This window comes from Streptomyces sp. NPDC047079, from assembly GCF_040643755.1.
Classification (GTDB): domain Bacteria; phylum Actinomycetota; class Actinomycetes; order Streptomycetales; family Streptomycetaceae; genus Streptomyces.
Genome location: NZ_JBEYUZ010000027.1, coordinates 1 through 56,515, shown reverse-complemented (window position 1 = coordinate 56,515; position 56,515 = coordinate 1). Strand labels below are relative to the sequence as shown.

General features: G+C 70.3%; 46 protein-coding genes, 1 rRNA gene and 5 pseudogenes. 31 read left to right on the top strand and 21 right to left on the bottom strand.

Annotated elements, in window-relative coordinates; translation table 11 throughout:
- The 5 genes and pseudogenes from rrf to ABZ823_RS26360 all read left to right on the top strand — a co-directional run.
- A 5S ribosomal RNA gene (rrf, locus tag ABZ823_RS26380) occupies window positions 1-95 on the top strand; the annotation flags it as partial.
- A 61-nt stretch (window positions 96-156) separates the two neighbouring features.
- The gene (locus ABZ823_RS26375) at window positions 157-813 is read left to right on the top strand and encodes an HAD family hydrolase (protein ID WP_361665224.1); all 657 of its coding nucleotides are present in this window, start codon (window positions 157-159) and stop codon (window positions 811-813) included.
- Between the two features lie 92 nt (window positions 814-905).
- Window positions 906-1,624 (top strand): annotated as a pseudogene (locus ABZ823_RS26370) (VC0807 family protein).
- A 66-nt stretch (window positions 1,625-1,690) separates the two neighbouring features.
- A complete protein-coding gene (locus tag ABZ823_RS26365) occupies window positions 1,691-2,902 on the top strand; it encodes an MFS transporter (RefSeq protein ID WP_361665221.1) in 1,212 nt (403 codons plus the stop codon).
- The gene (locus tag ABZ823_RS26360) at window positions 2,853-4,025 is read left to right on the top strand and encodes an acetoin utilization protein AcuC (protein ID WP_361665219.1); all 1,173 of its coding nucleotides are present in this window, start codon (window positions 2,853-2,855) and stop codon (window positions 4,023-4,025) included. The genes ABZ823_RS26365 and ABZ823_RS26360 overlap by 50 nt, the downstream gene beginning before the upstream one ends.
- A gap of 115 nt (window positions 4,026-4,140) precedes the next feature.
- Here ABZ823_RS26360 and ABZ823_RS26355 read toward each other — a convergent pair.
- A pseudogene (locus ABZ823_RS26355) lies at window positions 4,141-4,554 on the bottom strand (MarR family transcriptional regulator); the annotation flags it as partial.
- 135 nt (window positions 4,555-4,689) lie between these two features.
- Window positions 4,690-4,896, bottom strand: a pseudogene (locus ABZ823_RS26350) (helix-turn-helix domain-containing protein); the annotation flags it as partial.
- A gap of 236 nt (window positions 4,897-5,132) precedes the next feature.
- Between ABZ823_RS26350 and ABZ823_RS26345 the strand changes: the two are divergent.
- The 7 genes from ABZ823_RS26345 (at window position 5,133) to ABZ823_RS26315 (ending at window position 10,706) form a co-directional block, all read left to right on the top strand.
- On the top strand, window positions 5,133-5,798 hold the full coding sequence (locus tag ABZ823_RS26345) for a DUF4097 family beta strand repeat-containing protein (RefSeq protein WP_361665216.1): 666 nt from the start codon (window positions 5,133-5,135) through the stop codon (window positions 5,796-5,798).
- A gap of 150 nt (window positions 5,799-5,948) precedes the next feature.
- Window positions 5,949-6,764: an alpha/beta hydrolase gene (locus tag ABZ823_RS26340; protein WP_361665213.1), complete on the top strand. Its 816-nt coding sequence runs from the start codon at window positions 5,949-5,951 to the stop codon at window positions 6,762-6,764.
- A gap of 130 nt (window positions 6,765-6,894) precedes the next feature.
- Window positions 6,895-7,710 (top strand): phosphatase, encoded by an 816-nt coding sequence (locus ABZ823_RS26335; protein ID WP_361665240.1) that lies wholly within the window; start codon window positions 6,895-6,897, stop codon window positions 7,708-7,710.
- 129 nt (window positions 7,711-7,839) lie between these two features.
- A complete protein-coding gene (locus ABZ823_RS26330) occupies window positions 7,840-8,052 on the top strand; it encodes a helix-turn-helix domain-containing protein (protein WP_004984898.1) in 213 nt (70 codons plus the stop codon).
- 142 nt (window positions 8,053-8,194) lie between these two features.
- Complete coding sequence (locus ABZ823_RS26325; RefSeq protein WP_003948845.1) at window positions 8,195-8,293, top strand: AURKAIP1/COX24 domain-containing protein; 99 nt, start codon at window positions 8,195-8,197, stop codon at window positions 8,291-8,293.
- A 290-nt stretch (window positions 8,294-8,583) separates the two neighbouring features.
- Window positions 8,584-9,645 (top strand): NAD-dependent epimerase/dehydratase family protein, encoded by a 1,062-nt coding sequence (locus ABZ823_RS26320; RefSeq protein ID WP_361665209.1) that lies wholly within the window; start codon window positions 8,584-8,586, stop codon window positions 9,643-9,645.
- Between the two features lie 14 nt (window positions 9,646-9,659).
- Window positions 9,660-10,706, top strand: a complete 1,047-nt coding sequence (locus ABZ823_RS26315) for a lysophospholipid acyltransferase family protein (RefSeq protein WP_361665206.1) — start codon at window positions 9,660-9,662, stop codon at window positions 10,704-10,706.
- A gap of 76 nt (window positions 10,707-10,782) precedes the next feature.
- Here ABZ823_RS26315 and ABZ823_RS26310 read toward each other — a convergent pair whose 3' ends face one another.
- From ABZ823_RS26310 to ABZ823_RS26300, 3 genes are all read right to left on the bottom strand, one after another.
- Complete coding sequence (locus tag ABZ823_RS26310) at window positions 10,783-12,000, bottom strand: DUF5667 domain-containing protein (protein WP_361665204.1); 1,218 nt, start codon at window positions 11,998-12,000, stop codon at window positions 10,783-10,785.
- 415 nt (window positions 12,001-12,415) lie between these two features.
- Window positions 12,416-13,189, bottom strand: coding sequence for an ECF subfamily RNA polymerase sigma factor, BldN family (locus tag ABZ823_RS26305; protein ID WP_361665201.1), 774 nt, complete (start codon window positions 13,187-13,189; stop codon window positions 12,416-12,418).
- A 424-nt stretch (window positions 13,190-13,613) separates the two neighbouring features.
- A complete protein-coding gene (locus ABZ823_RS26300) occupies window positions 13,614-14,540 on the bottom strand; it encodes an HAD-IB family hydrolase (protein WP_361665198.1) in 927 nt (308 codons plus the stop codon).
- Between the two features lie 237 nt (window positions 14,541-14,777).
- On the opposite strand from ABZ823_RS26300, the gene ABZ823_RS26295 reads away from it, so the two are divergent.
- The 6 genes from ABZ823_RS26295 to hemB all read left to right on the top strand — a co-directional run bounded on the left by ABZ823_RS26295 (window position 14,778) and on the right by hemB (window position 21,721).
- The gene (locus ABZ823_RS26295) at window positions 14,778-15,077 is read left to right on the top strand and encodes a glutaredoxin family protein (RefSeq protein WP_361665195.1); all 300 of its coding nucleotides are present in this window, start codon (window positions 14,778-14,780) and stop codon (window positions 15,075-15,077) included.
- A 284-nt stretch (window positions 15,078-15,361) separates the two neighbouring features.
- Window positions 15,362-16,129 carry a redox-sensing transcriptional repressor Rex gene (locus ABZ823_RS26290; protein WP_361665192.1) on the top strand — a complete coding sequence of 256 codons (768 nt, stop codon included), beginning with the start codon at window positions 15,362-15,364 and terminating at the stop codon, window positions 16,127-16,129.
- Window positions 16,126-17,898, top strand: a complete 1,773-nt coding sequence (locus ABZ823_RS26285; RefSeq protein ID WP_361665189.1) for a glutamyl-tRNA reductase — start codon at window positions 16,126-16,128, stop codon at window positions 17,896-17,898. The genes ABZ823_RS26290 and ABZ823_RS26285 overlap by 4 nt, the downstream gene beginning before the upstream one ends.
- Window positions 17,895-18,902 carry a hydroxymethylbilane synthase gene (hemC, locus tag ABZ823_RS26280; RefSeq protein ID WP_361665186.1) on the top strand — a complete coding sequence of 336 codons (1,008 nt, stop codon included), beginning with the start codon at window positions 17,895-17,897 and terminating at the stop codon, window positions 18,900-18,902. The genes ABZ823_RS26285 and hemC overlap by 4 nt, the downstream gene beginning before the upstream one ends.
- Window positions 18,899-20,602: a uroporphyrinogen-III synthase gene (locus tag ABZ823_RS26275; protein ID WP_361665183.1), complete on the top strand. Its 1,704-nt coding sequence runs from the start codon at window positions 18,899-18,901 to the stop codon at window positions 20,600-20,602. The genes hemC and ABZ823_RS26275 overlap by 4 nt, the downstream gene beginning before the upstream one ends.
- A gap of 126 nt (window positions 20,603-20,728) precedes the next feature.
- Window positions 20,729-21,721: a porphobilinogen synthase gene (gene hemB, locus ABZ823_RS26270; protein ID WP_361665180.1), complete on the top strand. Its 993-nt coding sequence runs from the start codon at window positions 20,729-20,731 to the stop codon at window positions 21,719-21,721.
- Here hemB and ABZ823_RS26265 read toward each other — a convergent pair.
- From ABZ823_RS26265 to ABZ823_RS26255, 3 genes are all read right to left on the bottom strand, one after another.
- The gene (locus tag ABZ823_RS26265; protein ID WP_361665177.1) at window positions 21,718-22,896 is read right to left on the bottom strand and encodes an amidase; all 1,179 of its coding nucleotides are present in this window, start codon (window positions 22,894-22,896) and stop codon (window positions 21,718-21,720) included. The genes hemB and ABZ823_RS26265 overlap by 4 nt on opposite strands.
- A 50-nt stretch (window positions 22,897-22,946) precedes the next feature.
- A complete protein-coding gene (locus ABZ823_RS26260; RefSeq protein WP_361665174.1) occupies window positions 22,947-23,504 on the bottom strand; it encodes a DUF4232 domain-containing protein in 558 nt (185 codons plus the stop codon).
- A 224-nt stretch (window positions 23,505-23,728) separates the two neighbouring features.
- On the bottom strand, window positions 23,729-24,661 hold the full coding sequence (locus ABZ823_RS26255; protein WP_361665170.1) for an aminoglycoside phosphotransferase family protein: 933 nt from the start codon (window positions 24,659-24,661) through the stop codon (window positions 23,729-23,731).
- Window positions 24,662-24,823: 162 nt separating this feature from the next.
- Between ABZ823_RS26255 and ABZ823_RS26250 the strand changes: the two genes are divergently transcribed.
- Window positions 24,824-26,029: a PLP-dependent aminotransferase family protein gene (locus ABZ823_RS26250; RefSeq protein WP_361665167.1), complete on the top strand. Its 1,206-nt coding sequence runs from the start codon at window positions 24,824-24,826 to the stop codon at window positions 26,027-26,029.
- Between the two features lie 10 nt (window positions 26,030-26,039).
- Here ABZ823_RS26250 and ABZ823_RS26245 read toward each other — a convergent pair whose 3' ends face one another.
- On the bottom strand, window positions 26,040-26,921 hold the full coding sequence (locus ABZ823_RS26245) for a DUF4253 domain-containing protein (protein ID WP_361665164.1): 882 nt from the start codon (window positions 26,919-26,921) through the stop codon (window positions 26,040-26,042).
- 174 nt (window positions 26,922-27,095) lie between these two features.
- Between ABZ823_RS26245 and ABZ823_RS26240 the strand changes: the two are divergent.
- Window positions 27,096-27,506: pseudogene (locus ABZ823_RS26240) on the top strand (ATP-binding protein).
- Here ABZ823_RS26240 and ABZ823_RS26235 read toward each other — a convergent pair.
- Window positions 27,496-28,239: a DUF4232 domain-containing protein gene (locus tag ABZ823_RS26235; RefSeq protein ID WP_361665161.1), complete on the bottom strand. Its 744-nt coding sequence runs from the start codon at window positions 28,237-28,239 to the stop codon at window positions 27,496-27,498. The pseudogene ABZ823_RS26240 and the gene ABZ823_RS26235 sit on opposite strands and share 11 nt — an antisense overlap.
- Window positions 28,240-28,463: 224 nt before the next feature.
- Between ABZ823_RS26235 and ABZ823_RS26230 the strand changes: the two genes are divergently transcribed.
- Window positions 28,464-29,792: a helix-turn-helix domain-containing protein gene (locus ABZ823_RS26230; RefSeq protein WP_361665159.1), complete on the top strand. Its 1,329-nt coding sequence runs from the start codon at window positions 28,464-28,466 to the stop codon at window positions 29,790-29,792.
- 101 nt (window positions 29,793-29,893) lie between these two features.
- Here the strand turns inward: ABZ823_RS26230 and argS are convergent, their stop codons facing one another.
- Window positions 29,894-31,666 carry an arginine--tRNA ligase gene (gene argS / locus ABZ823_RS26225; protein WP_361665156.1) on the bottom strand — a complete coding sequence of 591 codons (1,773 nt, stop codon included), beginning with the start codon at window positions 31,664-31,666 and terminating at the stop codon, window positions 29,894-29,896.
- A 252-nt stretch (window positions 31,667-31,918) separates the two neighbouring features.
- Here argS and lysS point away from each other — a divergent pair, with 252 nt between their 5' ends.
- The gene (lysS, locus tag ABZ823_RS26220; protein WP_361665153.1) at window positions 31,919-33,661 is read left to right on the top strand and encodes a lysine--tRNA ligase; all 1,743 of its coding nucleotides are present in this window, start codon (window positions 31,919-31,921) and stop codon (window positions 33,659-33,661) included.
- 90 nt (window positions 33,662-33,751) lie between these two features.
- Here lysS and ABZ823_RS26215 read toward each other — a convergent pair whose 3' ends face one another.
- The 3 genes from ABZ823_RS26215 to ABZ823_RS26205 form a co-directional block, all read right to left on the bottom strand.
- The gene (locus tag ABZ823_RS26215; RefSeq protein ID WP_361665237.1) at window positions 33,752-35,083 is read right to left on the bottom strand and encodes a DUF2637 domain-containing protein; all 1,332 of its coding nucleotides are present in this window, start codon (window positions 35,081-35,083) and stop codon (window positions 33,752-33,754) included.
- Between the two features lie 177 nt (window positions 35,084-35,260).
- Entirely contained in the window at window positions 35,261-36,211 is a 951-nt protein-coding gene (locus ABZ823_RS26210; RefSeq protein WP_361665150.1) for a DUF3558 domain-containing protein, read from the bottom strand.
- Window positions 36,212-36,336: 125 nt separating this feature from the next.
- Window positions 36,337-37,179: a DUF3558 domain-containing protein gene (locus tag ABZ823_RS26205; RefSeq protein WP_361665147.1), complete on the bottom strand. Its 843-nt coding sequence runs from the start codon at window positions 37,177-37,179 to the stop codon at window positions 36,337-36,339.
- 193 nt (window positions 37,180-37,372) lie between these two features.
- Between ABZ823_RS26205 and ABZ823_RS26200 the strand changes: the two genes are divergently transcribed.
- Complete coding sequence (locus ABZ823_RS26200) at window positions 37,373-38,566, top strand: RtcB family protein (RefSeq protein WP_361665144.1); 1,194 nt, start codon at window positions 37,373-37,375, stop codon at window positions 38,564-38,566.
- A 69-nt stretch (window positions 38,567-38,635) separates the two neighbouring features.
- On the opposite strand, the gene ABZ823_RS26195 is transcribed toward ABZ823_RS26200, so the two are convergent.
- Together ABZ823_RS26195 and ABZ823_RS26190 are read right to left on the bottom strand one after the other, a co-directional pair.
- Window positions 38,636-39,412: an SDR family NAD(P)-dependent oxidoreductase gene (locus ABZ823_RS26195; protein ID WP_361665141.1), complete on the bottom strand. Its 777-nt coding sequence runs from the start codon at window positions 39,410-39,412 to the stop codon at window positions 38,636-38,638.
- A 116-nt stretch (window positions 39,413-39,528) separates the two neighbouring features.
- Window positions 39,529-39,864, bottom strand: coding sequence for a YnfA family protein (locus ABZ823_RS26190; RefSeq protein WP_361665138.1), 336 nt, complete (start codon window positions 39,862-39,864; stop codon window positions 39,529-39,531).
- 174 nt (window positions 39,865-40,038) lie between these two features.
- Between ABZ823_RS26190 and ABZ823_RS26185 the strand changes: the two genes are divergently transcribed.
- From ABZ823_RS26185 to ABZ823_RS26165, 5 genes and pseudogenes are all read left to right on the top strand, one after another.
- Window positions 40,039-40,491, top strand: a complete 453-nt coding sequence (locus ABZ823_RS26185; protein ID WP_361665135.1) for a hypothetical protein — start codon at window positions 40,039-40,041, stop codon at window positions 40,489-40,491.
- Window positions 40,492-41,327: 836 nt separating this feature from the next.
- A complete protein-coding gene (locus tag ABZ823_RS26180; protein WP_361665234.1) occupies window positions 41,328-42,434 on the top strand; it encodes an LLM class flavin-dependent oxidoreductase in 1,107 nt (368 codons plus the stop codon).
- Window positions 42,431-42,994: pseudogene (locus tag ABZ823_RS26175) on the top strand (FMN reductase); the annotation flags it as partial. The gene ABZ823_RS26180 and the pseudogene ABZ823_RS26175, both read left to right, overlap by 4 nt.
- Before the next feature lie 513 nt (window positions 42,995-43,507).
- Window positions 43,508-44,218, top strand: a complete 711-nt coding sequence (locus ABZ823_RS26170) for a response regulator transcription factor (protein WP_361665132.1) — start codon at window positions 43,508-43,510, stop codon at window positions 44,216-44,218.
- Between the two features lie 116 nt (window positions 44,219-44,334).
- A complete protein-coding gene (locus ABZ823_RS26165; protein WP_361665231.1) occupies window positions 44,335-45,783 on the top strand; it encodes a HAMP domain-containing sensor histidine kinase in 1,449 nt (482 codons plus the stop codon).
- Window positions 45,784-45,947: 164 nt separating this feature from the next.
- Here ABZ823_RS26165 and ABZ823_RS26160 read toward each other — a convergent pair whose 3' ends face one another.
- Window positions 45,948-47,900, bottom strand: a complete 1,953-nt coding sequence (locus ABZ823_RS26160) for an amino acid transporter (protein WP_361665129.1) — start codon at window positions 47,898-47,900, stop codon at window positions 45,948-45,950.
- 484 nt (window positions 47,901-48,384) lie between these two features.
- Here ABZ823_RS26160 and ABZ823_RS26155 point away from each other — a divergent pair, with 484 nt between their 5' ends.
- Complete coding sequence (locus ABZ823_RS26155; RefSeq protein WP_361665126.1) at window positions 48,385-48,789, top strand: hypothetical protein; 405 nt, start codon at window positions 48,385-48,387, stop codon at window positions 48,787-48,789.
- Between the two features lie 682 nt (window positions 48,790-49,471).
- Window positions 49,472-49,666, top strand: coding sequence for a hypothetical protein (locus ABZ823_RS26150; RefSeq protein ID WP_361665123.1), 195 nt, complete (start codon window positions 49,472-49,474; stop codon window positions 49,664-49,666).
- 341 nt (window positions 49,667-50,007) lie between these two features.
- Here the strand turns inward: ABZ823_RS26150 and ABZ823_RS26145 are convergent, their stop codons facing one another.
- From ABZ823_RS26145 to ABZ823_RS26130, 4 genes are all read right to left on the bottom strand, one after another.
- Complete coding sequence (locus ABZ823_RS26145) at window positions 50,008-51,135, bottom strand: three-Cys-motif partner protein TcmP (protein WP_361665120.1); 1,128 nt, start codon at window positions 51,133-51,135, stop codon at window positions 50,008-50,010.
- Between the two features lie 99 nt (window positions 51,136-51,234).
- Window positions 51,235-51,990, bottom strand: a complete 756-nt coding sequence (locus ABZ823_RS26140) for a phage Gp37/Gp68 family protein (RefSeq protein ID WP_361665117.1) — start codon at window positions 51,988-51,990, stop codon at window positions 51,235-51,237.
- Between the two features lie 241 nt (window positions 51,991-52,231).
- Window positions 52,232-53,017 carry a hypothetical protein gene (locus ABZ823_RS26135; RefSeq protein ID WP_361665114.1) on the bottom strand — a complete coding sequence of 262 codons (786 nt, stop codon included), beginning with the start codon at window positions 53,015-53,017 and terminating at the stop codon, window positions 52,232-52,234.
- On the bottom strand, window positions 53,014-53,844 hold the full coding sequence (locus ABZ823_RS26130) for a hypothetical protein (protein WP_361665111.1): 831 nt from the start codon (window positions 53,842-53,844) through the stop codon (window positions 53,014-53,016). The genes ABZ823_RS26135 and ABZ823_RS26130 overlap by 4 nt, the downstream gene beginning before the upstream one ends.
- Before the next feature lie 320 nt (window positions 53,845-54,164).
- Between ABZ823_RS26130 and ABZ823_RS26125 the strand changes: the two genes are divergently transcribed.
- Window positions 54,165-56,462 carry an N-6 DNA methylase gene (locus ABZ823_RS26125; protein WP_361665227.1) on the top strand — a complete coding sequence of 766 codons (2,298 nt, stop codon included), beginning with the start codon at window positions 54,165-54,167 and terminating at the stop codon, window positions 56,460-56,462.
- Window positions 56,463-56,515: the final 53 nt, after the last annotated feature.

The window sequence follows — 56,515 nt, the reverse complement described above, 5'->3', positions numbered from 1 at the left end:
AAACGCCCGGTTACATTCCGAACCCGGAAGCTAAGCCTTACAGCGCCGATGGTACTGCAGGGGGGACCCTGTGGGAGAGTAGGACACCGCCGAACAAAAGTTGAGAAAGCCCCCGTGCCATTCGGCACGGGGGCTTTCTGCGTTTAGGGTCGGGTCATGCCCCACGATCTCGTGATCTTCGACAACGACGGCGTACTCGTCGACAGCGAGCCCATCTCGAACCGGCTCCTGGCCGCCTATCTCACCGAGCTGGGTCACCCGACGACGTACGAGGACTCCATCCGGGACTACATGGGGTCGGCGATGCACCGTGTGCACGATCTCGTTCGTGAGCGGACGGGGCAGCGGCTGCCGGACGACTTCGACGATGTCTTTCACGCCCGTGTCTTCGCCGAGTTCGAACGGGAGTTGAAGCCCGTGACCGGAGTCGTGGACGTCCTGGAGAAGCTGTGCGCCGACGGGGTTCCGTACTGCGTGGCGTCGTCCGGAAGCCATGAGCGGATCCGGGTGGGGCACCGTACGACCGGGCTCGACCGATGGTTCGACGACGCCCGGATCTTCAGCTCGCAGGACGTGGGGCGAGGGAAGCCGGCACCTGACCTCTTTCTGCACGCGGCCGAGCGGATGGGGTTCGCCCCCGAGCGGTGCGTGGTCGTCGAGGACAGTCCCCTCGGTGTGCGGGCCGCGGTGGCCGCGGGGATGGATGTCTACGGGTTCACCGCGATGACGCCCGCCGCCCGGCTCATAGGTGCCACCCGACTCTTCTCCGGCATGGGCGAGTTGCCCGACCTGCTGCTACGACCCCGCTCATGACCGGGCCACCGTGCCGGTACTGACATCTGTCATGCCGAGTTCCGGACGATCGTTCCTACTGGCGAACCCCTGCCTTCCGCGAACCTGAGGGCATGACGACGAACACGGTTGCCCAGCTCCGGAGCAAGAAGAACACCTTCGTGCCGCTGATCATGGACGTGGCGGTGCCGGTCGGGTCCTACTACCTGTTCAAGGACGGGTTCGGGACGAGCACCCTCATGGCGCTCGGGCTCAGCAGTGTCGTGCCTGCCGTGCGGTCCGCGAGCGGACCGTCAACGCCTTCGCCGCCCTCATCCTGTTCGTGAACGTCGTCGGTCTGCTGCTCAGCTTCGTCGCCGGCGACCCGCGGCTGATGCTCGCCAAGGACAGCGGGGTCAGCAGCGCCATCGGGATCGGGATCCTGGTCTCCGTGGCGCTCGGGAAGCCGATGATGACGGCCGGTATGAAGCCCTGGCTCGTCAAGGGCGACGAGGAGAAGGAGGCAGCCTGGGGACGGCTGCTGCTCGGGTCCCCTGCCTTCCGGCGGGCCGAGCGCGTCTTCTCCGTGGTGTGGGGCGTGGTCCTGCTCGGTGAGTGCGTGGTGCGGGTCGTGGGCGCGTACACGCTGCCGGTGGACACGATGGTCTGGCTCGGTAGCGTCATCCTGGCCGTCGCGATGACCCTCGGCTTTCTCGTCAGCGGTGCCCTCGCCGCCGGTCCCATGGCGCGGATGCTCGCCGCCGAGGTGAAGGCCCGCGCACGGACACTCGCCGTCGAGACCGAAGCGGGCGAGGCCCTAAGGGCCGCTCCCGCGGCCCTCCTCGCCCGGTAAAGCTGAAAAGAAATCATCTTCGGCCGGATCTATCCACCGGTATCCAGGGGCCCTACGCTCGCCGCCATGACGGATGTGCTGCGGCGCGGTAGGGCCTCCTTGGCGTTCGGCTTCTTCGCTCAAGGCGCCGCGTTCGCACTGCTGGTGACGCGGATTCCGGCCATCCAGGACAGGTACGGGGTCTCCGACGCGCTGCTGCCCGTGTTCCTCGCCGCGGTTCCGGTCCTCGCGGGTGTCGGCAGCGTGACCACCGAGCAGCTCGTCAAGCGGGTCCGGCCCAGTCGGCTGCTGCGCTGGTCACAGCCCGTGGTGCTGCTGGCCCTCCTCGGCGTCGGGTCCGGGGACCGGATGGCCGGGCTGGCGGTCGCGCTGGCCGCGTTCGGGCTGGCGGTGGGGGCGCTCGACGCGTCGATGAACATGCTGGGGGTGAGTCTTCAGCGGGTCTACGGGCGCAGCATCATGCTCGGTTTCCATGCCGCGTACAGCCTCGGCGGGATCGTCGGCGCCTCGCTGGCCTGGGTGGGTGCGCACTGGCATCTCGCGCTGTGGGTGTCGTATCTGCCCGTTGTCGCGGTGCTGTTGCCGGCCACCCTGCTGGGGAGCCGGTGGTATGTCGATGGCGACGGGCCGGCCGCGCAGAAGGAGCGGGACGGGGGTGGCGCCGTCGTCTTCCGGATGCTGCTGCCGCTGTGTCTGGTGATGACCTTCGCGTACATCGGGGACTCGACCGTCTCCAACTGGAGCGCCAAGTATCTTCAGGACACCCTCGGCAGCTCGGAGCAGCTGGCGACCGTGCCGTACAACGTCTACATGGTCACCACGCTGCTCGGGCGGTCGATCGGGGACTTCGGGGTGCGGCGGTTCGGGGCCGTGGCCGTCGTACGGCTCGGCACGCTGCTGGCGGTGCTCGGGTTCGCGGTGGTGGCGGGGGCGCCCGGGGCCTGGGCGGGGATGCTCGGGTTCACTCTGCTGGGCCTCGGGCTGTGCGTGCTCGTACCGCAGACGTTCGCGGCTGCCGGGCGGCTGTTCCCCGGGGCCTCGGACGCGGCGGTCGCGCGCCTCAACATCTTCAACTACGTGGGTTTTCTCATCGGCTCGCCTCTGGTGGGGGCGCTCGGAGACGCCTGGAGCTACCGCGGCGCCATGCTGGTCCCGATGGTGTTGGTCCTGGTGACGCTGGTGTACGCCCGCTCGTTCGCGCCCGCGGCGGACCGATACGGTGGCGGTCATGAGCGGCCGCGCACAGCTGATGTGGGACGAGGCAGTAACGGGCTATGACTTCGGCCCGGACCATCCGATGGATCCGGTCCGGCTCGCGCTGACCAGGAAACTGGTCGACGCCTTCGGGCTCGGAAAGGACATCGAGGTGGTCGGGGCCAAGCCCGCCGGCGACTCGACGCTCAGACTGGTGCACCGGGAGGACTACCTTCAGGCGGTGAAGGCCGCGTCCGCGGATCCGCGGTCGGCCGACGGGGCGTACGGGCTGGGGACCGTGGACGACCCCGCCTTCGCCGGGATGCACGAGGTGTCCGCCCTGATCGCCGGGCAGTCGGTCGGTGCTGCCGAGGCCGTGTGGCGCGGGGACGCCCTGCATGCCGTGAACTTCGCCGGGGGCCTGCATCACGCGATGCCGGGCGCGGCCTCCGGGTTCTGCATCTACAACGACGCCGCTCTCGCCATCGCCCGCCTGCTGGAGCTGGGCGCCGAGCGGATCGCGTACGTGGATGTCGACGTGCACCACGGGGACGGGGTGCAGGCCGCGTTCTGGGAGGACCCCCGGGTCCTCACGGTGTCGCTGCACGAGCATCCGCGGACCCTCTTCCCGCAGACCGGCTGGCCGCGGGAGACGGGTGCCGCGGGCGCCGAGGGCAGCGCGGTGAACGTCGCGCTGCCGGCCGGGACGGGTGACACGGGATGGGTGCGGGCCTTCCATGCCGTCGTTCCGGAGCTGATCGCCGACTTCCGGCCGCAGGTGCTGGTCACCCAGCACGGCGCCGACACCCACTTCGAGGACCCGCTCGCGCACCTCGCCGTGTCGCTGGACGCGCAGCGGGCGGTGCAGATGGCCTGCCACGATCTGGCTCATGAGTACGCCGAGGGGCGCTGGGTCGCGCTGGGCGGGGGCGGGTACGCGGTCGTGGAGGTCGTACCGCGCTCGTGGACGCATCTGGTCGCGGTCGCGGCGGGGCGGCCGATCGAGCCGGAGACCGTGATCCCGGAGAGCTGGCGGCAGGAGGTCTTCGCCCGTACGCGGCAGTTGGCGCCGGGCCGGATGACGGACGGCCGGTGGCCGGTGGGGTACGCGGACTGGGAGTCGGGGTACGACCCGGCGGACCGGGTGGACCAGGCGGTGCTCGCCACACGCAAGGCGGTGTTCCCGCTGCGCGGTCTGCTGCCGTAGTGGGCCGTCGCGCGGTGAGGTTCCGGACCCCGCAGCGGGGCGTGCCACGGGGTGGGCAGGGTCGCATGACGTGAGGGACATCGGAACGAACGGCTGTGACGGCCGAGACGGTTGTCTATCCGTGGTCGGGACTCGGTTCGGCGGCGTCGGTCGAGGTTGTTTGGGGTCTGGTGTGGAGGACTTCGCGGGCCTGTTCGGCGGCGCGGGTGATGCTTTCGCTGATGAAGTCGAGGAAGCGGGCGATGTTCTCCAGGCGCGTGGCGGCGGGGGTGTGGGGGCCGAGGATGGCGACGCCTTGGCGTGCGGTTTCGACGAGTCGGTCGTTGGATCGGGCGCCGGCGATCGTCGCCTGGTAGAAGAGTTCGTCGTCGACGACGTAGCGGTCGCGGCGGCGGTCGTCGCGTTCGCGGCGGACGAGGCTCTGGCTCTCCAAAAAGGCGATCGCTTTGGAGATGGACGCCGGGCTGACCTGGAGGCGCTGGGCGAGTTGGGACGCGGTGAGGCTGCCCGCGTCGGTGGTGAACAGGCAGGTCAGCACCCGGGCCGTCATCTTGGGCAGGCCCGAAGCCATGAGGACGGTGGTGAGTGTCTCCTCGTACTCGGCCACGGCCTCGGCGTCGCGTCCGTGCGGCTGGGGGACTGACTCCGCCCCTCGGGAGGAGGCGGGCCTGCGCCGGTGGGCGCGGCGTTCGGTGGCGCGGTGGGCCAGGTCGGCGCGGTAGGCGGTGGGGCCCCCGTTGCGCATCACCTCACGCGTGATCGTCGAGGTCGGACGGCCGAGGCGTCGGGCGATCTCGGCGTAGGGGAGGCTGTCGGTCAGCCCCAGCGCGATCTGCTGGCGTTCCTGCTGGGTGAGCCTGCCTCCCGGCATCGCGATCTCCTTGGTGATCCTTCGTGGTGGTTCCTGAGCCCCACCATAGCGTTCACTTTCCAGCCATTGCAATGGTCTGAGTAGTCGCCGTTGCGTTAGTGCCACAACCGTTGCAACAGTTTTTCGGCTCTCACCTGCGATAACATCAATGCTGTGCAACATAACCGTTGTCGCACCATGGAAAGCAACGTAGCGTTTCCGATGTCAGAAACAACGGACCAGCACGGGAGAGCACGATGCAGAAGTTCGACACCCACGCCCCGATCTCCGCCGTCCTGGACATCCCCGCCGGACGTGTCCAGTTCATCGCCGCAGACCGCGCCGACACCACCGTCGAGGTCCTGCCCGCCGATCCCTCCAAGAGCCGCGACACCAAGACCGCTGAGCAGACCACCGTCGCCTACGCCGACGGCGTCCTGCGGATCACGGCCTCGACCCCCGGCAACCAGCTCTCCGGTCCCTCCGGATCCCTGGAGGTCACCGTCCAGCTGCCCGCCGGCTCCCGCATCGAGGGGAAGGCCGCAGGCGCCGAGCTCCGCGGCGTCGGACGCCTCGGCGACCTCGCCTTCGAAGGCGGGTACCGCCAGATCAAGATCGACGAGGCCGCCAGCGTCCGCCTCACCGCGATCGACGGTGACGTCGAGGTCGGCCGGCTGGGCGGCCCCGCGGAGATCAGCACCGCAAGGGGTGACATCCGGATCGCCGAGGCCGTGCGCGGCACGGTCGTACTCCGCACCCAGTCCGGCGACATCTCGGTCGCCGCCGCCGCCGGCGTCTCGGCCGCCCTGGACGCCGGCACCGGCTACGGCCGCGTCAGCAACGCCCTCAAGAACGATGGCACCGCCGAACTCGACATCCGCGCCACCACCTCCCACGGCGACATCACCGCCCGCAGCCTCTGAAAGAGCAGAACCAGGACTGTCCGGCCGGGCCCACCGCGATCGAGATCCCGTCGATCGCCGACGGCCCGGCCGTCCGTCCCGAAGGCCTGAGATCCACGCGCAGGGCCGGGAGAAGTCGTACGAGACGCCTGACGCAACCAAGGGGAACACATGACTGAGAACGGCATTTCCTCGACCAGTTCGAAGTGGACCGGCATGGTGCCGGTCGACGATACGGCCCTGGCCGTGACCGACACCGGCGGTCCCGGTATCCCTGTGGTCTATCTCAATGGCCAGTTCGCCACTCAGGGGTACTGGCGGCGGGTCATCGCCGAACTGGGGGCGGGGTGGCGGCACATCACCTACGACGAGCGGGCTCGCGGCAGATCGAAGCGTTCCGCGGACTATTCCTTCGAGGCAGCCGTCCGGGACGTCGATGCCGTTCTCGCGGCCAGGGGTGTGGACCGGGCGCTGCTGGTGGGCTGGTCCTACGGAGCGGTCGTCGCGGCGCACTGGGCCGCCCGGAATCCGGAGCGCGCCCTGGGCGCGGTCCTGGTCGACGGCGCGTTCCCGCACGACTGGCTGGACGAGGCCATGGAGCAGCGGATCCGGAAGCTGTTTCGGCGGTTGGGCTGGTTCATGCCGCTGCTGCGCCCGACGGGCCTGACCCCGCGGATGACCGCCGAACAGCAGGCGAACAGCAACATCGAGCTCGGCAGGCTCTCCCGCGAACGCGAACTGGGCCCCGTGCTGGACGACATCACCGTCCCGGTGCGGTATGTGATCGCTTCGGGGACGTCCTTCGGGAGCCGCGGTGACGAGCAGGAACGGATACGCGCCAGCCTCGACGCGGTGACCGCCCGCAACCCGAACATCCAGATCAGCGCGAAGGTCGCCAGCAACCACGGTGCGATCCTCAAGAAGGACTTCCGGGCCGTAGCCGAGGGCGTACGCGACCTCGCCGCCCTCGACCGCGGGGGGCGCTGAAGACGGCCGGCGGCACCCCACACGTACCGGAATCCGTGCCGGCATGTTCCTCAAGGCCGGACTAGGCCGACTGTGGGGTATTTCCCGCATTCCGGTCATGCGGGGCAGGTACTTGGGCCAGCATGGCCGCGTGTTGAGCACCGGAGCGCTGCGTGCGCATCTGCTGGCCGCCCGGCTCGCCGGACCCGTGGCCACGTCGCGTGAGGAGAGCCTGCGCAGCTATCGGCTTTTCGCCGCGCGTGACCCCCGCGTATTGATCGGACTTGATCCGGAGTGGACTTGGGGTCAGCGAGATTTGATCGAGTTGATGGCGGACAAGTGCGGGGTCTCGGCCGATCCTCGCCACACCTCCGGCCATGACGTGATTGACCCGAATCGCACACTGCGGGCCCTCGACGCCTTCGCGGAGCGGGTCGGTAGGGCCGCCCGACGCGGGGAGGCGGTTTTGTTCGGCACCGGCCACCCGCACCGGCTGATCGGCTTCTACGCCGCCCTCGCCCATGCGTTGTCGGCGGCGGGATGTGTCGTTCTCACACCGGCGCAGGGTCGCTGTGTCGACATAACGACCCGGTTGGGCCTACGTACGTACAACCTTGATTACGTACAAGGAGTCGCCCTCATGCGGAAACCGGATCACGGACGAGCCGGTTGTGAGCCCGGCGCACACACGCACTCGCCGCTGCCGGTTCGTACCGTGCTGGCCGCCGCGGCGGAGGCCGGCGGACCGCTGCCCGACCTGGTGATCGGAGATCACGGCTGGGTCTGCGGAGCAGGTCAGCTGGGGTTCGAGGCGATCGGGCTGGCAGACACGGACGATCCCGCACTCTTCGTCGGCGAGGCGGAGGGGCAGGTGTCCGTCGTCGTTCCCCTTGATGACGCTGTGCGGTCCGATTACTACCGGCCGCTTACTCGCTATGTACTCAATCGAGCGTGTCTGTCACAGTAGGCCGCGGATGGCATCCCCTCTTCCCCACTTGCATCACCCGCACCTAGTCTGGGGAGTGAGCACGCAACGACGAAGAGTCACCGGAAGGGGAAGCCGGTGGCCGTCGAGTGCGGAAGGTTCAGGTGTGTCATGGCTGCAGCTGGCGAGAGGCCTCTGAACGAGGTTCAGTTCCTGACCGTGGCGGAAGTCGCCTCGGTGATGCGCGTGTCGAAGATGACCGTGTACCGGCTGGTGCACAGCGGTCATCTGCCGGCGATCCGGGTGGGGAGGTCCTTCCGGGTGCCGGAGCAAGCGGTTCACGAGTACCTCCGCGAGAGCTATGTGGGGGTGGAGACGGCCTGACGGCGTCCCGGCGGGGCCCGTTGGGGCCCGCCGGGTCACCTCGATTACGACCTCAGCGCTCGGGCGGGTAGGCTAGCCCCTCGTAGGTCGTATGGGCCCATGGCGCCCAGCACCGAGTGATGAGAAGTGAGCGAGGGTAGTCGTGGGCTCTGTTATCAAGAAGCGGCGCAAGCGGATGGCGAAGAAGAAGCACCGCAAGCTGCTCAAGCGCACTCGCGTTCAGCGTCGCAACAAGAAGTAAGGCGCGGCCCCGCGAGGGGCGCCCTTGCCTCTGTGCGCGAATGCGCGTCCGGCCCCCCACCACCGGTGGGGGGCCCTTGTCTTTTTCCGGACAGGTCAGGACTGTGCGTACGTCTGTGCGGCCGAATGGCTGGGTCTGGTCGTACGTACGGGGGTGTCGTCACTTCGTGCATCGGGCGGTCATCACAGCGCAACGTCGACCGGCTAAGTTGGCCGCACACGGGGAACGCGGCAGGCTGGGGACAGAGCTTCCGTCCGTGATCGGACGGGACGGGAAGAGAGGCGCTGATCTTGGGCAAGGTCGTGCTCGTGACCGGAGTGGCCCGCCGGCTCGGCGGCCGGTTCGTACGACGGATCCAGCGTGACCCGGAGGTCGATCGGGTGGTCGCGGTGGACGTGGTCCCGCCCGAGCACCATCTGGGCGGCGCCGACTTCGTGCGGGCCGACATCCGTCAGCCCACCATCGCCCGGGTGCTGGCCGAGCACTCCGTCGACACGGTCGTCCACATGGACGTGACCGGTACTCCGCTCGGCAGCGGCAGCCGGACCACGGTCAAGGAGACCAACGTCATCGGCACCATGCAGCTGCTCGGTGCCTGCCAGAAGTCCGCGACGGTCAAACGGCTCGTGGTGAAGTCCAGCACGAACGTGTACGGGTCGGCGCCCCGCGACCCGGCCGTCTTCACCGAGACGACCCCGCCCAAGTCCCTGCCGAGCGGGGGCTTCGCCAAGGACACCGTCGAGGTGGAGGGGTATGTACGGGGCTTCGCGCGGCGTCGTCCCGATGTGGCGGTCTGCGTGCTGCGCTTCGCCAACATCCTCGGTCCGAGCGCCGATTCGCCCCTCGCCTCCTACTTCTCGCTGCCGGTGCTGCCCACCGTCCTCGGCTACGACCCGCGGTTGCAGTTCGTGCACGAGGACGATGTGATCGAGGTGCTGCGGATCGGCTCGCACGAGCCGCAGCGCGGCACGCTCAACAGCGGCACGTTCAATGTGGCCGGAGACGGGGTCCTGCTGCTGTCACAGTGCGCGCGGCGCCTGGGCCGGCCCACCGTGCCCCTGCTGCTGCCCGCGGTCACCTGGGTCGGCTCCGCGATGCGCACTCTGGGCATGACGGACTTCTCGCCCGAACAGATCCGGCTGCTCACCCATGGCCGAGTGGTGGCGACGGACCAGATGCGCGAGACACTGGGATATGAGCCGAGGTACACGACCGCCGAGACGTTCGCGGACTTCGCGCGCAGCCGCGGGCCCGGCCTGGTGCCGCCGGAGGCCCTCGCGGGGGCCGTGGACCGGATCGCCGCACTGCCCGCACTGGGCGGTGGCCACCCCTCGACGCAGAGCGCCAACTGAGGAGCGCATCAACGATGGCGGACGCCAAGGTCATTCCGTTCGACGACGACCGGTCCCGCGGGGCTGCCGTGCAGCGGCCGCAGCGGCGCCGGAGCGCTGGAAGCCGGCGCAAGGGCGAGCCCGCGGCGGTCCGGGAGGTGCAGCCCCTGCCCGGCAGTCAGGTCCCGCAGGATGATGTTGCTGTGACGGGCGAGGAAGAGCCGCCGGACAGGCGCGAGGAAGGCGGCCTGGAGCGACGTGTGGCCGGGGGCCTGGCCTTTCTGCGTCGTCGGCTGACGGGCGATTACGAGATCGACGACTTCGGCTACGACGAGGAGCTCACCGACCAGGTCCTGATGTCGCTGCTGCGGCCGGTGTACGAGAAGTACTTCCGGGTCGACGTCAAGGGCATCGAGAACATTCCGTCGAAGGGCGGGGCGCTGCTCGTCGCCAACCACTCCGGCACGCTGCCGCTGGACGGCCTGATGATGCAGGTCGCCGTGCACGACAATCACCCGGCGAGCCGCCATCTGCGGCTCCTGGCGGCGGACCTGGTGTTCGTGCTTCCGGTGGTCAACGAACTGGCGCGCAAGCTCGGTCACACCCTCGCCTGCGCGGAGGACGCCGAACGGCTTCTCGCGCAGGGCGAGCTGGTGGGGGTCATGCCGGAGGGCTTCAAGGGCATCGGCAAGCCCTTCAGCGAGCGCTACAAGCTCCAGCGCTTCGGCCGTGGCGGTTTCGTCTCCACGGCTCTGCGTCAGGGGGTGCCGATCATCCCCTGCTCGATCGTCGGGGCCGAGGAGATCTACCCGATGATCGGCAACGCGAAGACCCTGGCCCGGCTGCTGGGGTTCCCGTATTTCCCGATCACCCCGACGTTCCCCTGGCTGGGGCCGCTGGGCGCGGTTCCGCTGCCGACGAAGTGGACGATCCAGTTCGGTGAGCCGATCCCGACGGAGGGCCATCCGCCGGAGGCCGCCGAGGACCCGATGCTGATGTTCAACCTGACGGATCAGGTCAGGGAGCAGATCCAGCACACGCTGTACAAGCTGCTGGTGCAGCGCAGGTCGGTGTTCTTCTGACGCCTCGTGTCCCGTACGGCGACGGGGGCGCCCTCCTTGTGGGGGCGCCCCCGTCGCCGTACGGGCCTTGGGCGCCCTATCTGTTCTCTCCGCTGTCGATGCCGAGTCCCGGCAGCAGCCCGGGGAGCAGCGGTGGCAGTGTCACGTTCGGTTCCGTCGAAGGGCTCTTGCTCGAGGACGGTGAACTGCTGGCGGAGTCCTTCGGCGGGTCCAGCAGGCCGCCTGTGCTGCCGCCGATCAGGCCGCCGTCGCCGCTCTGGGAGGCGGACGGTTCGGGTGTGCCGCTGCCGGGGCGGCTTCCGCTCGCGGAGCCGCCGGGGGTGCTGGGTGCCGCGCCGCCCGTTCCGGTGGAGCCGGTGGGAGTCGAGTCGGGGTCCTGGCGCTTGCCGGAGCCGCCCTGGGACGGGGGCTGCGGCAGCAGCGACTGGAGGGGGGCGACCTCTTGGTCTATGGCGTCGAACACCGACGAGACCTGCTGGCTGACGTCGCCGAGCTGCACCGGAAGCCGGTCGCGCAGGGTGCCCCAGGTCGCGCGGTGGGACTCCGAGAAGGCGGACAGGGCCTGGATGGGGGCGAGGGAGCCGTTCCTCTCGTATGCCTCGTGCAGCAGGCGGTGGCCCTCGGACGCGTCGTGCTGGACGCCGGACAGGGTGCGGCGGATCTCGCCGAGGGATTCGTGGTCGAGGTGGCCGACGCGGCCGCGCTCCATCAGCCGGCGGGCCTCGTTCAGCCGGGTGGAGGCCTGGTCGAGGTAGAGCTGCCCGCGCTCGTTCTCCCCGTCGGCCATGCCGAGTCTGACGTCCTCGATGCCGCGTTTGAGGCCGTAGAGGGAATCACCGGGCAGGGCGTCGGAACTGGCGGCGGCCACTCCTCCGAAGGAGGCCGCGGCCACGCCCACGCCGAGTCCGCCCGCGGCGAGGCCCTTGGTGAGCCGCGTACGCGGACGCAGCTTCGCCAGCGGGCGTGCCCGGTGGGCGCCCCGGGCCCGGTGTCCACGCTGCTCGGGCACGGAACGGTCCGCGGCCTCGCCTCCCGCGCCCTCCTGAAGCATGGCCTCCATCGCGGCTACGAGCCGCGCGCGCTGGACGACCTTGACCTCGGGGTCCAGTGCCGGCCTGGGCAGCTCGCCGAGGCCGGTCGCGAGGGCCAACAGGCGGGCGTGCTCGATCTGTTCCGCGGCAGCCGGGGCCGATCCGTCGGGCTGCCCGGCCGCCGTACCCCGGTCGTCGGACTGCTCCTCCAGGGCCTGGGCGAAGGCGTTCGCCCGCCGGTGCGCCGATACGTTCGCGATCACTGGCGGCACCTCCTCTCGTCATCACGGTCGACTCCCCAGGGGGTCCTGAGGGTTGCACACCCGGGCCGCATGCACACGATCGGGTGATCGGAGACGGTCAGGGGTGACCACAGGGAGCCTGTATCCCGCACAACGAGCGGCTCGGCACTTGGGTTACGGACGACGGATGATCGGACCGCGGACGCAACGAGCCTGCGCGGAACGTGAGTTGACCGTAGCCGTGCGTGTCCGGCGGGTGTGGCGGACGCGGTCGCGATGCGGCTCGGTGGAGGTGGGGAGATGGCCCGGCGGAGCGACGAGTCGGTGGGGGCGAGTCGGGGCCAGTCGGTGGGGGGACGGGCCGGTGGGGGCGAGTCGGTGGGGGCGGAGGGGCGGCCCGGCGGGTCTGTGGGGTCTTTGGGTCTGTGGTCCGCGGTCAGCGGGCGTCTTCGGGCAGGAGCCGGGCGAGGGTGCGCACGGCCCGGTACTGGAGGGTCTTGATCGCACCCTCGTTCTTGCCCATCACGCGGGCGGTCTCGGCCACGGAGAGCCCCTGGAGGAAGCGGAGCGTCACACACTCCTGCTGCTGGGGGTTGAGCCGTCGTACGGCGTCGAGCAGGGCGGCGTTGGAGAGGGACTCGAGGACGGAGTCCTCGGGGGAGCGCTCGACCTCGTTGGCGTCGAGCATCTCGCCGGTGGTGACCTCGAGCCGGAACCGACTCGATTTGAAGTGGTCGGCGACGAGGTTGCGGGCGATCGTGACAAGCCAGGCGCCGAAGTCGCGCCCCTGCCAGGTGAAGGTGCCGATCCGCCGCAGCGCGCGCAGAAAGGTCTCGCTGGTGAGGTCCTCGGCGGTCGCCTTGCCTCCCACCCGGTAGTAGATGTAGCGATACACGGTGTCGCTGTACTGGTCGTACAGGCGCCCGAAGGCCTCGGCCTCGCCGGCCTGGGCGCGCTCCACGAGGTCCATCATGCGGGCGCTGTCACTGTCCGCAGCCGGACGGCGTGCGGGGGCTGCCGGGCCGGAACGGCCCCGTCTGCCGCCGACCGCGGCGCTGCCGTCGGCCAGTGCGTAGCACGGGCCGACGGGGGCGGCGGTGGCGAAGGCGGGGACGGCGTACGCGGTGGGGACGAAGCCGCGCAACAGGTCATGGACCGTCGCGCGCAGCGTAGCCAGGCCCGAGGCGTCAACCCCGACGTGTGGGTACACGGGACTCCCAGAGGCAGAGCTTCCATCACGTGCAGTACGGGACCGTTCACCCGTCGTAGCGACGGAGGGGTACCGGTTTGCGTCTGAGGAGAATAACGCTTAGTACAGGCAGCGCTACACCCAGTTGCTCAAATCATCGATTACGTCGCTTCTGTAACCGATTGACGTTCACTCAAGTGCCGCATAGCGACCGTTTGTTGAGCGAATGAGTTCGTCTTCGGCTGAGTGCGGGGCGTGTTGTGCCCGGGTGTGCAAGGGGGGAGTGGTGGGGAGGGGTGTGGGGTAGAACACGGCGAATGCGGGTGTCCTCCGGCGCCGGACCGGTCCGGGCGCGCCTGCGGCCGAGGCCGGACCGCCGGGCCTGCGGATGGGCGTCACAGAGCGTGACGGCGCCCCCGTTCGGTGGCCCGGTGGTGGCCGTGGTTCAGCGGCGGCGGCGGTGCAGCGCGATGGCCGCTGCCGTGCCGCCCGCCACCGCGCCCACGCCGGCCGCCGCCGGGAGGCCGACCTTGGCGGCCTTGCGGGCCGTGCGGTAGTCACGCAGGCGCCAGTCCTGGGCGCGGGCGTGCTTGCGGAGCTTCGTGTCCGGGTTGATCGCGTAGGGGTGACCCACCAGCGACAGCATCGGGATGTCGTTGTGGGAGTCGCTGTACGCCGCGCAGCGGGACAGGTCCAGGCCCTCCGCCGCCGCCAGTGCGCGGACCGCCTCCGCCTTGGCCGGGCCGTGCAGGGGCTCGCCCACCAGACGGCCCGTGTAGACGCCGTCGATGGACTCCGCCACCGTGCCCAGCGCGCCGGTCAGGCCCAGCCTGCGGGCGATCACCGTGGCGATCTCCACCGGTGCCGCCGTGACCAGCCAGACCTTCTGCCCCGCGTCCAGGTGCGCCTGCGCCAGCGCCCGCGTACCCGGCCAGATCCGCTCGGCCATGTACTCGTCGTAGATCTCCTCGCCGATCGACATCAGCTCGGAGACACGGTGGCCCTTCACGATCGACAGTGCCGAGTCGCGGGCGTCCTGCATGTGCTCGGGATCCTCCACCCCGGCCAGCCGGAACCACGCCTGCTGCCAGGCGAACTTCGCCAGGTCGCGCGTCTCGAAGAACTTCCGCTTGTACAGGCCCCGTCCGAAGTGGAACAGCGCGGCGCCCTGCATCACCGTGTTGTCCAGGTCGAAGAACGCCGCGGCCTTCTCATCCCCGAGGACCGGGAATTCCGGTTCCTGCGTGGGGACGTCCTGGACGACGGCGTCCTGCGAGGACTTGCGCGCTGCCTCCGCCGAGGCCTCGCCTGCCAACACGCTCCGCGCCGTGGCGGAGCGCCTACGGGGAGTGAGCCATCCGAGAGCGGCCATGACGCGAGCATAGCCAGTTTGTTCGGTGGTTCCGGAGTCGAGAGGTTGGAAGGCTGTGAACTCTCCGCGACCGCGCCGTTAAAGAAGTGGGCCGCCCGGCGTGGCGAGGGGGCCGCAGGCCGGGGGCCGCACTCGGAGCTCCGAACGAAATGGGCGCCCGCCGCGAGCTGATCGGACTCCGATTTGGTTCGGGGCTCTTGCGGCCGTCGGCTCGCGGCGGCGCCTTCCGGGGAGAAAATGGCCGACATGAGTCCCATCTTTCGGCGGAAGAACGCCCAGGGCCGCGATCCGCAGGACCGCCTCGTCACCCTCATCCGCAAGCCGGGCTGCCATCTGTGTGACGACGCGCAGGCCGTCGTCGAGAAGGTCTGCGGCGAACTCGCGGTGCCCTGGGAGCAGAAGGACATCACCGAGGACGCGGAGCTGCACCGCCGGTACTGGGAGCAGATCCCGGTCGTGCTGGTCGACGGCGCTCAGCACACGTTCTGGCGGGTGAACGAGGAGCGTCTGCGCAAGGCCCTCACCACGACTGACTGAGCAGTCCAAATGGCCCGGAGAGTCACATAGGATCGACGGCGATCGGTCTCGGGGGCGTGGAATGTCGAGGAGAGTGGGCGACTTTGCCCCCAGGAGAAAAGGAACGGCGGTGTCCGTGCGCCGGTTCCCTGCCGGCGCGCCGGAGGCGCGTGACCCCGGTCACGTTGGCCGGACAAATCGGACACCATCTTTGTGCACGCGTTCACAAAGACATAGCCTGCATTCGACGGGGCGGTCTGGGGACGTGTGACCGCCTGCAGCCCCGCTCTACCCGCAGGAGCACCGTGGCAACTGGCCGAACTCACCGACCGGCGACCCGCAGCCGAGGAATTCCCGAGGCCACCGTCGCCCGGCTTCCGCTGTACCTCCGAGCCCTGACCGCACTGTCGGAGCGCTCGGTACCCACCGTCTCCTCCGAGGAGCTGGCCGCCGCCGCGGGAGTCAACTCCGCGAAGCTGCGCAAGGACTTCTCCTACCTCGGCTCCTACGGCACCCGGGGTGTGGGCTACGACGTCGAGTATCTCGTGTACCAGATCTCCCGTGAGCTGGGCCTGACGCAGGACTGGCCGGTTGTGATCGTCGGTATCGGTAACCTCGGCGCGGCGCTGGCCAACTACGGCGGGTTCGCGTCCCGGGGCTTCCGGGTCGCCGCGCTCATCGACGCCGACCCGGCGATGGCCGGGAAGCCCGTCGCCGGCATCCCGGTCCAGCACACCGACGACCTGGAGAAGATCATCCAGGACAACGGGGTCTCCATCGGCGTCATCGCCACCCCCGCGGGCGCCGCCCAGCAGGTCTGCGACCGGCTCGTGGGCGCGGGCGTGACCTCCATCCTGAACTTCGCGCCGACCGTGCTGTCCGTCCCGGACGGCGTCGACGTGCGCAAGGTGGACCTCTCCATCGAGCTCCAGATCCTCGCCTTCCACGAGCAGCGCAAGGCCGGCGAGGAAGCCATGGAGGCCATGGCCGAGGGCCTGCCGGCCGCGGCCACGACCAAGGGGTCCGCCGACCAGGGGCCTGACGGGGACATCCCCGCCGTGATGCCGGCATGAGTCTCCTCGTCGTCGGGCTGAGCCACCGCAGCGCTCCGGTCAGCGTCCTGGAGCGGGCCGCGCTGACCGCGGACGCCCAGTCCAAGCTGCTCCAGGACACGGTCGCCGCCGAGCCGGCCGCCGAGGCCGCGGTGCTCGCCACCTGCAACCGCATCGAGCTGTACGCCGACGTGGACAAGTTCCACGCGGGCGTCGCCGAGCTGTCCACCCTCCTCGCCCAGCACAGCGGGGTCGGCCTGGACGAGCTGACCCCCTACCTCTACGTGCACTACGAGGACCGGGCCGTCCACCACCTGTTCTCGGTGGCCTGCGGTCTGGACTCGATGGTCGTCGGCGAGGGCCAGATCCTCGGCCAGATCAAGGACTCCCTGGCCACCTCGCAGGAGCTGCACACGGCCGGACGGCTGCTGAACGACCTGTTCCAGCAGTCGCTGCGGGTCGGCAAGCGCGCCCACTCCGAGACGGGCATCGACCGGGCCGGGCAGTCGCTGGTGACCTTCGGCCTGGAGCAGCTGGCGGCCGGTACGCCGGTCGGGACCTGGGCCGCGGGCAAGCGCGCCCTGGTGATCGGCGCCGGGTCCATGTCCTCGCTGGCCGCCGCGACCCTCGCGCGCGCCGGGGTCGCCGAGGTCGTCATCGCCAACCGCACCCTGGAGCGCGCCGAGCGCCTCGCGCGGATCCTGACGGAGGCGGAGGACACCGACGTGGTGGCCCGTGCGGTGCCGATGGAGTCGGTTCCGGGCGAGCTGACACGTGCCGACGTCGCGGTGTCCTGCACCGGCGCGACCGGCCTGGTGCTGACGGCCCAGGCGGTCGCCCAGGCCCTCGAGGGACGCGTGGAGGGCCCCTTGGCTCCGCCGCTCCCCAAGCCCGCGAGCTCCGAGTCCCGCCGCACGGGCGGCGCCGAGTCCCCTCGTACCGGCGGTCCGGCCGCCGTGCGCGACGGTCTCGTGCCCACCGGCCCCGGCGCCGGGGACGACGGCTGCCCGCTGGATTTGCCTGCCGTGCAGGCCACCGCCGGCTTCTCCGTGCTCGGAGAGGCGGCCGTGGCCGGGATGGGCGCCGCCGAGCTGGAGCAGCACGCGGCGTGGGTGGACAAGGGCGCCGAGGAGCGCACCGTCCGCCCGGCCGGCGGTGTCGTACTGGACCCCGAGGCCGAGACCGAGGTCATCACGGCGCTCGCCGCGACCGTGGCCACCGTCGGCCGTATCCCCGAGCGCCGCCGCCCCGAGGTGGTCGTGCCGGCCCCCCGCCCCGAGCCCGTCCTCTCGCTCCTCGACCTGGCGATGCCGAGGGATGTCGACGCCGCCGTGCACCGGCTGCCCGGCGTGCGGCTCGTCGACATCGAGTCCCTCGCGGAGGCGTCCGCGGACGCGCCCATGGCGGCCGACGTCGACCAGGTGCGGGGGATCGTCTCCGACGAGGTCGCCGCGTTCGGCGCCGCCCAGCGCGCCGCGCACATCACGCCGACCGTGGTGGCGCTGCGCTCCATGGCCGCCGACGTGGTCGCGAACGAGATCGCGCGCCTGGAGGGGCGGCTGCCGGGGCTGGACGACAAGCACCGGGCGGAGATCACACAGACCGTGCGGCGTGTCGTCGACAAGCTGCTGCACGCGCCGACCGTACGGGTCAAGGAGCTGGCCGCCGAGCCCGGCGGCGCCGGGTACGCGGACGCGCTGCGCACCCTGTTCGACCTGGACCCCGAGACGGTCGCCTCCGTCTCCCGGGCCGAGGACGCCGAGAACACCGAGAACCGAGGGCGAGCATGAGTGAGCCACGTCAACAAGGGACGCTGAGGCTCGGGACCAGACGCAGCAAGCTGGCCATGGCCCAGTCCGGGCTGGTCGCGGACGCCGTGCGTCGCGTGACGGGACGGCCCGTGGAACTCGTGGAGATCACGACGTACGGCGATGTCTCGCGTGAGCACCTCGCCCAGATCGGCGGCACCGGTGTGTTCGTGACGGCGCTGCGCGACGCGCTGCTGCGCGGCGAGGTCGACTTCGCGGTGCACTCGCTGAAGGACCTGCCGACCGCGCAGCCCGAGGACCTGGTGCTGGCCGCCGTGCCCGAGCGCGAGGACCCACGGGACGTGATCGTGGCGCGGGACGCCCTGAAGTTCGCCGACCTGCCCCGCGGCGCCCGCATAGGCACCGGTGCCCCGCGCCGTATGGCACAGCTGAACGCGTATGCGCGCAGCCACGGCCTCGACATCGAGACGGTCCCGATCCGGGGCAACGTCGACACCCGGATCGGATACGTCCGGGGCGGTGAGCTGGACGCCGTGGTTCTCGCGGCGGCCGGGCTGAACCGCATCGGCCGGATCGACGAAGTGACCGACTTCCTGTCGGTCGACACGGTTTTGCCCGCCCCCGGCCAGGGGGCCCTGGCGATCGAGTGCACCGCGGACAACGCGGACCTGATCGCCGTGCTCGCGCAGCTCGACGACCCCTTCACCCGGGCCGCCGTGACCGCCGAGCGGTCCCTGCTCGCCGCCCTGGAGGCCGGCTGCAGTGCCCCTGTGGGCGCGCTGGCCGACCTTCCCCCACTCTCGGCTCCGCTCGAGCGGGGGGACCCCCAGGCCGACGGGCAGATTGTCAAGGAAATGCGCCTGCGCGGCGTCGTCGGCACGGCCGACGGCCACACGCTGGTGCAGCTGTCCACCACCGGTCCCGTGCCCGAGACGCACGACCAGGCAATGGCGCTCGGTCGCGAACTCGCAGCCGAGATGCTTGCCAAGGGCGCGGCCGGTCTGATGGGGGAGCGAGCACATTGAGCCCCACCACCCTTCCCGCCGGCCTTGACCACGGGCACGTCACCTTCCTGGGTGCCGGACCCGGGGATCCGGGACTTCTCACACTGCGCGCCGTGGAGGCGCTGGCGAACGCGGACGTCCTCGTCGGCGAGCACGAGGTGCTCGACGTGGTGCGCACGCACGCCAGAGCGGGCGTCGCGGTCCTGGACACGGGTCCGGACCCCTCCGCGGGTGCGTATCCGGGCACGGGCGCGCCTCACCCAGCGGTCGCTGACGGCGAGTCAACAGCCGCTGATGTCCCTGCGTTGAGGGATACCGCACATCTTGTCATGGAGGCTGCGCGGGGCGGCAAGCGGGTCGTCCGTGCGGTGACCGGGGACCCCGGTCTCGACGCGTACGCGGCCGAGGAGATGCTGGTGTGCGCCGCCGCGGGCGTTCCGTTCGAGGTCGTGCCCGGTATCGCGACCGCCGTGGGTGTGCCCGCGTACGCGGGTGTGCCGCTGCGGGACGCGCAGGGCGCGGACGTACGGTTCGTGGACGCGCGGACCGCCTCGGACCGCTGCTGGACCGAGGTCGGCGCGTCCGACGGCACCGTCGTGGTCTCCACGACGCTGGACTCGGTGGCGGCGGCCGCCGGGGAGCTGGTGGCCGCGGGCCGCAAGCCGGACACCCCTCTGACGGTGACCGTCGCCGGTACGACGACGAGGCAGCGCACCTGGACGGCGACGCTCGGCTCGATCGCGCAGACGCTGAAGCAGGCGAAGGTCCTGCCGTCCCCCGAGGGCGGGCGGCCGGTCATAGCCGTGGTCGGTGAGCGTTCCGCCGCCGCCCAGCGCGACCAGCTGTCCTGGTTCGAGAACAAGCCGCTGTTCGGCTGGAAGGTGCTCGTCCCGCGGACGAAGGAGCAGGCGGCCTCGCTCTCCGACCAACTGCGCTCGTACGGGGCCGTGCCGCACGAGGTGCCGACGATCGCCGTCGAGCCGCCGCGCACGCCCCAGCAGATGGAGCGGGCGGTCAAGGGCCTGGTGACGGGCCGTTACGAGTGGATCGCGTTCACGTCGGTCAACGCGGTGAAGGCGGTCCGGGAGAAGTTCGAGGAGTACGGCCTCGACGCGCGGGCCTTCGCGGGCATCAAGGTGGCCGCGGTGGGCGAGCAGACGGCGAAGGCGCTGGTCGCCTTCGGTGTGAAGCCGGACCTGGTGCCGAGCGGGGAGCAGTCCGCCGCCGGTCTTCTGGAGGACTGGCCGCCGTACGACCCGGTCTTCGACCCGATCGACCGGGTGTTCCTCCCGCGCGCCGACATCGCCACGGAGACCCTGGTGGCGGGCCTGATCGAGCTGGGCTGGGAGGTCGACGACGTCACGGCGTACCGGACGGTCCGGGCCTCGCCGCCGCCGGCCGAGACCCGCGAGGCGATCAAGGGCGGCGGCTTCGACGCGGTCCTGTTCACGTCGTCCTCGACGGTCCGGAACCTGGTGGGCATCGCGGGCAAGCCGCACAACGTGACGGTGATCGCGTGCATCGGCCCCGCCACCGCGAAGACGGCGGAGGAGCACGGGCTGCGGGTGGATGTGATGGCCCCGGAGCCGTCGGTCCACAAGCTGGCGGAGGCCCTGGCGGACTTCGGCCTCAAGCGCCGCGCCGCCGCGCTCGAGGCCGGGGATCCGGTGACGCGGCCCAGCGAGCGGCGGCCGGGCGCCCGCCGCCGCCGTACCACCTGAAGGGTGTCGGGGACCCCCTGAGGCGGGCAGCGTCCTCAGGGGCTCGGCCGGGAACGCTCCAACGCCCCGGCCGGGCCGACGCGGCGTCGGCAAAAGGGGTCATGAGGCAGGCGTAGCGTAGAAGTCATGACGAAGTACGGATCCTTCCCCGGTACCCGTCCCCGTCGGCTGCGGACGACGCCTGTCATGCGGCGCATGGTCGCCGAGACACGGCTGCACCCCGCCGACTTCATCCTTCCCGCGTTCGTGCGGGAGGGCGTCGGCGAGCCCGTGCCGATCACGGCCATGCCCGGTGTCGTGCAGCACACCCGGGACAGCCTGAAGAAGGCGGCGGCGGAGGCGGCGGAGGCCGGGATCTCCGGGATCATGCTCTTCGGCGTGCCGGAGGAGTCGAAGAAGGACGCGCTGGGGACCGCGGGGACCGATCCGGACGGGATTCTTCAGGTCGCCCTGCGGGATGTGCGGGCCGAGGTCGGGGACGAACTGCTCGTCATGTCCGATCTGTGCCTGGACGAGTTCACCGACCACGGGCACTGCGGTGTGCTCGACGCGAAGGGCCGGGTCGACAACGACGCCACCCTGGAGCGGTACGCCGAGATGGCACAGGTCCAGGCCGACGCCGGCGCCCACGTGGTGGGGCCCAGCGGCATGATGGACGGTCAGATCGGGGTCGTCCGGGACGCCCTCGACCAGATCGGCCGGGAGGACGTCGCAATCCTCGCCTACACCGCCAAGTACGCCTCCGCCTTCTACGGGCCGTTCCGGGAGGCGGTCGGGTCGTCGTTGCAGGGCGACCGGAAGACCTACCAGCAGGATCCCGCGAACTGGCGGGACTCCCTGCGGGAACTCGCCCTGGACCTGGAGGAGGGCGCCGACATGGTGATGGTCAAGCCCGCCGGGCCCTACCTCGACATCCTGGCGAAGGTCGCGGACGCGGTCGACGTGCCCGTGGCCGCGTACCAGATCTCCGGCGAGTACTCGATGATCGAGGCCGCCGCCGAGAAGGGCTGGATCGACCGGGACCGCGCGATCCTGGAGACGCTGACCGGCATCAAGCGGGCCGGTGCCCGCAGCATCCTCACGTACTGGGCCACCGAGGTCGCCCGGAAGCTGCGCTAGACCGTACGCGCCGGCCGTGGCGGGATCGCTTCGGCGCACAGGGCGACGGCCAGGAGGTCGGCTTCCCGGCGCGGCCGGGCGATCAGCTGGAGGCCGACCGGCTCGCCCGCCTCGGTACGTCCTGCCGGGACGCTGATGGCGGGGTGACCCGTGATGTTGAAGGCCCACGTCAGCGCGACGCTCATGGCTGCTCCGGGGCCCTGGTGGCCGTGCGGGGGGTTGGGGGTCGTCGGCGTGGCGAGGAGGTCGTACGAGGCGAAGAGGCCGTCGAGTGCGTGCCGCAGGGCGGTTGCCGTGGTCCTCGCGTCCGCTGCGTCCTTGCCGTTCTTCCCACCGCCGCGCAAGGCGGCCCAGCAGGGTCCGGGGTCGGGCAGGGGGAGCGGAACATCGCTCGGAGCGACGGCGTCCGCGTCGGCCAGGTCGTTCAGGAAGGCGCGGGCGGTGTCCGCGATCCGTGGGGCCGTGCCGGCGAAGCCCAGCGTGGGCGACCAAGCCGTCCGCAGCGGCCGTCGGGGAGGCGCGAGGCCGGGCAGCGTCGCGGTGCCGGCGAGGGCGTCGAGGTAGGCGGCTGCGTCCCCGGCGGTGCGGGCGAGTGGGCCGGACACGTTCAGCCCGGCGCGGTCACGGGCCGGAACGAGGCCGTTGGTGGGCTTCAGGCCGATGACCCCGCACCAGGCCGCCGGGACGCGCACCGATCCGGCGCCGTCGCTTCCGGTGGCCAGGGGCACCATCCCGCAAGCCACGGCGGCGGCCGAGCCGGCCGAGGAGCCGCCGGGGCTCCAGCGTGGATGGTGCGGGTTCAGCGTGGGGCCGCGCTCGGTGTGGCCCCAGGTCCGCCAGGCGGTACCCCGGCCCGGTGTGGCGGTGGCGCCGACGGGCACGCAGCCGGCGGCCAGCAGACGCCTCGTCTGGTGGGCGTCGAGTCCCTCGGTGGCCTTGACGGCGAGGGGGACTCCGGCCAGCGGAAGCCGCTCGCCCGCCCGGACGCGGCGGTCGACCTCGGCGGCATGGGCCACCGCCTGCTCGGGCCACAGTTCGGTGAAGGCCCGTAGGGGGTCGTCGCAGCGGACGATGTGCGCGAGGGCCGAGCGTGTCGTCTCCCGTGCCGACACCTCCCCGGACAGCACACGGGCGGCGATCCGCCGGGCGGACAGCCGGGTGTACTCCCCGAGCACCTTCGTGGTCAGCGTCTTCCCCTCTCCTCCCGCGGGCCCCGCCGCGCGGTTCAGTACATCAGGGCCGCCTCGCCGCTGGAGAGCCAGTACGTCACCGTCAGGCCGTCGTCGACGTGGACGCCGTTCGACGGGAGTGCGGGGTGGGCGGCGGGCCCGGTGGGCAGGGTCAGGGTGAGGGTCCGTGCCGTGCGGGGATGTGCGGCGCTGCCGTCCGCCGATGACAGGAGTACGCCCGCGTAGGCCGACTCGCCCGGGGAGAGGGTGAGGGGGGAGCGCGGCCTCGTCTCCGGGGCGGGACGCGCGGAGGCGGGTGCCTCGCCGAAGCGGGCCACCGGGTAGCCGGTGAGGGCGCAGTTCGCGGTGCCCGTGTTGGTCAGCCGCAGAAGCAGGTGGTCGACGGGCCGGGACACCTCGGTCGCCGTCGTCCTGGTGCGGCTGCCGGAGCAGGGGGCCGCCCTGTCGGGGCCTGAGGTCTGCCCGGGGGACACGGAGGACGCCGTCGAGGGGCCTTCGTCCCGTACGCCCTCGCCGTTCCGGCAGGCCGTGAGCGCCAGCGCGGCGAGCGCGACCGCGATGAGGGCGAGCAGACGGACGCTACGAGCGGACATGGGACGGCCCTTCGACGTGGACGAGCTGGGGGTGGCGCGCCACCGCTCGACCGGTCGCGGGAGCGGACGCCTCGCTGACCACAGCTTGGGCGGTGGGCCGCCCAAGGCGCCACACTCCTGGCCGTTTTTGGGACGCCGGGACCGCGGGGCAGCGGTTGACCTGGGGAAACGCCGTCCCTTGGGAAGCCCGCGCGGGACGCGGACGAAGGACTCCCGGTCGCCCGTCAGCCCTTCGTGCCGAACCAGAGCTCGGCGAGCGCGTCGAGGCGGGGCTCGGGCGGCACCGGCAGTTCGCGCAGATAGAAGGGCAGATCGCTGTACACGTGCAGCAGCGCGTAGGCGAGCAGCTGGTCCGGGTCGTGCGGGGCGCGCCCATAGGCCTCGTAGAAGCGGCGCAGTTGGCGAGCGTCGGCCCGGGTGACGAACAGGCCGACGCCCGCGAAGTCGTACGCCGGGTCGCCGATCATGGCCGGTTCGAAGTCGAACAGACCGGTCAGACGGCGGCCGCCCCGCATATCGATGGTCAGGTGCTCGCGCATGAACTCCGTGTGCAGCAGCGCCTGTTCGGTCGATGTCGGCAGGGGCACCGAGTCCAGGAATTCGGGGATACGGCTCAGCCAGGGCTCGGTCACACCGCTGCGGCGGTGCTGCTCCAGCGTGCCCGCGCGCCGGCGGCGCAGGAACGAGGACCAGTCCGAGGGGCCCACGACGTCCGTCAGCGGCTTCCAGGCCATCGCGTGCAGCGCGGCCAGCGTCTGGGCCGACTCCGTTACGATCCGGTCCTGTTCGGCCGCCGTGAGCATCGGCCACGCCTCGGCGACACTCCGCCCGGGCAGCCGTGACATCAGTACGAACCGCCAGCCGTTCACATACTCGTCGGTGGCGATCAACCGGGGGGTCGGCAAGGGCAGTTGGCCCCACAGATGGCTCAACACCCGCGCCTCACGTATCGCCTCGGCCGTCCCGAACCGCGGATACAGCTTCAGCACCATGTCCCCGCCGAGCGCGTACACCGGCAGTGATCCGTCGTCGAAGCGCCGCAACGCGAGCCCCACGAGGCCCATTTGGTTGCACAGGTCCAGGGCCGCCGGACGCAGCACCGTCTCGTCCGAGACGATCGCCTGCAGCTCCTTGTACGTGTCCACGGTGGGCAGCATGCGCCGCATGCTAGGGCCCGCCGGGGGCCGTCCGCAGGGCGAAACGGAATTGATGTAGAGGGCAGTGATAACCCTAAGGTGCGCGAACGAGGTGTTTTCGAGTGGCGCGTCCACCGTGTTCCCACGTCCCCCGCGCGCCCGCACTCAGAAGGAGCCGCCGCCGTGACCTCCGCCGACAGCCGCACCAGCAGTCTGCCACCGCCCCCGTTCGCCGCCCGGGTCGCCGCGACCGGCGGTTCACCCGTGCGGGACATCCTCGCCGTCACCGCCCGGCCCGAAGTCGTCAACTTCGCGGGCGGACTTCCGGCTCCCGGGCTCCTCGACGCCGAGGGCGTCGCCGCTGCGTTCCACGCCGTGCTGGCCGAGGTGCCGCAGCGGGCGCTCCAGTACGCGACGACCGAGGGGGAGCCCGCGCTGCGGGCCGCGCTCGCCGACCGCACCACCGCGCGCGGCCTGGCGACCGGCCCGGACGACCTGCTGGTCACCACCGGCTCGCAACAGGCGTTGTCGCTGCTCGCGACCGCCCTGCTGGAGCCCGGCGACACCGTCCTCGTCGAGAATCCCTGCTATCTCGCGGCGCTCCAGGTGTTCGGCTTCGCGGGCGCCCGGATCCTCCCCGTGCCCGGCGACGCGGACGGCATCGACCCGGACGCCCTTGAGGAGATGGTGGTGCGGGAGCGCCCCAAGCTGCTCTACACGGTCCCCACCTTCCACAACCCCACCGGGCGCACCCTCCCGGCCGGCCGCCGCGCGGCGATCGCGGGCGTCGCGGCCCGGCGCGGATTGTGGATCGTCGAGGACGACCCCTACGGCGAACTTCGTTTCGAGGGCGAGCGGGTGCCGTGGATCGCCTCCCACGACGACGCCCGTGACCGCACCGTGCTCCTCGGCTCCTTCTCCAAGGTGATGGCTCCCGGCCTCCGGCTCGGCTGGCTGCGGGCGCCGGCCGCGCTGCGGCGGGCCTGCGCGGTCGCCAAACAGGCCGCCGACCTCCACACCCCGACCGTCAACCAGCTCGCCGCCGCCCGCTATCTGGCCGACCGGGACCTCGACGCGCATGTGTCGAAGGTCGCCGCCGCCTACCGCGAGCGCCGGGACGCCCTGCTCGCCGGTCTCCCGGACGCCCTCCCCGAGGGCTCTGCGTGGAACCACCCCGAGGGCGGCATGTTCCTCTGGGCCAGGCTCCCCGACGCCTACGACACCACGGCGCTGCTGCCCCGTGTGGTGGAGCGGGAGGTCGCGTACGTCCCCGGCGCGCCCTTCTACGCGGGCGCACCCGAGACGTCGACGATGCGGCTGTGCTTCGTCACGCACACCCCCGAGGAGATCGCGGAGGGGCTGCGGCGGCTGGGCAAGGGGCTGCGGTAGGGAAGCCGGCTCAGTCCCACCAGAAGGACCACACCCGCTGGCCCAGGACCTCGTGCCCCGCGTACTCGGACAGCGTCTCGTGGTGTCCCTGCGTGATGTTGTCCGGGCAGAACGCGAAGTGCTCCGCGGCCACCGCCTCGGCCTCCGCCGGGGTGGCGGGCGGCGCCGCGACCGACAGGACCAGCCGGTCGTAGGTGAGCGCGACGACCCGTATCCCGAAGCGGTCCTCCCAGGAGCGGAGCACCGATCCGAGGCGCGCCACGTCGTCCTCGTAGTTCAGCGGCCCGGACCAGCCGATCGCCGCCGGGATGTCGGCGGACCGGCGGGCCGGGACCAGGGCGAGGCACGGCTCCTTGAACCAGGAGCCCTCGTCCAGGAGCGAATCGGCGACCTCGGCGGCGCGCGCGTCCGGGTCGGCCTCCAGCCGGGGAGCGGCGGCGAGGCCGGGCCACTCGGCACCGAACGGCGCGACGGTCTCGTCGTACGACGCGGGCTCACCGAAGATCTCGACGACCCTCTCCTTGCCCGGGTAGTCGTCGTCGACGCCGGGCGCGTGCGCCGCGTACTCCTCCCAGAGCGCGGCCAGCACCTCCTCGGCGTCGTGATCGCCGGGGTACGACATCTGCCCCGGCAGCAACTCCCACTCCCCGGGCCCGCCCTGCTCGCCGCCGATGTCGAGGAGCACGGGGAGGAGTCCGACCCGCGCGCCGGGAGCGCCCAGCCGCGCCCAGTTGCCGGAGGACGCCGGGCGCCCGGCATGCCACAGCAGCGGCTCGTGCCACGGGCCCTCGCCCGTCGCGTCGATCAGTCTCCCCGGGGGGAGTTCAAGCCCGAGCCCGCGCCCGCTCGGGTCTGCCGCCAACCGGGGCAGCGGATTGGGAAGTGTCGCCATGTCAGTGACTGTAGGGGCAGCCACTGACAACGCCCCTAGCGGGCCGCGTACTCGGTGAACGCGGACCAGCTGCCCGTACGCGGCCCCGAACGAACCCGTACAAAAAAACTCTACGGGCTCACTCGGTGATCCACCGCAGTCACCCTTCGCAACGCTTGTCCCGTAAACGAAACGATTCAACTCCCGCCCCTGCGCGAGAGGTTCTTCCGGCGCGAGCGCCGGTCCGTCCCAGCGCACGGCAGTTCGCTCGCGAGACCCTGACGGGCTGGGGCCTCGCCGAAGCCGAGCGCAGCGGCGACGTGCTGCTGTGCGTGAGCGAGCCCGGCGACCAACGCGCTGGTGCACGGCGTGCCGCCCGGCCGCCACTTCCGCGTGTTCCTGCGGTACGACGGCGCCGTACTGCGACTGGAGGTGCACGACAGCGGCCCCGGCGTCCCGCACATCGCCGAGGAGGCCGACGAGGGCGGGCGCGGGCTGCTGCTGGTCGCCGCGCTCGCCGACAAGTGGGGTGTCGGCGAGCGCGAGCTCGGCAAGGTGGTGTGGTGCGAGTTCGCTCCCGCACCACCCGGGGACCTCACCAGGTGAGGGCGTCGGCCGCGCTGGACTGCCAGTACGTCGCGGTCAGCTTGCTGTCGTAGTGCACGCCCTCCGCAGGCAGCTTCACGGTGGCCGTGGGGCCTGCGTCGCTGCGCGGGGTGCGTCCCTGGAAGATGACGCTCAACTTGTGGCCCGTGGTTCCGTTCTGGCCGCTGCCGTCGGCGGCGGAGAGGCGCACGCCCGCGTAGCCGGACTGGCCGGGAGCGAGCGTGATCACGGCCTGCGGGCGGCTCTCCTCGAACGCCCCCGGCGCCCACTGCATCTCGTCGAACTGCAGGAAGGGGTAGTACGTCAGGTCGCACGGCCGGGAGCCGGTGTTCCTGACGGTGATCAGCATGTGGTCGAGGGGCCGGGACACCTCCTGGGCGGTGACATGGGTGTTGGCGCCGTTGCAGAGGACGGGGGTGCCGGTCGTCGTCCCGCGGCCCGTACCGGAGCCGGAGGCGCGGCCCGTGGAGCCTTTGCCGTTCCCGGTGCCCGTGTGGGAGGCCGCGTCCGAGCCCTTCGCGGCCGGCGATCCGGAGCCCGTGCCGGTGTTGGGGGTCCCGGTGCTCTGGGCGACGGGGCTCTGGGCGGGGGACGACGCGGTCGGCGCGGACGCCTTGCCCTCGTCCTGTGTGCCGGTGCCGCTCTGGCAGGCCGTCAGGGCCAGCGCCGCGAGCGCGACGGTGGTGGTGGCGAGCAGCCCGGTGCGGGAGCGGTCGCTGCGGACAGTGCGCATGGCTGGATACCTCGTTCGTGCGTCGGGTTGGTGCGGGCCGCCCGGCCGGTCGGCGGGAGCGGCGTGCTTGGATGGCATGGAGCCTGCGGGGCGATGTGTCCCAGCCGCCACGATCGGCGGACCATCAGGGACGCTGGAACGCCCCTGGCGGCTCTGAGCTGGGAGAACGAGGTGTCTCTGGGACGCCGTCCGGGACACGGGGGAGCGGAGGAATGGTGTCGGGGGTGGATGCGGCAGAGGCGTTCGGCCGGCTGCTGAGGGAGCTGAAGGAGCGGTCCGGGCTGAGCTACGGGCTGCTGGCCAAGCGGCTCCACATGAGTACGTCGACGCTGCACCGGTACTGCAACGGGGACGTCGTTCCGACGGATTACGCGCCCGTGGAGCGGCTGGCCCGGCTCTGCAAGGCGTCGCCCGAGGAGCTGGTCGAGCTGCACCGCCGGTGGGTGCTGGCCGACGCGGCGCGGGAGAGGAAGAGCAAGGCGACCGCGGTACGGGACGCGCGTGCGGCCGAGCCGGACGCGGGTGCGGATCGGGTGCCCGGGCCCGGCAGGGAGGGCGCGTCCGCGGGTCCTGCCGCGCCCGCCGCCCCTGCGGGGCCGGGGGCTCCGGTGCGTCCCGGCTCCCGTCGGCGCATGCGCTCCGCGGTGCTCGCCTCGGTCGGCGCGCTGGTGGTGCTGGGCGCCGCCGCGCTCGCCTGGACGCCCTCCTTCGGCCTCGGTGCGGACGACGCCAAAAGCCCCACGGGAGCGTCGTCGGCCGTGGACCGGCAGCGCACCGCGGACGGGGGCGCCACGTCGGAGCCGACGCCCCCCTCGCCGTCGCGGTCCGGCAAGGGCACGGGCAAGGAGGCCGAGGGCAAGCGGAGCCCCGGCGCGGGCGCGGGGTCCCTGGCCCCGAGCGGCCGTCCCAGCCGTCCCGCGACCGGTCCGGCCGCCCCCGGTGACACGGTCCCGGCCGTACCGCTGACGGTCAACGCCCGCCCGTACGCCTGGGAAGACCCGTGCAGCCAGCACTATCTGATCGACCGGTCGCCGCAGCGGGTACCGCCGCCGCCCACCGAACAGGACGCGCCGGGCTGGGTGTCGGCGCTCAGCGCGGTGTCGTCCGGGGAGCAGTACCTCGTGCTGACGGTGCAGGGCACCGGCGCGTCGACCGTGGTCCTGGAGGACCTCAGGGTCCGGACGGTCTCCTCGGACGCGCCCTTGGCCTGGAGCGACTACGCCATGGGCGTGGGCTGCGGGGGTGGCGTGGAGACGTACGCGTTCGGCGTCGACCTGGACAAGGGCCGTCCGTCGGTGGTGCCCTCCCAGGGGCAGGGCGACTTCCCGTTCAAGGTCAGCGAGTCCGACCCGGAGGTCTTCCGTGTCCGGGCCCGCACCGCCGGGCACGATGTGCGCTGGTACCTGGAGCTGGAGTGGTCCAGCGGCTCACGGCACGGCACCGTCCGGATCGACGACCACGGCAAGCCGTTCCGGACGAGCGGGAACACGGGGCGGCCCGGTTACGACTTCCCGCTCGGCGGCTCGGAGTGGTACGCCCGCGAGGACGGCTGACCGGGCGGTGCCGTCGTGGGCGGCCCGCAGACGAACGCGGCCCGCCGGAGGTGTCCGGCGGGCCGCGTCACAAAGAGTCGCGCGGAGTCACACAGCGGGGGTCAGAGCCGCTCGGGCGTCCTGATGCCCAGCAGGGCCATGCCCTCGTGGAGGGTGCGGGCCGTGACGTCGCACAGGAGGAGACGGTTCTCGACCTGCGCGGGCGTCTCGGCCTTCAGGACCGGGCACTTGTCGTAGAACGAGGTGTACAGCGAGGCCAGCTGGTAGAGGTACGCGGCCAGCTTGTGCGGGGCGTACTCCGCGGCGGCCTCCGCGACCGTATCCGCGAACTGGTCCACGTGCAGGGCCAGGGCCCGCTCCGCGTCCGTCAGGGCCAGCTCCGGGTGCGCGGACGGGCGCACCTCGCCGGCCTTGCGCAGGATCGACTGGATACGGGCGTACGCGTACTGGAGGTACACGGAAGTGTCGCCGTTCAGCGACACCATCTGGTCCAGGTCGAACTTGTAGTCGCGGTTCGCCGACGTCGACAGGTCCGCGTACTTCACGGCGCCGATGCCCACCTGGGCACCACGCTCGGCGATCTCCTCCTCGGACAGCTCCTGCGCCTTCTCCCGTACGACGGCGGAGGCGCGCTCGATCGCCTCGTCCAGGAGGTCGACCAGACGGACGGTCTCGCCCTCACGGGTCTTGAACGGCTTGCCGTCCTTGCCGAGGACCGTGCCGAAGGCGAGCTGGTACGCCTTCACGTCGTCGTTCAGCCAGCCTGCCCGCCGCGCGGTCTCGAAGACCATCTTGAAGTGCAGCGACTGGCGGGCGTCCACGACGTAGATGATCGAGTTCGCCTTGAGGTTGAAGACGCGGTCGCGGATCGCGGAGAGGTCCGTCGCCGCGTAGCCGTAGCCGCCGTCGGACTTCTGGACGATCAGCGGGACCGGTTTGCCGTCCGGGCCCTTGATGTCGTCGAAGAAGACGCAGAGGGCGCCTTCGGAGCGGACCGCCACGCCGGAATCCTCCAGGAGGCGGCACGTCTCCTCGAGCATGTCGTTGTAGCCCGACTCGCCGACGATGTCCGCGTCGCGGATCTCCATGTCCAGCTTCTCGAAGACGGAGAAGAAGTAGATCTTCGACTCGTCGACGAACTTCTGCCACATCTGAAGCGTGCGCGGGTCGCCGGCCTGGAGGTCGACCACCCGGCGGCGGGCACGCGTCTTGAACTCCTCGTCGGAGTCGAAGAGCCTGCGGGCCGTCTTGTAGAGGCGGTCGAGGTTCGACATCGCCTCCTCGCCGGAGGCGGCGGTGTCCCCGGTGTCGGCCTTGTGGTCCAGCTCGTGCGGGTGCTCGTCCAGGTACTGGATGAGCATGCCGAACTGGGTGCCCCAGTCGCCGATGTGATGACGGCGGACCACCGTCTCGCCGGTGAACTCCAGGAGCTTGACCACGGAGTCGCCGATCACCGCGGAGCGCAGATGGCCGACGTGCATCTCCTTCGCCACGTTCGGCTGGGCGTAGTCGATGACCGTGGTGCCCGGGTTCTCCGCGAACGGCACGCCGAGGCGGCCCTCGGGGTCGGCGGCGCGGGCGGCGAGGTTCTCGGTGATCGCCCGGTCGGTGACCGTGATGTTGAGGAAGCCGGGTCCGGAGACCTCGACATCCTTGATCACGTCACCGGTGACGACATGGGAGACGACCTGGGTCGCCAGCTCCCGCGGGTTCGCCTTGGTCTTCTTCGCGAGCGCCAGGATCCCGTTGGCCTGGTAGTCGGCCCGGTCGCTTCGTCGCAGCAGCGGGTCCGCGGCGGCCTCCGGCAGGGTGGCCGACAGGGCGTTCGCGAGGCGCTGGTGGACGGAGGCGGTGAGCGACGTGACCGAGGCCATGAGGTGGGTGCCGTTCTCCTCGTGCGTACGGATAGATGGAGCCAGTATCCCATGGGGGTAAAGCGGTTTTCCGTATGCGGTCGCGCGCGGGCGGAGACACGCGTGCGATGCCTTGCGGCCCTGCGCGTGCGGCGACGCGCGGGTGAGAGCTTGAAAAGCGGTTTTCGTGGATGCGGTCCCGGCAGGGACAATGGTTCGGACAGCCGTGTGACCGTGCGGCTGGTCCTGAGGAACCCCTGAAAAAAAGAGGACGTGCCGATCGTGGCTCAGAGCACCGAGACCACCGACTGGGTCTCCCGTTTCGCGGATGAGGTCATCGAGGAGTCGGAGCGCCGGGCCCCGGGCAAACCGGTCGTCGTCGCCTCCGGGCTCTCCCCCTCCGGGCCCATCCACCTCGGCAACCTGCGCGAGGTCATGACGCCCCACCTCGTCGCCGACGAGATCCGGCGGCGCGGGTACACGGTGCGCCACGTCCTTTCCTGGGACGACTACGACCGCTACCGCAAGGTCCCCTTCGGTGTGCCGGGCGTCGACGAGTCCTGGGCCGAGCACATCGGCAAGCCGCTGACCTCGGTGCCCGCCCCGAAGGGCTCCGCGTACGCGAACTGGGCGGAGCACTTCAAGGCCGCGATGATCGCGTCGCTGGCGGAGCTGGGCGTCGAGTACGACGGCATCAGCCAGACGGAGCAGTACACCTCCGGCGTCTACCGCGAGCAGGTCCTCTTCGCGATGAAGCACCGGGGGGAGATCGACGCGGTCCTCGCCCAGTACCGGACCAAGCCGAAGGCCGCCGCGAAGAAGCAGCAGAAGCCCGTCGACGAGGCCGAGCTGGATGCCGAGGAGGGCTCCGGCGCCGCCGCCGAGGACGACGGCAGCTCCGGCTCCGCCGGGTACTTCCCGTACAAGCCCTACTGCGGCCGGTGCGGCAGGGACTTCACCACCGTCACGGCGTACGACGACGACTCCACCGAGATGACGTACTCGTGCTCGGCCTGCGGATTCTCCGAGACGGTGCGGCTGAGCGAGTTCAACCGCGGCAAGCTGGTCTGGAAGGTCGACTGGCCCATGCGCTGGGCCTACGAGGGCGTCGTCTTCGAGCCCTCCGGTGTCGACCACTCCTCCCCGGGCTCCAGCTTCCAGGTCGGCGGGCAGATCGTCGGGATCTTCGGCGGCAAGCAGCCCATCGGTCCGATGTACGCCTTCGTGGGCATCAGCGGCATGGCCAAGATGTCCAGCAGCAAGGGCGGGGTCCCCACCCCTGCCGACGCGCTCCAGATCATGGAGCCCCAGCTGCTGCGCTGGCTCTACGCCCGCCGCAGGCCCAACCAGTCCTTCAAGATCGCCTTCGACCAGGAGATCCAGCGGCTCTACGACGAGTGGGACAAGCTGGTGGGCAAGGTCGCCGACGGTTCGGCCCTGCCGGGTGACGTGGCCGCGTACACCCGCGCGGTCGGCACCGCCGCCGGTGAGCTGCCGGGCACCCCGCGCCCGCTGCCCTACCGCACCCTCGCCTCCGTCGCCGACATCACCGCCGGCCACCAGGACCAGGCGCTGCGGATCCTGTCCGACCTCGACCCGGCCAACCCGCTCGGCTCGCTCGACGAGGTCCGGCCGCGGTACGACAGGGCCGAGGCCTGGATCAACACCCAGGTCCCGGCGGACCAGCGCACCGTCGTCCGCGACGAGCCGGACGTCGAGCTGCTCAAGTCCCTCGACGAGCAGGCGCAGCAGTCGCTGCGGCTGCTGCTCGACGGTCTCGAGGAGCACTGGTCGCTGGACGGGCTCACCCACCTCGTGTACGGCGTGCCCAAGGTCCAGGCCGGGTTCCCCGCCGACGCGACCCCCAGGGAGCTGCCCCCGGAGATCAAGACCGCCCAGCGGTCGTTCTTCGCGCTCCTCTACCACCTGCTCGTCGGCCGTGACACCGGCCCGCGGCTGCCCACCCTGCTGCTCGCGGTGGGACAGGACCGGGTGCGGAAGCTGCTCGGGGAGTGAACCCGGCGAGAGGCCCCCGTACGTTCGCGTACGGGGGCCTCTCGCTTCACGTGTTCACGTTGCTTTACGTGTCCACGTTGCCTTACGGGGTCAAGCGATGTGGTCCTCTTCCAGTTCCGCGGTGTGGCGGTTCTGGAAGCGCATCACCATGCGCTTGGCGTCGGCGTCCGGGACGGGGACGCCGTACGTCGCCTCGACGTTGTCGCTGAACTCGCGCGGGGTCGGGTAGCCGCTGCCGTTGATCGACTGCTTGAAGACCTGGTAGTACGACTCCTCGTCCGGGTCCGGCGCGCCGCCGCCCTCGCCGAGCTCCCGGGTCCGGTTGCCGGTGACGGGGATGGGGAAGCTGCCGGTCTCCTCAGGAGAGGGCTCCTGTGGCCCGCCGGGCTCCGGGGCCTGGAACTGCTGAGGCTGTCCCGGGCCCTGTGCCTGGAACTGCTGAGGCTGTCCCGGGCCCTGGTACTGCTGCGGCTGCTGCTCCTCGTACCACTGCCAGTGCTCTTCCTCGGGCTCGTAGGAAGGCTCCGGTTCGTACGCGGGGTCGTAGCCGCCGTGGTACTCGACCTGCGACGGGGTGGTGAACCAAGGGCTCTGCTCGGGGTCCGGCACATACGCCTGCGGGCCGCCCGGGCCGCCCTCCAACTGGGGACGCGGCCCGCCGGCCGAAGCCGCGTTCCGGGGGACGGCCGCCGCCCCACCGGCACGAGGGCGGCCCCCGTCGGCTGTCACCGCCTGCGGGGCCGGCGGTATCAGCGCCGGTTCTATGCCGGCCGCCGCCAGACCCGCCGGAGCCGTCTCCGCCAGCGGTACGCCGTAGCGGGCGAGCCGCAGCGGCATCAGCGACTCGACGGGCGCCTTGCGGCGCCAGGCGCGGCCGAAACGGGAACGCAGACGGGCCTGGTAGACGAGACGTTCCTGCTCCAGCTTGATGACCTGGTCGTAGGAGCGCAGCTCCCACAGCTTCATCCGGCGCCACAGCAGGAAGGTGGGAAGGGGCGACAGCAGCCAGCGGGTGAGCCGGACGCCCTCCATGTGCTTGTCCGCCGTGATGTCCGCGATCCGGCCGATCGCGTGGCGCGCCGCCTCGACCGCGACCACGAACAGCATGGGGATCACCGCGTGCATGCCCACGCCCAGCGGGTCCGGCCAGGCCGCGGCGCCGTTGAACGCGATCGTCGCCGCCGTCAGCAGCCACGCCGTCTGGCGCAGCAGCGGGAAGGGGATGCGGATCCAGGTCAGCAGCAGGTCCAGGGCCAGCAGGACGCAGATGCCCGCGTCGATGCCGACCGGGAAGACATAACTGAAGTTCCCGAAGCCCTTCTTGAGGGCCAGTGCGCGGACGGCCGCGTACGAACCCGCGAAGCCGATCCCGGCGATGATGACGGCACCGGTGACGACCACGCCTATGAGAATCCGGTGCATCCGTGTCAGCTGCAGTGGCGCGGCCACCTGTATTCCCCTCCCGTTGCGTGTTGTTGCGCGCAACAGGGTGGCACACACATGCGGCGCACGGGCGACCGGTGCGAAGGGAGCCCGGTCCACACGGGACCGGACTCCCTCGATTCTCCTGGTGACGCGCGGAGTTGGCCCCTGGCCGGGTCAGCTTTTCTCGGAGGCCGACGCGGACGGGGACGCCTTCTTCGACGGGCTCGCGGACGCGCCCTTCGACGGGGAGGAGGACGCCGGCTTCGACGGCGAGGCGCTCTTGGAAGCGCCCTGCGCCGGGGACGAGCCCGCCCCGGCGCCGTCGTGGTTGGCCGCCGCCACCGCGGACAACGTCTCCTTGACGGCCTTCTCGGCCGCCTTCGCCAGGTCGTCCGGGTCCGGCGTCCTTTCGCCGGCCAGGCCGGCGCCGTTGTAGTCGAGGGTGATGACGACGTTCTCCACCCGCGCCACGATCGTCTCCTGCTTGAAGGCGCCTTCCTTCTTCTTCAGGTCGTAGCGCACCGCCGTCGCCTCGTCGCCCGTCCCGGGGAGCGGCTCCGACTTGGTGTTCTTCGCGCCCTCCACGGACTGCGCTTCCCGCACCTGCTTGCCGTAGTACTCCTGTGCGAGCTTGTTGCCGTCGCCGCGGGCGGCGTCCGACTCGAAGCGCAGCAGGGAGACGTTCAGCCAGCGGAACTGGGAGCCCTTGACGCCGTTGTTCTGGAGGCTGCTCCACGAGCAGCTCGAACGGGTGGCCGCGTCGTCCGACGTGCCCTGCTTGCCGGACTTGGCCCCCTTCGGCACGAGATCGCCCAGGGTCTTCGCGGACAGCACCGCACACGGCTTCGGCAGCGTCGCGTAGGCGGCCGGCTTCACCGCGTCCGGCGAGGCGCTCTGTGAAGGCTTCGCATCCGCGGTCTGCTGCTTCTGCGCCTGCTGCTTGGCGTCGCCGCCCGAGCCCGAACCGGAATCCGAGGAGCAGCCCGCGGCAACGAGCACCGCCGGAACGGCCGCCGCGCAGACGAGGACGCGGCGCAGGCGCGTACCGGACCGGCTCGGCCGCCGGTCGCCCTGAACGTCCTGTTCGTACTGCTCTCGTTGGTTTCGCTGTGCAGGTCGGTGCATGGTTCCTTCACTCATGACGCTCGTGGGTCGTGCGGTCGGATCGGGTCCGAGGGGCCACGGTACGCGGTGGGGACGCATGCGGTGCGAGGTTCGGTTCCCCGGCGGGGGAGGGAGCGAGGGGGGTCTCAGCCGAGGGAACCCGCCAGCTGCTGGGCCAGTTTCCGGGCCTTGTCCTGCATGTCCTCGCTGCTCGGGGCACTTCCGGCGGCGGCCGGCTGCTCGTCGTACTGGATGGTCACGATCACGTTGGACGTGCGGAACACCACAGTCACCGTGCGCTGCTGGGAGTTGCTCAGCTGGTCGTCGAGGAACGCCTCGTCGGCCAGGCCGTCGAGTGTGCGGGGCTGGAGTTGGGTCTCGGTCGCGTCGGCGGACGGGCTTCCGGAGGCGGACGTGGAGGAGGAGGGGGAGGACGAGGGGGTCGCGCCGGCGCTCGAGGATGCGCCGCTGTCCGCCGAGCCGGATGCGGAGCCGGAAGGGGACGCCGAACCGGAACCGGCACCGGAACCGGGTCCCGCCTCGGGGAGGTCCGCGGCCTGCTCCCTGGAGGCGTAGACCTCATGGGCGCGGTCGTCGTCGCTGACCCTGTTGTCGTACGACACCACCCGCTCGAAGTCGACGAACAGATGGTCCGTGGCCGCGGCCGACTCCGCCTTCCAGCGGCAGCCGGAGCGGCGGTCGTTGTTGTAGGTCAGCGTGGCCTCGCCCTGGTAGACGGTGTCGCGCTGGGTCTGGTCCGCGATCTGCCGGATGCCCGGCAGGAGCGAGTCGAGGGTGCCGTGGTTCACCACGCCGCAGGCGTCGGAGAGGGTGCGGTACTTGCCGGGCTGGGCGGTGGCGGCGCTCGCGGTCGACTCGCCCGCCTTGGAGTCCTCCGCCGCACCGCCGCCGCCGGAGCCCGAGCTGCAGGCGGTCAGCAGTGCCGCGAGGAGCACGGCGGCGCCCGGTACGTACGCCTTCCGCTGCACGGTGAGGCCCCTCTCGACGGTTCCGTGGGCGTGGGAGCCCGCTGGTTAATGGGTTGCCGCCCGGGGCGGCGCCCTGGAGACAATGTGTATCGCACGCGCTGCCGTGGACGCCGGTCCGTTGTCCTATACGTCGACCTTGGCCCCGGTTTTGCGATCAGAGACTTATGTACCTGTTCGGGGGAAAGAGGCTGGTATGTCGTACGTAGAGGTGCCGGGTGCCAAGGTCCCGATCCGTATGTGGACGGACCCGGCGACGGTCGAGGGCTCCGCGATGCAGCAGTTGCAGAACGTGGCGACGCTGCCGTGGATCGAGGGCCTCGCGGTGATGCCGGACGTCCACTACGGCAAGGGCGCGACGGTCGGCTCGGTCATCGCGATGCGGGACGCGGTGTGCCCGGCGGCGGTGGGGGTGGACATCGGCTGCGGAATGTCGGCCGTGAAGACGTCGGTGACGGCGAACGACCTCCCCGGCGATCTCTCCCGTCTGCGCTCGAAGATCGAGCAGGCGATTCCGGTGGGCCGCGGGATGCACGACGCGCCGGTCGACCCGGGGCGGTTCCACGGGGTGGCCACCGCCGGGTGGGACGACTTCTGGGGCCGGTTCGACGGGGTGGCGGAGGCGGTCAGGTTCCGGCACGACCGCGCGGAAAAGCAGATGGGAACGCTCGGATCCGGAAACCACTTCCTGGAGGTGTGCCTGGACGACGACGGCTCGGTCTGGCTGATGCTCCACTCCGGCTCGCGGAACATCGGCAAGGAGCTGGCCGAACACCACATCGGCGTGGCCCAGGGGCTTCCCCACAACCAGGGTCTGATCGACCGCGACCTGGCGGTCTTCGTCGCGGACACTCCTCAGATGGGGGCCTACCGCAACGACCTCTACTGGGCACAGGAATACGCGAAGTACAACCGGACACTGATGATGACGCTTCTGAAGGAAGTGATCCGGAGGGAGTTCAAGAAGGCCAAGCCGACCTTCGAGCCCGAGATCTCGTGTCACCACAACTACGTGAGCGAGGAACGGTACGAGGGCGTGGATTTGCTCGTCACGCGCAAGGGCGCGATCAGCGCCAGGGCCGGGGAGTACGGCATCATCCCGGGTTCCATGGGCACCGGTTCGTACATCGTGAAGGGCCTCGGCAACGAGAAGTCCTTCAACTCGGCGTCGCACGGCGCGGGTCGGCGCATGAGCCGCAACGCGGCCAAGCGTCGCTTCACTCCGAAGGACCTGGAGGAGCAGACGCGCGGTGTGGAGTGCCGCAAGGACTCCGGTGTCGTGGACGAGATCCCGGGCGCGTACAAGCCCATCGAGCAGGTCATCGAGCAGCAGAGCGACCTCGTGCAGGTCGTGGCGAAGCTGAAGCAGATCGTCTGTGTGAAGGGCTGACGCGAGAGGCTCTTCTCCAGGCGGGGGCACGGGCGTTCGCGTTCCCCGCGGTGTGGTCCGGGCCGGTCGTCACAGTTCCCGGTGGACCTTGGTGTTGGACGCCTGGGCCCGGGGGCGGACCACCAGGAGGTCGACGTTGACATGGCTGGGGCGGGTGACCGCCCAGGTGATCGTGTCGGCCACGTCGTCCGCCGTCAGGGGTTCGGCGACGCCCTCGTACACCTTCGCGGCCTTCGACGTGTCGCCGCCGAAGCGGGTCAGCGCGAACTCGTCCGTCCTCACCATGCCGGGGGCGATCTCGATCACCCGCACCGGCGTGCCGACGATCTCCAGGCGGAGGGTCTCGGCGAGGACGTGCTCGGCGTGCTTGGCGGCGACATAGCCGGCGCCGCCCTCGTAGGTGCCGTGGCCCGCGGTGGAGGAGACGACCACCACGGTGCCGTCGCCGCTCGCGGTCAGCGCGGGAAGCAGGGCCTGGGTGACGTTCAGGGTGCCGAGGACGTTCGTCTCGTACATCCGGCGCCAGTCCCCGGGGTCGCCGGTGGCGACCGGGTCGGCGCCGAGCGCGCCGCCCGCGTTGTTCACCAGGACACCGATCGTCCGGAAGGCCGTCGCGAACTCGTCGACCGCCGCCCGGTCCGTGACGTCCAGCGCGTAGGCCGTGGCCGAGTGGCCCGCCACGGTCAGCTCCTCCGCGAGCGCCTCGATACGGTCCTTGCGGCGGGCGGTGAGGACCACCCGGTAACCTGCGGCCGCGAGCTGCCGGGCCGTCGCGGCGCCGATACCGCTGCTCGCGCCCGTGACGACGGCGATACGGGAGGCGGCGGAGGGTGCTGCGGCGGTCATGGCGAGGCTCCTCGGACGGCGGGCTCGAAGCTGCGGTGCGGCACACGGTCGTGCGGGCGCCGTGCGCCAAGGATAGGTCGCGGGGCAGACGGCGGGCCGGAGGGCCCGAGGGGTGATCAGTGCCCCCGGGGTGCCCACATGATGACGGCCATCCCCACGAGGCAGATCAGGGCGCCGGTGACGTCCCAGCGGTCCGGGCGGTAGCCGTCCGCCACCATGCCCCAGGCGAGGGAACCGGCCACGAAGACACCGCCGTACGCGGCGAGAACACGGCCGAAGTGCGCGTCCGGCTGGAGAGTGGCGACGAAACCGTAGACGCCGAGCGCCATGACGCCCGTGCCGATCCACAGCCAGCCGCGGTGTTCGCGCACGCCCTGCCAGACGAGCCAGGCGCCGCCGATCTCGAAGAGCGCGGCGACGACGAAGAGCGCGGCGGAACGGAGGATGAGCATGCGGCCACCTTCGCATGAGGCCTTCGTCGGCTTTCGTCGGCCGCCGGCTTTCGTCGGCCGCCGTCGGCCCTGGTCCCCGTCCCGGCGTGCGGGTCACCTGCCCGGCGGTGCCTGGAGCCCGCCGCACGTGGGATACATGCGGTGATGTCCGGGCTGACACGGAGGAAAGTGACGATGAGAAAGCGGATTGCCGGCGCGCTGGGCGCCGCCCTGGTGGTGGGTGCGGCCCTGCCCGCCGTCGCTCTGGGTGCCGAGGCCGACCTCGCCTATCACGGGTACGTGACCATGGGCCGCGGCGAGGTCAACGTACGGCTCACCCCGTGGAACCAGGCGACGTCCGGCGTCGAGGACGCCACCGTGCGGCTGCGCTGGTCCAAGCCGCTGGCGAAGGAGCAGTTGTTGCCGGGAGCCTGTGCGCGGGAAGACGAGAGCACGGTGCTGTGCCGTATGGGGGCGATCGCCCCCCTGGCCGAGGGCAGGGAGATCCATCTGAGGGTGCGACTTGCCGACACGTCGGCCGACGAGGTGCGGCTGGAGATCGACTCCCTGTGGAGCGGCGCGGTGGACCGCACCCCGGGCACCCAGCAGGTGCTGGCCCTGGGCACGGGGGACCGGTACGCCTTCTGAGTGCGGCCCGGGCGTTGTCAGGAGGATGAGCGCGTAGTCGACGCGGGACCGGCACGGACGGGGTGGCGGTCCGGCCGACGATGCCGTCGCGTTCCAGGGGGAGCGTCGAGGCGGGGCGGTACGGCGAGCCAAGGGATCTCTCGGAGACCTGTTGGCCCGCGCGGTCGGCCGCGGAGAGTGCGTTCTGCCCGTGTCCGTGAGATCGACGAGTTTCGCTCGCCCATCGGCGGGGTCCGGCGAGCGCGTGACGAGACCGTCCCGTTACGGGTCGTCGATTGTCTCGGTGACCGTGCCCGGCGCGAAGCCGAGGCGTTGTGCCGGCTCCCTCTGACGGGCCGGACCTGGTTCGGCAGGCACCCGCAGCGGTTTCGTCCGTGACAGGGGCAGCCCTCCCCCCGTCGTCCGGCCGTCGACCACCCGCCGCACCCGGCGCGACACGAGCACACTCTGCGCGGCGCTCCGGTGGCCTCCGTGCCCGCCCGGGGTCTTCACCGTGGCCTCGGTAGCCGCCCGGCATGCGGGCGGCCTCGATCGTAAGGGCGACCTCATGCTCACCGATCCCGGCCATCGCCTGCCGGTCGTCACACTTCGGTCCTCCCGGTCCCGGCCATCGCCTGCCGGTCGTCACACTTCGGTCCTCCCGATCCCGGCCATCGTCTGCCGGTTGTCCTGCTCCGGCCGTCCCGTTGCGGGCGTAGCGCTCCGATGGTCCCGTTCCGGTCATCCGGCCTGGTGGGCGGTCCCTGCCGGGGGCCGCGGGGGTGCGGAATACCTGGAGGGGTGGTGCCGTTGGGGGCTATAGTTGAATCGTAAACAACCTGGAGGGTGTGAGCGACATGCAGTTCGGGATCTTCAGCGTCGGTGACGTCACCCCGGACCCGACCACGGGCCGTACCCCGACCGAGCGCGAGCGGATCAAGGCCATCGTCGCGATCGCGCTCAAGGCCGAGGAGGTCGGTCTCGACGTCTTCGCGACCGGCGAGCACCACAACCCGCCCTTCGTGCCGTCCTCCCCGACCACGATGCTCGGCTACGTGGCGGCCAAGACCGAGAAGCTGATCCTGTCCACCTCCACCACGCTGATCACCACCAACGACCCGGTGAAGATCGCCGAGGACTACGCGATGCTCCAGCACCTCGCGGACGGCCGGGTGGACCTGATGATGGGGCGCGGCAACACCGGACCGGTCTACCCCTGGTTCGGGCAGGACATCCGCGAGGGCATCAACCTCGCCATCGAGAACTACGCCCTGCTGCGCCGGCTGTGGCGCGAGGACGTGGTGGACTGGGAAGGCAAGTTCCGCACCCCGCTCCAGGGCTTCACCTCCACCCCGCGACCGCTGGACGGCGTGCCGCCGTTCGTCTGGCACGGCTCCATCCGCTCCCCGGAAATCGCCGAGCAGGCCGCGTACTACGGTGACGGCTTCTTCCACAACAACATCTTCTGGCCGGCCGACCACACCAAGCGGATGGTCGAGTTCTACCGGACCCGGTACGCCCACTACGGGCACGGGACGCCGGAGCAGGCGGTCGTCGGCCTGGGCGGACAGGTGTTCATGCGGAAGAACTCCCAGGACGCGGTGCGCGAGTTCCGGCCGTACTTCGACAACGCGCCTGTCTACGGTCACGGCCCCTCCCTGGAGGACTTCACCGACCAGACCCCGCTGACCGTCGGCTCGCCGCAGCAGGTGATCGAGAAGACGCTGAGCTTCCGCGAGTACGCCGGTGACTACCAGCGCCAGCTGTTCCTGATGGACCACGCCGGACTCCCGCTGAAGACCGTGCTCGAGCAGCTCGACATGCTCGGCGAGGAGGTCGTGCCGGTGCTGCGCAAGGAGTTCGCGAAGGGCCGTCCGGCCACCGCGCCGGAGGCGCCCACCCACCAGTCGCTGCTCGCCGCCGCGCAGCAGCCGAAGGCCGCCGAGGAGGCGACCGCCGCATGAAACTCGTCGTGATCTCGGCGGGACTGAGCGTCCCGTCCTCCACTCGGCTGCTGGCCGACCGGCTGGCCGCCGCCGTGGAGCGGCAGGCTCCCGTCGACGTCCAGGTGGTCGAGCTGCGCGACCTCGCCGTGGAGATCGCGCACAACCTCACCAACGGCTTCCCGGGGCGCGCGCTCGCCGCCGCCCTGGAGGCCGTGACCGAGGCCGACGGGCTGATCGTGGTCACACCGGTGTTCTCGGCGTCGTACAGCGGACTGTTCAAGTCCTTCTTCGACGTGCTCGACAAGGACGCGCTGGCGGGCACGCCGGTCCTGGTGGCGGCGACCGGGGGCAGCGCCCGGCACTCGCTGGTGCTGGACCACGCCCTGCGTCCGCTCTTCTCCTACCTGCGGGCCGTGGTCGCCCCGACCGGTGTCTACGCGGCCTCGGAGGACTGGGGCGCGGAGGGCCTGCCCGAGCGGATCGAACGAGCCGCGGGCGAACTGGTTCTGCTGATGCGCGCTGGGGCCCTGCGGGAGCGGGGCGGCTTGGCGGCGGAGGCTGCCGGGGCCGGGGCGGAGTCCGTTGGGCCGGTGGTGCGGGAGGCCCTCCGTCCGGTGGCGGCGAAGGCCGTCGGTCCGGTGGCAGAGGGCGCGGGGGCCGTGTCCGAGCCCGCCCGGCCGGTCGCCGCGGCCGTGGCCGCCGGCTCCGCGGCGCAGGCCTCCGGTCTGGTCGGTTTCGTACCGAAGGCCGCCGCGCCGGACCGCGCGGACGAGACGGGCCGCCACCGCGCACCCGGTGGGAACGGTGCCGAGACGGTGCGGTCGCACGGCTTCCGGGTGACTCCCTTCGAGGAGCAGCTCGCCGCGCTGCGGAGCTAGCGGAACGGGGGGGGCGGCCGGGCGGCGGCCCGGCTCCGCCCCGCCCGCACGTCCCGGCACGCCGAGGACGTGACGCGGCGTGACGTGATGGAGCCGACACACCGCGCGGCCAGGTGAGGCGCCACGTCGGAAGCGGTGAGAGGCGGGTAAGAAGCCCGCCCGTGGCTCTGTCCGGCCGGTCGTGCACCCCGTCGGCCTTGGCAGACTGGTGGAGTGACCCAGACAGTGCTGCTCGCCGAGGACGACCGCGCCATCCGTCATGCCCTGGAACGCGCGCTGACGCTGGAGGGTTACCAGGTGACCGCCGTGGCCGACGGGGTGGAGGCCCTCGCCCAGGCCCATCGCACCCAGCCCGACGTGCTCGTCCTCGATGTGATGATGCCCGGCATCGACGGCCTCCAGGTGTGCCGGGTGCTGCGTGCCGAGGGCGACCGTACCCCGATCCTGATGCTCACCGCCCTGGTGGAGACCGCCGACCGGATCGCGGGACTCGACGCGGGCGCCGACGACTACGTCGTCAAGCCGTTCGACGTCGAGGAGGTCTTCGCCCGGCTGCGTGCCCTGCTGCGCCGCACCAACGGCACCTCCTTCGAGGTGCCCAGGGAGGAGGAGAAGGTCCCCACCGGCCAGGTCTCCGTCGCCGGGCTGCACATGGACGTCCAGGCCCGCCGCGCCTGGCGCGGCACACGGGAACTGGAACTCACCCGGACCGAGTTCGACCTGCTGGAACTGCTCGCCCGCAACGCCGGCATCGTCCTGGACCACGGCACCATCTACGACCGCATCTGGGGCTACGACTTCGGCCCCGGTTCCAAGAACCTCGCCGTCTACGTGGGCTATCTCCGGCGCAAGCTCGACGAGCCGGGGGCGCCGGCCCTCATCCACACGGTGCGCGGCGTGGGGTACGTACTGAGGGAGGACTAGTGCCTCCCGCATCGCTCCGAAGCGGCGAGGACGACGCCGGGGCCGGGATGCGCCTGTGGCGGCGGCTGCCGATCGGACTGCGCCGACGGCTGCGGCTGCGGTCCCGGCTGCGCCAGATGTCGTCGCTGCGGACCACCTTCACCCTGTCGTTCGCCGCCGTGGCCGCCGGCGTCACCGTCCTGGTCGGCTTCCTCAGCTACGACGCCGCCGCCCGGCTGGTGCGGGTGGACCAGCAGACCGTGTTCGCCCAGGTCGTGGCCGATCTGCGGGACCAGGTCAGCCAGAAGCAGCTGATGCCGCACGACTTCGCCATCTCCGACAAGGACCATGAGACCCCGCGCGACGACATCATCCGGCCCAGCCGCACGGTGGTGCAGGTGCTCGGACCCGGCGGCACGGTCGTCGACCACTCCAATCCGGCGCTGCCCGTCGGCAGCGACGACCGGCGGATCGCCGAGACCGCCCGCGCGGGCAAGCTGGTCGAGCACAAGAACGTCAACGTCGGCGGCGACGTCTACCGCGTCGCGACCGTGGCGCTCGGCCGCGGCCAGGGTGCGGTGCAGGTCGCCCAGGAGCTGAGCAGCACCGAGGACCTGCTGCGCAGCCTCCAGCAGCGCACCGCCCTGCTGATGGGTGCGGTCGTGATAGCGGCCGGGCTGTTCGGCTGGTGGCTGGCACGGCGGATCACCCGGCGGCTGGTACGGCTCACCGGTGCCGCCGAGGACGTCGCCCGCACCCGGCGGCTCGGCATCCAGGTCCCGGTCACCGGGAACGACGAGGTGGCCCGTCTCGGCCGCTCGTTCGACCGCATGCTCGGGCGGCTTGCCCAGTCGGAGGAGGACCAGCGGCGCCTGGTGCAGGACGCGGGACATGAGCTGCGTACGCCGCTGACGTCCCTGCGGACCAATATCTCGCTGCTGCGCCGCATCGACGAGCTGCCGCCCGCCGCCCGTGAGGAACTGGTCGCCGACCTCGCCCAGGAGTCCCGTGAGCTGACCGACCTGGTGAACGAGCTGGTCGACCTGGCGGCCGGCCAGTCGGACACGGAACCCGTGCAGCGGCTGACCCTCGCCGACATCGCCGAGGACGCGGCGATGATCGCCCGGCGCCGCACGGGCCGGGAGGTAGCGGTGCGCATCACGGGTGACACCACGGTCGACGGGCGGGCGACGGCGCTCCAGCGGGCGGTGTCCAATCTGGTGGAGAACGCGGCCAAGTTCGACCGGGAGGGCAAGACGCCGATCGAGATCGCTGTCACGGGTCCGGTGCACCCGCCCCAGCTGGAGGACTCCGACGAGCCGGACACCGGGGTACCGCTGGGCAGCATGCGCGTCGAGGTCCTCGACCGGGGACCCGGCATCGAGGAGGGCGACCTCATGCGCGTCTTCGACCGTTTCTACCGGGCGGCGGACGCCAGGAGCCTGCCCGGCTCGGGCCTGGGCCTGTCGATCGTGCGGGACGTGGCGACATCGCACGGGGGAGCGCCTTTCGCCTACCGGCGCGAGGGCGGGGGGTCGGTGATCGGGTTCACGGTCGGCGGGGGAGCCGCGCCCCCGGGCGACTGAGAGCCGGAGCCTTGCGGCCGGGCGGGTCGTCGCGGGTCTGTGGCGTCGTAGGTCTATGGAGCTGCAGGGTCGTGGCGTTGCGGGCGTGTGGCGTCGTAGGTCTGTGGCGTCGTAGCTATGGGCGTTGCGGGACTGTGGCGTTGTCGCCGCTGCCGGGCAGGGGGTCAGCCGACGTGGACGCGCGGCCGGTGCCTGCGGTCGGGTTCCGCCTCGCGCAGTACCTCCCGGGTCACCGGGGCCACTTCGCCCTGGCCGAAGAGGAAGAAGCGCAGGAAGTTGGCGAACGGGTTGCCCTCGGTCCACTCGAAGTAGATGTGCGGGATGCAGCGGGTGGTGTCGCGGACGTGCAGGAGCAGGGCGGCGAGGGCGTTGGGAATGGAGGACGACTCCAGGGTCAGCACGCGGTAGCGGCCGTGCAGGACCTCACCGCGTACGGTCAGGCCCGCCTCGAACTCCGAGGGGTCGCCCACCGTCACCTCGACGAAGACGAAGTCCTCCTGCGGAGGGAGATCGTTGTCGGCGCGGATCTGCTCGATCTTGTCGCGGTACTCGGCGATGTCCCTGTTGTCGGGCTCGTTGGCGATGAACCGGATCTTGCGGCTGGCGATGTCCCGGACGAAGCGTTCCGCCAGGTCGTCCAGGGTCACGCTGGTCACCCGCAGCTCGAAGGCCCGGGCGAGCCGGGACAGCAGGGAGAGAAGGATGATGCCCGCGATGAAGCAGGCACCGATCTTCACACCGTCAGGCCGCTCGATGACGTTCGCGACCGTCGTGTAGAGGAAGACCACCGAGATCACCGAGAAGACGATGGTCCAGTTGCGTTGTCCCGCCTTGCGGGCGGCGATGGTCACCGCGATCGCCGCGGAGCTGATCAGTACCAGCACACCGGTGGCGTAGGCGCCGCCCTGGGCGTTCACGTCGGCGTTGAAGATCCAGGTGACGAGGAAGGCGATCAGGGTGAAGACGATGACCATGGGCCGCACGGCCCGGGCCCAGTGCGGGGCCATGCCGTAGCGGGGCAGATAGCGGGGCATCAGATTCAGCAGCCCGGCCATGGCCGAGGCGCCCGCGAACCACAGGATCGCGATCGTCGAGGCGTCGTACACCGTGCCGAAGCCGCCACCCAGGTACTCGTGCGCCAGGTATGCCAGCGCCCGGCCGTTCGCCTGACCGCCGGCCTGGAACTCCTTCGCCGGGATCAGCAGGGTCGTGATGAAGCTGGTGGTGATCAGAAAACCGCTCATGATGACGGCGGCGGTGGTGAGCAGCTTCCTGGTCCCACGGATGCGGCCGGTCGGATTCTCCTCGGTGTCGGTCGGGTCGCCCTGCACATGGGGCATGACGGCGACGCCGGTCTCGAAGCCGGACAGGCCGAGCGCCAGCTTCGGGAACACGAGCAGTGCCAGGCCGATCATGACGAAGACGTTGCCGTGCTCGGCCGTCAGGGCGCCTGCCCAGTCGGTGGCCACCTGCGTGGCCGTCAGGACATGCCACAACCCGACGGCCACGACCACGGCGTTCAACGCCAGGTAGGTGCCGACCAGGGCGAACGCGACGCCGATCGCTTCCAGGAAGCCCTTGAGGAACACCCCGCCCAGCAGGGCGATCAGCAGCAGGGTGATGACCATCTGGTGGCCGTGCAGGGTGCCGGTGAGGTGGGGGTTCTCGATCAGGTGGGTGGAGGCGTCGGCGGCGGAGAGGGTGATGGTGATCAGGAAGTCGGTGGCGGCGAAGCCGAGCAGGGTCAGGACGAAGAGTTTGCCCTTCCAGAAGGAGAGCAGCCGCTCGAGCATGGCGATCGAGCCTTGGCCGTGCGGGCTCTCCTTGGCCACACGCCGGTAGACCGGCAGGGCGCCGGCCAGGGTGACGATCACCAGGACGATGGTGGCGATGGGCGAGAGCAGTCCGGCGGCGAGGGCGGCGATGCCGGGCTGGTAGCCGAGGGTGGAGAAGTAGTCGACGCCGGTCAGGCACATCACCCGCCACCAGGGCTGGCCCTTGTGCGGAGGTTCGGGCTCGGCGTGCGGGCCCTGAGCGGTGCCCCTGCCCATGTCGGACAGCCCCTCCAGCATCCACGCTCGCAACCGGCTCGGGTGGGCGTGCTCCGTAGCGGCCATCGGCGTGCTCTCCTGGCGTACGGCTTTGCTAACGGTTCCGGCCATCGGGAAGACCGCCTCTCCAGCCTAGGCAGAGAGCGTTCCGGGGGCCTCCGCACCAGGACTTGACGGCCGTGACGGTGGTCAGGCGCAGTGCCGGACCGCCGGCCGGGCCCCTGCCTTCCCCGGGGCCGAGGTGCTCCGCCGAGCGGGTGTCCCTGCGGGTAGACCGAGGCCGCCGCGGCCATGGAGCGCCCGCGCGTGCCGACGGCGTCGCGGACGGCCGTAACAAGATGACCGCATGAGGAGAAGGTAAGAAGTCGCGCTCTGGCAATTACGGAAATGACCTGGAGCTATCACGGCGAGTAATGGATTTCCCGGCCCTTTCGTTACTGCATTGCGGTGACGGCCGGGTCGCCGCCCGGTCGGCTCCATGGAAGCCTCGGAGATGCGCGCAGTTGGGGGAATCCGTCAGGGGGGATCTGTCACAGCACAGGAGAGAAACGTGAAATCCTCGCTTCGTACCCGCTCCGCCCGTGTCCTTCCCGCCGGTGTGCTCGCCGTCGCGCTGCTGACGGCCGGGGCCCCCGGCGCCTTCGCCGCCTCGCCTTCCGAGGCGAAGAGCACGAACGTGATCGCGGCCTCGATCACCGTGCAGCCCTCCCAGACCGAGCTGAGGCTGGGCGAGTCGGTGACGTTCACGGGCCGCGCTCAGGGCCTGAGGATAGGCGACGTGCTCAACCTCCAGCGGTACAGCGGTGGCAAGTGGGTCATCGTGAAGACCGTCAAGCTCCAGAGGGCCGACAGCTTCACCATCTCGGCCACCAAGCTTGCCGCCAAGGGCACGGAGCGCTTCCGTGTCGTCCACGGCAACACCATGTCGCCGACGGTGACCGTCATCGTGAAGTGACGTGACGCCACGAGGCATTACGCGTGAGTGAGGCCGAGAGGCACCACCTCGCAGTGACGCCACGAGGCTGAGGGGGCGCCCCGGAGACGGGGCGCCCCTTTCTTGTTGCCTCACCGGGCCTTGTTTCTCCACCGACCCGTGCGTCCGAACCGCCCAGGACTCCGTCCGCCGCGCCCCGTGCACCGTGCCCGTGCTTCACGCGGGGCGCTTGACCTGCGGTCGTACGAGGTCACGCGCGTCTGCCGCCGCAGCGCGCCCGCACGGTCGCCCTCGAACCGGTGTGCCATCGCTCCATGCTGCGACGCCCTGCCGGACGTGTCCACCGGAGCTCCGCGGACCCGCCGCGTCAGCGGGTGTCACAGTGCCGGATCCGGGTGAGCACCGTCTGCGTCAAGACAACGCCGTTCTCGGATGCTTCGCCGGTGGTGCCCCACTCCGGCTGACGTCCTGTCATCAGGCCACCGGCCAGCCGGAGTTGCCAGCGAGGTGACCACGGTGTCGCCGTCCACGGCGTCCGTCCGGTCGGCCGGACGGCCGGACGCCGTACGGACGGATGGTGTACGGAGGGGCGGTGTCCCCCGGAAGGCTCGTGGTGAGCGCGTACAACCAACCGGCCGTCCTGCGGGTCGAGTACGAGCAGCCCTCGAACAGGCCTTGAAAGGCCGGCGCCACCGGCTACCGCGTGTACCGCTGGGACCGGGCCGCGGGCACCTACGCGAGCCTGACGGGCGACGCCCCCGTCAGCGGCACTTCGTACACGGACGGCACGGCACCCACGGGCACCACGCACCACTACTGGGTGACCGCGGTGCTCGCCGACGGCACCGAGACCGCGCCGGGCGCCGCCTGGGCGATCCTGTCGCCGACGGGGGTCTGAGCCGCATCGAGGGCCGGGAGGACGCGCCCCTCCCGGCCCAGGTGACGCTTGCTGCATGTCCTGGAATCGGGGCATTCGCGGCGCTCCTCGCGGCGGGCGCGCTGGTGCCGCTCGTCGTGAAACCCGGGATCAGGGCCACACCAGGCAATACGGCTGATGCCCCGCCTCATGCAGCCGGTGGCTGAAGTCCTGCCATTCGTGCAGCGATTGGGGGTGAGAGGGCGCTGACCTGGTGTTTCGCAGGGAAATGTGCGTTGACCTGGGAAAACTCCTCTCGGTAGTTCTCACGGGTCAACGCCGTTTCCCAGGCTCATGTGCCCTGGATGTGCCCTCTGGGCCTGTCACCAGAGGGCGCCCTGCTCGGCTGACGGACGGGTAGCGGGTGGCGTCGCCGCCAGGCTCACTCGTGTCTTGGCGTTGATGGCACGAGGTTCCGTCGTCACGGCGCCTGCCTCACGCAGCTGCCGGACGGTCTCGATCACTTGGGCGGGCCGGTAGACGGTTTCCAAGAGGGCGTATCGCTTGAGCTCGGGGATGGTTCGCCCGTCGGGCGTTTCAGAGATGAAGTCGTGCAGGATCCGTCGCAGCGGAGCCGTATCCGGCTCGAAGACGAGATCAAGCATCTGCTGTTGGGTGTCCCTGGGGTCGCGGTAGCGGACGCCGTACGAAGGGTCGACCTTCCACATGGCGTCCTTCATCTTCTCCAGCCCCAGCTCGTGCTGGGTGCCGAAGATCAGGTAGAGGATCCTGCCGCCCTCGTCGACCATCTCGAAGTACAGCGTGTGCGTGAAGCCGGCCTGGCGCAGCGTGTTCCGGTATTGCTCCCGCAGGAACGTGAACTTGCCTGCGGGCGGCTGCTGGAAGACGCCTTGCCACTCCTGGCTTCCGAAGGCTTCGTCGCCGAGCTGGCGGTGGCCGTCGTGCTTCTCGGCGAACCGGGTGAGGAAGCTGGGCTCGAAGGTCACCATCACTTCGGTGCTGGGGTGACGCCCCAGCTCCTGGAGGGGCGAGAAGGGAATGTCGGGTCCGCCGAAGCTGTCCAACAGGACGAAGAGAGGCTTCCCCAATGCGCCGATGCCCCGCAGCTTCTGCACGAGGGCCGGGTGGAAATCTCCGTGACGTATGTCCACCGCTATTCGTTTGGTGATGTCGTCCGTTTGCCGGGAACGGGCGAGCTCCATCCGGTGCTGTAGCTCCTTGACGCGACGGGCGTCCTCCTCCATGAGGATCACGCGCATACGTTTCGGGAACCTGTGCAGAGTCTCGGCGAAGACTTCGTAAGCGATGACCGGGGAGCCGGGCTCGCCCTTCTTGTAGACGCCAGCACCCGCGAAGCCTTCGGCGTAACTGATCACGTCGAGCCGTGACAGCAGAATCGGCGCCCAGGCTTCCAAGTACCGCTTCAATAAGTCGTGTTTGGCCGCCGTGTGCGGATCGCGTTCCCACACGGCATCCTTCGGTACGGCCACGATCGGTCCCCCTACTCCCGTCGGCCCCGCTGGGGAGAGGGTCACACACCGTTGCCGTATGCCACCAGAGTGCGTACGGCGTCTGCTGGACTTTGGCCGTTAATGGGCTGCGACAGGCAGTCGGGGTGGCATCTCGTCCCAGGTAGCTCCGTCGAGTTCACGGCCCCCTGACTTGGGGCTGCGGCCACCCCATTGCTTGAAGAAGAAGGGCACTCCGGCGTCGTTGCAGGCGTCACGGATGTCCACCAGCCACTCCTCCTTCACGGGCCGATGGTGGGGCCCGGACTCTCCGCCGGCAATAACCCAGCCGATACCGTCCAGGTGTAGACCGGTAAGTGGACCGAGCAGCGGCTCACAGGACAGGAAGCGCACAGCGGCGGGAACTTGTCGAAGGTCGTCGACTCGGTCCAGGTGATCTGCGTCTTCGACGGAGACACCCATCCACAGGTTGGAGGGCCAGTCGAGGTCGCCGGCCACACGTCGCAGCCTGCGGGCTCTCTTAGTCAGTAGCTGGTACGTGTGCTGGGGAGTCTCGGCAATCACCTGGAAGACCTGCCGGACGAAGTCCAGGGGGACCTTGGCGTGGAAGAGGTCGCTCATGGAATTGACGAAGACCATCCGTGGGGCCTTCCACTGACGGGGAATGGCCAGTGCGTCAGGGTGAGGCGTGAGGCCGAAGCCCGGGCCGGATGTCCTGGGATCCCCGTCAGCCTGGTACTTGCCAACGCCCATGGCCTTGAGGCGCCTGGATAACGTCAAGGCGTAGCAGTTGTCACACCCAGGGGAGATCCGGTCGCATCCTGTGGTCGGATTCCAGGTCGCCTCGGTCCACTCAATTGTGCTGCGATCGCCCATGAGTCCCCTCCCGTAGCGGGTGGACACTGGTCATCAGCGCTTTCCCACCCGGCGCTTCGACTGCGCTGGCTAACGAGCGACGTGCCGAACTGACACGCGATCGCCCCCATCTTTCAGGTCGAACGCATGTTCTGTGAAGAGGGTCCCGGCGTCATCGTCAACGAGAGTGCAGCTGGGTACGTGGCCGGTTCGACCGAATGCGCCCCTCTGCCCTGGATGCGCCCTCGTGGGGCGGCCGGGATCAGATCCACACGCTCCAGGCAACGGCGGCAGCAACCGCGAGGAGGGTGATCGAGACTGTCCATGCAACTGCTGCTCGTGGAAAGCTCTGCTGCGGTCCTCCGGCGATCTCGGCTCGGGCTGATCCGCGACGGTGCGCGACGGCGACGGGCGCAGAGACGGTCACGGAGGAGTTGTCGCCTGCCACGATGTTGATGTTCTGGAGGGCCTGAGCGACTTGGGCGGGAGTCGGATCGTGCTGGCCGTGAGGCATCGTGGCGCGCAGTTCCCCGACCAACTGAACGAGTCGGGTACGCACCTGGTCGAGAACGCCTTCCAGGGCCGACGGGTGGACGGCCCAGTACAACCGGAGCACCTGACGATGGGAGTTCTGGCTCATGAGCACGGCGAGGTCGGCAGCCATGGCGTCCCCAAGCTGTACGGTCTGGCCAGCGCTTCTGGCGATGAGGGATTCGATCTGGCCGACACCCTTTCCGAGGCGGAGTTCGTTGCCCAGGTCATCGCGGGCGAAATCCGGGAGGTCGAACATGCTCACCGGTTGCTCCTTGAACCGGTATATCCCGGCAAAGCCGTCCATCACCAGAGGCGCCGATATGCGTCGATAGTCAGGAACTGGTACGTCGGTGCCCTCGTAGCCCTGGAGTTCGCGCAGTGCCCATGCCCTCAACGGTTCGGAGTGAGCGTGTCCACCCAGGGCGATCACCTGGCGCAGGATCGGGGCGAGAGGACGTCTCTCGTCTAGAACATCCGCCTCCAGTCGATCGAGGCGGCTTCTACGGAGCCTCATTTCACGACTACGGTGGCAATGACGCCGGCGACGGCGGCGAGCGCCGCGACGGCGCCCCAGATCACCGTGGTGCGGTGCCACCAGGGCTGGGGGGTTGTGGGTGCGGGCTCGTTGACGTTGGCGTTTGCGGTGCTGCCACGATCCGCCTTCGCATTCGGAGCGACGATGTGGAAGGTGGAGTTGTCACCTCCCGTGATGTTGAGGGCCTGCTGCGCGGCGGAGTCGATCTGGTTGGGGTCGGGGTTCTGCTGGCCGGGGGGCATGGTTGCTCTCACTTCCGCGACGAACTGGGTCAGACGGGTTCTGATGTGGTCGAGGACGCCCTCGACGCTGGCCACGGAGACGTCCCAATGCAGAGACGTGATGTCGGCGGCCTCGTTGCCGAGACGATGCTGCTCCTGCGTCATCTGCAGGACGTACTCGGCGGAGCCAGGCGGGCTGAGACGTAGCACCCGCTCGCCGTGCGTGACCAAGGCTTCGAGTTCTCGGACGCCTTGCCGGATGGGTGCGCTCTCCCCGATACCGCGATCGCGAGCGTGCTGGGGAAGTTGGTGGGGGCTGATTCGCCGGGTGTTGCCCTGAATGATCTGGCCCGGAAGGTTGAGATCCACCGCGACTTCGAGTGCTGCTGGCACCTTGCGGTAAGGAGGCAGTTCGTCCACGGTCGTGTACCCTTCCAACTCCTTCAGCGCCCAGGCACGCAGTTCCGTGTGGTGGGCGTAGCCAGCGAGCATGAGGCACTGGCGGAGGGCGGTCGCGAGGGAGGCGGTGTCGTCCAGGACGGTGCGCTCCAGCTGCTCCAGCCCTCGGACGTCGGGTGTCGTCACGGCATCCAGTCTGCACTGCCCCACTGACAACACGCGCCGACCTCGTTCTCCTTGCTCTCGACCCTGCTCCGAGCACATCTCGGCCAGGCCGCTGCCGTTCCTGAGCCTGCGGCACCGCAGCCTGCCATCGGCGGCATGGCCGTCGAGCCGGTTCGGGGCGCCGTGCGGTGAGTTGGGTTCAGCCTCTATCGCATCGGATGGTTCGAGATGAGCCGCGATCGTGCCACCGGATGAAAGGATGAGCGGCGCTCGGGCGGCAGAGGCCGCTGGGACGGGGAGGGTGAGTGGCCGGGGACGGGAACCGCGCGCGGGTGGACTTGATCTGGTCCGTGACCGATCTGCTGCGGGGCGGTTTGAAGGGGAGCCAGTACGGAACGGTGATCCTGCCATTCACCGTGTTGCGGCGGATGGACTGCCTGCGTCGGAATGATGCGGACCGGCGGTTGGCTGCGAATGCGGGGGAGGTAACGGGTGACCTGGTGAGCGATAGCGCGAGCACCGTTGCCATCGGCCACTCGCAGGTTCCAGTGGATCAAGGGGAGGGTAATTCTGCGGCTGCCGACTCGGGCGGGGCGGCCGGGTCGGGTGAGGGTGCCGGCTTCCCAGATGCCCCTGACGATCTTGCCCACCTTCTGCTGGCTGTCGACGACGAGGCGTCACCCGATGACGAGCTGCTTCTGGCTGAGACGGTAGATCGGTTCGTAAGGGACTTTCCCGCTGCAGTCGTCGATGTGCTCGACTCGTTCGAATTTGCCAGTGTTATGCGGCAGTTGGCGGATGCGCGGGTACTGCGGCAAGTGGTGTCACGGTTCGCTGAAATGGATCTGAGCCCCTCAACCGTTTCCGATCAGGAGATGGGGCGAGAATATGAGGAGCTGGTCCGGCGCGTCACCGAAGCGTCGCCGGAGACCACGGCTGAGCACACGAGCCCGCAGGACGTGAGCGTGTTGACTGCCCGACTGTTGCTCGGCCCGGACGCGGCAGCGCTGACCCCGTCAGGGACCTCGATCACCGTCTACGACCCGTGCTGTGGTACCGGCGGCATGTTGTCCGCCGTCGAAGGCTTTCTGAATGATCTGGGAGGCTCTTCCAAGATGTCGGTCTCCGGCCAGGAGATCAATCTGGAAACCTACGCCATAGCTCGCTCCCTACGAATGATGAGAGGTGCGGACCCGTCAGGTATTGCGCACGGAAACGTCCTCACAGACGACCGACACCAAGGTGAGACGTTCGACTATCTCTTGGCCGCCCCTCCGAATGGCCTTGATTGGAAGAGACAGCACGATGAAGTGAAGCGCGAGGCCACGGAGCTGGGATTCGCCGGGCGTTTCGGCGCAGGGCTGCCCCGTGTTAACGACAGCTCCTTGCTTTTCGTGCAACATCTCGTCGCTCATATGCGGCCCGCAGGCCAGGGGGGTGCCCGAGCCGCCATTTTGTTTACTGCGTCGTCCTTGCAGAGCGGAGGCGCAGGTTCTGGTGAGTCGGAGATCCGACGGTGGCTACTGGAGAATGACCTGCTGGAGGGTGTGGTCGCTCTCCCTCCGTACCTGCTGCCGAACATCGGCGTTCCGATGTACCTATGGCTGCTGTCCAACCGCAAGCCCCTCCAACTGCGAGGCATGGTCATTGCGCTGGACGCGCGAGGGCATACCGCGACACTGCGCAGGCCGCTGGGCGGGAAGCGCCACTACCTGACGGACCAGCACATCGCCCGGATAGCGGAGCGGTACGAGGCTGCCTATGGCGACATGTCGGAAGGTAGCCCGGAAGTTGGCGGAGAGGACGGGGCATTGCTGCTCGATGCCCAAGACCTCGTATACCAAGAGGTCACGGTCAACTGGCCGTTGCGACAGCACTTCACTGTGAGCGCCGACATCGCCGCCGACGTTGAGTCGTCCAAGATGCTGGCGCGTTTCGATGAAGCGCTGGCCCTGCTGCGCGCCCTGCGCGCGGTGACCGGCGAGACCTGGCCCACCCGGGGCGAATTTGAGAGCGCATTTTCGATCGCGTTGAAGAACGCGGGCTTGTCGACGGAGCTTCCGCGTTCCCTGTGGGGCCGAGTGCGGAGGGCCGTGGCCGTCTCGGATCCGGGAGGCGAGGTCCAGACCGACGAACGGGGGGTCACACTTCCGGACCCTGACCTGGCCCACAGAGTGCGTGTTCCCCTTGAGCAGGACGTCGCGGATTTCGTGCGGCGCGAGGTAGCTCCCGGGCATCCGGACGCATGGCCTGACCTGGACAGCGTGAAGATCGGGTGTGTGCTGCCGCAAGCTCCTTTCCTGGTAAGCGGGCCTGGCACCGGCTTTGGCCCGCTTTCCACGGTGGCGCGGCGTGTAAGCCGCTGGCTCGGCCAGAGGGCGACGGAGGGACTGCCCCTGCTGCGCGGCACCGATCTCCAGACGGCTGTCACCGCAGCAGATCTTCCGGAAGCCTCAGGGACGGGACAGGCTCTGGCCGTCTGCACTGGCGGAGACGTGGTGGGGCAGGCGGGCAATTGGCGCCTGCTGCCGCCGGACTTTGGGGACTCGGTGACACAGCTGACGGTACTGCGTCCCCTTGGCAACAGCGGGCGCGCTCCGGAAGATTTCAAGTCCAGTGAGACGGTCGTGACGCTATGAGATTTGTGGTGCGGGTTCCCTGCGCTTGGCCGGGTTGTTGATCCATGCCTGCT

Coding starts and splice junctions, on each gene's coding strand:
- ABZ823_RS26375 (WP_361665224.1), top strand. CDS start 157: ATGCCCCACGATCTCGTGATCTTCGACAACGACGGCGTACTCGTCGAC.
- ABZ823_RS26365 (WP_361665221.1), top strand. CDS start 1,691: ATGACGGATGTGCTGCGGCGCGGTAGGGCCTCCTTGGCGTTCGGCTTC.
- ABZ823_RS26360 (WP_361665219.1), top strand. CDS start 2,853: ATGAGCGGCCGCGCACAGCTGATGTGGGACGAGGCAGTAACGGGCTAT.
- ABZ823_RS26345 (WP_361665216.1), top strand. CDS start 5,133: ATGCAGAAGTTCGACACCCACGCCCCGATCTCCGCCGTCCTGGACATC.
- ABZ823_RS26340 (WP_361665213.1), top strand. CDS start 5,949: ATGACTGAGAACGGCATTTCCTCGACCAGTTCGAAGTGGACCGGCATG.
- ABZ823_RS26330 (WP_004984898.1), top strand. CDS start 7,840: ATGGCTGCAGCTGGCGAGAGGCCTCTGAACGAGGTTCAGTTCCTGACC.
- ABZ823_RS26315 (WP_361665206.1), top strand. CDS start 9,660: ATGGCGGACGCCAAGGTCATTCCGTTCGACGACGACCGGTCCCGCGGG.
- ABZ823_RS26300 (WP_361665198.1), bottom strand. CDS start 14,540: ATGGCCGCTCTCGGATGGCTCACTCCCCGTAGGCGCTCCGCCACGGCG.
- ABZ823_RS26295 (WP_361665195.1), top strand. CDS start 14,778: ATGGCCGACATGAGTCCCATCTTTCGGCGGAAGAACGCCCAGGGCCGC.
- ABZ823_RS26285 (WP_361665189.1), top strand. CDS start 16,126: ATGAGTCTCCTCGTCGTCGGGCTGAGCCACCGCAGCGCTCCGGTCAGC.
- hemC (WP_361665186.1), top strand. CDS start 17,895: ATGAGTGAGCCACGTCAACAAGGGACGCTGAGGCTCGGGACCAGACGC.
- hemB (WP_361665180.1), top strand. CDS start 20,729: ATGACGAAGTACGGATCCTTCCCCGGTACCCGTCCCCGTCGGCTGCGG.
- ABZ823_RS26260 (WP_361665174.1), bottom strand. CDS start 23,504: ATGTCCGCTCGTAGCGTCCGTCTGCTCGCCCTCATCGCGGTCGCGCTC.
- ABZ823_RS26255 (WP_361665170.1), bottom strand. CDS start 24,661: ATGCTGCCCACCGTGGACACGTACAAGGAGCTGCAGGCGATCGTCTCG.
- ABZ823_RS26245 (WP_361665164.1), bottom strand. CDS start 26,921: ATGGCGACACTTCCCAATCCGCTGCCCCGGTTGGCGGCAGACCCGAGC.
- ABZ823_RS26235 (WP_361665161.1), bottom strand. CDS start 28,239: ATGCGCACTGTCCGCAGCGACCGCTCCCGCACCGGGCTGCTCGCCACC.
- argS (WP_361665156.1), bottom strand. CDS start 31,666: ATGGCCTCGGTCACGTCGCTCACCGCCTCCGTCCACCAGCGCCTCGCG.
- ABZ823_RS26215 (WP_361665237.1), bottom strand. CDS start 35,083: ATGCACCGGATTCTCATAGGCGTGGTCGTCACCGGTGCCGTCATCATC.
- ABZ823_RS26210 (WP_361665150.1), bottom strand. CDS start 36,211: ATGCACCGACCTGCACAGCGAAACCAACGAGAGCAGTACGAACAGGAC.
- ABZ823_RS26200 (WP_361665144.1), top strand. CDS start 37,373: ATGTCGTACGTAGAGGTGCCGGGTGCCAAGGTCCCGATCCGTATGTGG.
- ABZ823_RS26195 (WP_361665141.1), bottom strand. CDS start 39,412: ATGACCGCCGCAGCACCCTCCGCCGCCTCCCGTATCGCCGTCGTCACG.
- ABZ823_RS26190 (WP_361665138.1), bottom strand. CDS start 39,864: ATGCTCATCCTCCGTTCCGCCGCGCTCTTCGTCGTCGCCGCGCTCTTC.
- ABZ823_RS26185 (WP_361665135.1), top strand. CDS start 40,039: ATGAGAAAGCGGATTGCCGGCGCGCTGGGCGCCGCCCTGGTGGTGGGT.
- ABZ823_RS26180 (WP_361665234.1), top strand. CDS start 41,328: ATGCAGTTCGGGATCTTCAGCGTCGGTGACGTCACCCCGGACCCGACC.
- ABZ823_RS26165 (WP_361665231.1), top strand. CDS start 44,335: ATGTCGTCGCTGCGGACCACCTTCACCCTGTCGTTCGCCGCCGTGGCC.
- ABZ823_RS26160 (WP_361665129.1), bottom strand. CDS start 47,900: ATGGCCGCTACGGAGCACGCCCACCCGAGCCGGTTGCGAGCGTGGATG.
- ABZ823_RS26140 (WP_361665117.1), bottom strand. CDS start 51,990: ATGGGCGATCGCAGCACAATTGAGTGGACCGAGGCGACCTGGAATCCG.
- ABZ823_RS26135 (WP_361665114.1), bottom strand. CDS start 53,017: ATGAGGCTCCGTAGAAGCCGCCTCGATCGACTGGAGGCGGATGTTCTA.